Here is a 57671-nt window from a genome sequence, read left to right as displayed (position 1 = left end):
TTTGAAAGAAAATTTTGTGGTGTTTTAGTGTATGATCATGGATCTGTAACGTGTAGCTGGGCTATACAAGAAGTGATGTTTTACACTATTACTTAGGAAAGCGTATAAAATACAATGTTTAATGTTAGCGAAGAGTATGGAATTATTAATTTCAAGTGAAGGAATTCGTTTAAAAGCTGTAAGTAATCTTTTGTCTTTTGAAAGTAATCTTGATAGGAGATTAGTATGCGTAAATTAGACTAGTAAAAAGCAAGTTGTAATAGGCTTCTTTTTAATCCTAAATAAATTTGTTAGTTTATTATACGTTTCTTTTCATGTATAAAGTTATAGCAAGTTGTTATGGAAGGTTGTTTTATGGGTAAAATTATAGAAATCAGGGCGCCAGAGATTCTTGGTGGTGAATCAGTTACGGAAGGTATAGTCAAAATAAAAAGAAATATTGGTGAAGCAGTAAAAGTAGATGACTTAATCTTTGAAGTTGAAACTGACAAAGCAGCACTTGAATTAACTGCAGAAGCTTCAGGGGAAATAACTGAATTTCTTGTAAAAGAAAATGATATAATAAGTCCAGGTCAATTATTAGCAAGGCTTTCTATAAGGGAGGTGCAAGAAGATAAAAGTGAAATCCCTGTTATAAGAGACGCTCCATCAGCTCGTAAAATTATGGAAGAGAATGCAATCAGTGCAAAAAGTGTCAAAGGAACTGGGATGGGAGGCAGAATAACGAAAGCAGATGTAGCCCATATAAGCAAAACTGAACAGCCTGCAATATATAAACTGCCAGAAAGTGTAATGAGTGGAGAGAGAAGAGAAAAGCGAATAAAAATGAGTAAGATAAGGCAAGTAATTGCTGCTCGTTTGAAGGCTTCACAAAACACTGCTGCAACACTGACTACATTTAATGAGATTGACATGCAAAGCGTAATGAATCTAAGAGCAAAATATAAAGAAATTTTCGAAAAGAAATATGGAATAAAGCTTGGTTTCATGTCCTTTTTTATAAAGGCTGCGGTGCAAGCTCTGAAAGAAATTCCTGAAATTAACGCTGAAATTTTAGGCGATGAAATTATATATAAACATTATTATGACATAGGTGTTGCTGTTGGCACTGATAAGGGTCTTGTTGTGCCAGTTATTCGGAGTGCTGATCAGATATCATTTGCGGAAATTGAGTTAACTTTAGCTGCCCTTGGTAAAAGAGCCCGCGAAGGTAAGTTACAGGTGTCAGAAATGGAAGGTGCAACATTTACCATTTCAAACGGTGGGATATATGGTTCACTTTTTTCTACTCCGATAATAAATCCTCCACAGTCTGGTATACTTGGGATGCATTCAATACAAAACAGGCCAGTTGTTGTGGGTAACTCAATTGAAATTAGGCCTATAATGTACATTGCCCTTTCTTACGATCACAAAATAGTTGATGGCAAAGGAGCAGTAACTTTCCTTGTTAAAATAAAAAATTATATAGAAGATCCAAACAGATTAATTTTGGGAGTGTGATTCAAGTAAGTTATTATTGATTCAATGTTGCTAAAAACCTAAATATCGTCTAGTTCACCAATAATTTAACAACTTTTGGGCTATCAGGTATATGATCTTTTTAAGAATAGGTAAGGACTGTTTGAACAATTCTTTTGGTTTTTGAAAATTATCCAGAGCACCGTAAACGGTACTGAAATTTGCGAGTAACTTAGCAACTTCAAAATGATTGAGGTTCATAGTGTTTTTCTTTAATTGTCAAGGCCTGTTTAAATGACGTTTTTGCTTTCTGATGGTTACTTAAAAACCCTAATTAATATATATATATATATATATATCAAGGCTTTTCAGTGTAATAGCAATTTAGAAATGATCAAGATCGTAATGTTTCTCATCATCTACTAAGGAGCTAATTCAAGCAACTCCTTTTGCTTTTTAGGATTGCTTAAATCAGAGTATCTATCATCAATTCATGTTAGTAAATTTTTAAGATAATTCTTCTCTCTTTTTTCTTTTCTAGAAAATTGTCTTTTGGTTAATTATCTATATTTAAATAGGAATACATCTAAACATGATGATAATAGTTGTTATTTCTTAGCACAATCTTCAATTTATCCCTATTATAAGGGATATAAGGGAAACTTTTTTTTGAAAGACAGTTTTTGTTTCTTTTTTGTTTTTCCGCTTCTCTGACTTTAGTCTTGTTATCTTCTGAACTAAGTATGCGTACTAAACATGCTATAATCTTTTTTGATAGTTAATATAGAATAGCTTATTAGTATTCCTTATTCTTTATAGAAAGTTTCTGAAGAAGAGTTATTTTTTTGATTATCAGTGGAGATTTTTAGTCAAACCTGAGAGATAGAGTTGTTACTTAAATAAGTACGAGCAGTAAATCAGTTGACTATCAGTAAATATAAGGATCTTTTTTTGTTGTTTTCTACTGTATGCTTTTTATACACTATTACCGCATTCTCTCTATTAGACCTGAATGGAATGTTTTAAACGATGTTTTATCAGACGATAAAGTTTGTTTTCTATCATTATAATTTTCAAATAGTCTGAAATATTTATATGCGTTTTCTTTGTGGGCATTTGCTTAGGCTAAAGTTAAAGGTAATAACTTAATATCTTTGCTAATGCATCTACTTGAATTGTGTCTAGTCTTTCTCCTTTTATTTCTAGTATTTAAAGAATATGGCTACTTGACTCTTAAGGTTTAAAAGCATCACTAGAATTAGTGTTCTATGGGTTTGTCCAGCTAAATTTATAACGGGAAGTTAATAATGTCTTTTTTGTAGGAAGTAAGCCTACTGTATTTTTGTAATTAGGGGAAAATTATAGCATGTCAGTAACCACTGGTACATTGAGGCTATTCTAGCTAACTTTTAACACACTTAACATGATCTTCTTCAAAGACGTTTTCTTCATAACCATAAATAATGCTTGGTTTACACCCTAATTTGATGTACTCATTGAATAATGCATTTATTTCTATCTTTTGTATCAAGTCAAATTATTCCTTTATATTCTTAGAATTTACTCTAAACAAGATTCTAATGCTAATTGTGTTTTATCCGGTTTCTGCTTAATCTGTGAGAATAACTAATGTTGCTGTATCAGCAGCATCCAGGTATTTTTCTATTTTATCTAGTAGTATTTTTCTATCAATAAAATTCTAGTTTCAGATAAAGGTTTGCTAAAATTCATCTAGATTTTCTTTAGATTTGAGACTATGAAAATAGTTTATAATTTTCTTAAAATAATCATCTTTTCTCGTTAAGTAAGAAAACTTTGCCTCTTACATTCTTCCCATTACTCTCTACTTTCTCGCGCGCAAAATCAAAAACTGTGTCAATGTCTTGTTTTATTTGATATTTTGTCTGTGTTTCATGCTTCTTCTTGAATAATAATATCTAATTTTGAGTGATTAGGTTGATTAACTACAAACCTTAATCTAAGTAAGAGAATTTTCTATTTCACCATCACTACTACAACTGAAGTATTTTTAGCTCAGTATGATTTTTTATCTTATAGCATGTTTCTTTTTGATCTTCATAAATATTTTAAATGTTCATTTATTAACTTTAACTCTTCCAGGATGCTTCTATAGTATCACTATACTACTTTGCTTTTCTGTGCCTTTTTAAAAATTCACATTGACATTAGTATAAATGACGAGTATAGTACCCCTGTTCTTGCATTTAGGTTTTGCTTGATTTTAAAGGTAGGATCCAAAAAGTATTTGTGTAACCTAAAATCTTCTTTTTTTGTAGCTTTCTATTATTTCCATTAATAAACAAATCTTTAAAAGTATAGTATTTTTGAGGCACAACGTGTATTGTAGTACTTAGCTTAAACTGAGATAGTTTTTGATTTGTTTTCTTGTCTTTTTATCTTCAAAAGAAATAATCATCAAAAACTTCAAAGCCTTTCATGGTTAATGCTAACCAAAAATCAATTTTACTGCTTAGTTTATGAGGGGTAGATATAGTATTAATAATTTTACTTAAAGTTTATGACCTTAATTATCTGTTGGTCAGCTGATTCTCTTCTTTAAATATAGAATTGTTAAGTTTTTTAAAACTGTTCATTTTCTATTTACATTCTACTAAAAACTTCATTTTATATAAAAATTAAAGATTATTAAATATCTAAAATAATGTAACATATTCTTTATATATTGATGAAAAGCTTTCCAAGCAAAGGATCAGTAAGTTATTTTATTCACTGCCTTAATATGTAAGTAAAGATTCTCTAAATCGAATATGTCATTGCTGTAGGTTGTGTTTGGTAATATAATCTCATATTTAATGGGCGTTAATTAAGTTTATGTCAGATTTTGCTGTAATTTTAACAGCTATTCTTATGTTTTTCACTTTTATATTGTTGCTCCTTTTTGTAAAGGGAATGACAAATAGGAGGATAATAAAGTCTTTTGGAAAAATTGTTCAACAAATAAATGCATTAGAGCCGAAAATGCAGAGCCTATCTGATGAGGAGCTTGCTAGTAAAACTGAGGAGTTTAAACAGGAATTAAAGAATGGGAAAACATTAAATAGCCTTCTCATACCTGCTTTTGCAGTTGTACGTGAAGCCTCTCGTAGGTTTCTTAACATGAGACACTTTGATGTTCAGCTAATTGGTGGAATGGTCCTTCATAATGGCATGATATCAGAAATGAAAACAGGAGAGGGAAAGACGCTTGTTGCAACTTTAGCTGCATACCTTAATTCTTTAGAGGGAAAAGGTGTACATGTTGTAACTGTTAACGACTACCTTGCAAAACGTGATGCAGAATGGATGAGAAAATTATATAATTCTCTTGGGGTTTCTGTTGCGTTTATTACAAATGATTTGACAGATGCAGAGAGGAAAGAAGCTTATAGTGCAGATATTGTATATTCAACAAACAATGAACTTGCTTTTGATTACCTTCGAGATAATATGAAATTTTCTCAAGAAGATATGGTTCAGAGAGGTTTCAATTATGCGATAGTAGATGAAGTAGATTCCATATTGATTGATGAAGCGCGGACTCCGCTTATTATTTCTGGTCCAATTGAGGAAAATAATCAGATATATAAACTCATAAATAAAATAGTTATTAAATTAATTGATTCTGATTATGAGGTAGATAAGAAGGGTAGGGCGGTGTTCCTTACTGAAGATGGTATTTCACGTGTGGAAGAGCTACTTAGGTCATATAATCTCATTTCTGAGGATTCTTCGTTGTATGATACCAACAATATGGTAATGACTCATTATGTAGATCAAGCATTACGTGCGCATAAGCTGTTTACTGTTGATAAAGATTATATAATAAAGGACGGCAAGGTAGTAATTGTCGATGAGTTTACTGGACGCATCATAGAAAGTAGAAGATATTCTGATGGTCTTCACCAGGCACTTGAAGCGAAGGAGAATCTTGAGATTCAACATGAGAACCAAACTTTAGCATCAGTCACATTTCAGAATTATTTTCGTATGTATAATAAGCTCTCTGGTATGACTGGAACAGCAGCAACAGAAGCAGAAGAGTTCCGTGATATATATAAGCTAAATGTAGTGAAAATTCCAACTAATGTGCCTGTAAAGAGAATAGATATTGATGATGAAATTTATGGTACAGAAAAAGAAAAGTTTAATGCTGTATTAAAATTTGTAGAAGAATGCCACAAACGTCTTCAACCAATCCTTGTTGGCACAGTGAGTATTGAGAATTCTGAGAAGCTTTCTGCGCTTTTGCGAAGCCACTCTCTTAAGCATTCAGTGCTGAACGCTCGTTATCATGAACAAGAGGCGTACATAATAGCACAAGCTGGAGCACCAGGTAGTATTACTATAGCAACTAATATGGCAGGACGTGGAACTGATATTCAGCTTGGCAGAAATGCTGAAATGATAGCAAAAGTGGAGCTGAAGAAGATAAAAAATACTGATGAAAGAGAAAAAAAATATCAAGAAATAGTTGAAAGAGTAAAAAGAGATAGGGAAATTGCTATAAAAGCTGGTGGTTTATGTGTTATTGGAACTGAGAGACATGAAAGTAGGAGAATAGATGATCAATTACGTGGTCGTTCTGGTCGTCAAGGTGATCCTGGACTTTCTAAGTTCTTTTTATCACTTGAAGATGATTTAATGAGAATATTTGGCTCTGATAGAATGAGAAACTTTTTACAAAGGGTAGGGCTAAAGGATAATGAAGCTATTCATCATCCATGGCTTAATAAGGCGCTTGAGAAGGCACAGAAAAAAGTTGAAGCTCGAAACTATGATGTGCGAAAATCTCTGCTTAAATTTGATGACGTGATTAATAATCAACGTAAAGTTATTTTTGAGCAGAGAAATCACATCTTAGGGAATGAAATCAATGGTTTATTTGAAGTATATAGTGAAGTAAATAAGGCGATAATAGAAGGTGTGGTGCAAAGTGGTTATTATGAGGATTATGTTGAAGATCTTGTTAAAGAGTTCTATACAAGGTATGGAATAACACTTAATAAAGAAGTATTAGCAGAATTTTTGAATAAACAAGAAGCATTGGATTATGTAAATGATGAGATACAGAAGTTTTTTGCTGAGAAAGAAGAGTATTTCAATAGTCAACACGCTACAGATTTATGGAACAAGGTAGTGAAGCAAGTGATGGTCATGACACTTGATCATTTATGGAGGGAACACCTTTCAATTTTAGAGAGGTTAAGACAAAGCATAAATTTACGTGCCATGGGGCAGAAAGATCCACTGAATGAATTTAAACGTGAAGCTTTTTTGATGTTTGAGTCGATGCTTGAAAAATGGAAGGAGATCACTGTTCATCGTCTAGCTTACTTCAAGTTAGCAGATAACCAAGAAGTGAGTAAGAGGTTACATTTTATTAAAAGAAGCAATTTGCCAAAAGTCTCAAGAAACGATAAATGTCCTTGTAACTCGGGCAAAAAATATAAGCACTGCCATGGCGCGATTACTTTGATAAATTAGCAGCTATGATCTGCTTGCCTTTTATATTAGCTAACTTTATTTAACTTGCCGTATCTAGTAAGCGCTCTGATTTTACTTGTAAAGAAGGCTTGAATTCTCTTCTTTTAGTGGTTTTATCGTTTTATTAGATATATTTTTTTCATTTCTTTTAATGGTCTTAATTGTAATACCTGCTACAGTTGTAGCTACAATTGGAAATAATATGCTGTGGTATACAGATGCGGTAGAGAATCTAATAATTTAGTTATTGGAATAACAACATATGCAACAAGGACGGCCCAGTTGCGATGCTTACAATAAATAATCAACTTAAGTATATAATTTGCAATTACTTTTAACGGTCGCTTATATTATGATTAATGTGAATCTGCAGGAAGGAAGTTGTGATGAGAACTGCAGTTAATGGTACTACAGAAATGTAGCTGACAATTATGCTTGTTATCAGGGGTGGAGGTCTAGTTAAAGTACTTGGTATAAGACCTATTGAAATGCTTAGTGTGACTTCTAATTATTGCTAATATTTTTACTATTGTTGAATAATTTAAGCAAATACTCTCTTCTTTTTATGGTTACGGTTTTTTAAAGATTTATCTTGTATTCTAAAGTTTATGTAAGTGATTTATATGTTATGAACAGCATATAAATCACTTTATTCTATGAGACTAGTTATTTTTTTAGTGGTGATACTTCATCGATCTTAAATACAAGTTTAAGGTTACTTAAATAACAGCAAATAAAATGCAAAGAGGCTAATTAGTTTTTTATTGTTAGTATCGCTTTTAGCTAAAAGCCTCTTCCCATGTACCTTGAGTTGCTGCACGGCTATATTCTGTTACTCTATTTTCAAAGAAGTTTGTATGTTCTACACCATTTAGTATTTCATCAAGCCATGGAAGAGGATTATTATTAATATTATACATGGGTTTCAAATCTAATTGTATTAACCGTCTGTTTGCTATGTAGCGTATATAACTGCGTACTTCCTCTGCAGATAATCCTTCAACGTCTCCTAAATCAAAAGCGAGTTTTATAAATTCATCTTCAAGTCTAACAATAGTGCGACATGCAGAATACAGTTCCTCTTTGAACTCCTCATTCCAAATTTCATTATTTTCTTTAATAAAAGTGTTGAATAAATTAATAATTGAATTAGTGTGTAAAGTTTCATCACGTGCTGACCAGGCAATTATTTGTCCCATGCCTTTCATTTTTCCAAAGCGTTGAAAATTAAGTAAAATTGCAAATGATGCAAATAACTGCAATCCTTCAGTAAACGCACCAAACACTGCTAGAGTTTTAGCTACATGTTTCTTATCGTGTTTTTTACTCTCCTCAAACTCTAGCATGTACTCATACTTCTTTCTCGTAGCATCATATTTTAAAAATGCTTGATATTCACTTTCTGGCATACCAATTGTATCTAAAAGGTATGAATAGGCTGCAATGTGTATGGTCTCCATATTGGAGAAGCTTGCAAGCATCATGCATATTTCTGTTGGTTTAAATATATTTGTGTAATGTCTCATGTAACAATTGTTCACCTCAATATCTGCTTGGGTGAAGAACCTAAAAATCTGAGTTAGGAGGTTTTTTTCCGTACCCGAAAGTTTAGTTTTCCAATCATTCACATCGTCAGCGAGTGAAACTTCTTCAGGTATCCAATGTATCCTTTGTTGCTGTAGCCACGCATCATATGCCCAAGGGTAATTAAAAGGTTTATATATTGGATCTGATTCTAACAATGACATAGAGTACCCTAATTATTTTCTAAAGTTAATATTATATTAAGCGATACCAAAAATCAGTCAATTTAACTTTTATAAAATTTGACTATAGGTAATTTGTTAGTGTATTGTAATTTCACAGTGATTTATCTCAGAGAAATGCGAGTATTGATATACTTGGTTCTATTATTTTTAGTAAACTGTACGAACACTATTTACAATCACGGAACTTCAGATATTAGTGTTGAGTTGTGGAACAAGATAAAAATAGGTGATGACAAAGAAAAAGTGGTTCACACTTTGGGATCACCAACATTAATATCTCAATTTGATGAAAATATTTGGTATTACATTTCATATAAAATAAAACAATCTAATTTCTTAGGAAAAAGAAAGTATAGCAGTAAATCCCTGCAGATTTCATTCGACCAAGATGATAAAGTTTTAGATATGAAAGAGATTGACATTTCAGAAAGAACCTTGGCTGTTATTAACTGAAAGTCTATACTGTAGTCTATTAGTGGTGTTTTTTAAAGATTAACATATAGTGGAATGATGGTTGTTGATAACTTAAGTTATTTTAGCTATAAATATTTAAAAATTTACTATTATAAAGTATCTTATAGGTGTGTTTCAACTTTTGCAAGCAAAACTTAGAAATTTTATAAAGATGTGAAGTTGCACATAGTGCAAAATTTGAGTGTGAGGTATTAAATACTTTAAGTTTTTTTGTTATTAGTTTATGCAAATTACAAGAATAAATAAATAACTTTAGTGTTATAGTAAGGGAAACGGAAGAATTTTTGATTGGGTGACTTTGGAAGTGAAGAGCGGGAGAAGGGGTTCGAACCCTCGACCTCAACCTTGGCAAGGTTGCGTTCTACCAACTGAACTACTTCCGCAGTTAACCTAATTCTTAAATTATAGGTATATACAACAATTTGTAAATCCCAATATATGCTTGAAATTTAAAGGACTATATTATTATATATTTGTGTACTAAAACTTACTTTTAATTATTATTAGTCTTTCAATATTCCACAAAGCCTTATGAGGATATTTGTATATGAAGATGACTTACCGGCTAGCTTAATGCCAGATAACATAAGTTCTATAGCCGTTGATACAGAGGCGATGGGTCTGCTTCATGGCAGAGATAGATTATGTCTTGTGCAACTCTCTTTTAATGATGGAAGTGCTCACTTAATTCAATTCAGGAACAATTATACAGCTCCAAATTTAAGAAAAATATTAGGTGATGAAAATATAACTAAAATATTTCACTTTGCACGGTTTGATGTTAGCATAATACGCTACTATTTAGGAATTTGGGCAGTGCCGTGCTATTGCACAAAAATAGCTTCACGTTTGGTTCGCACCTATACAGATAATCATAGTTTAAAGGAGTTATGCTTGGAGCTACTTGATATCAAATTAAATAAACAGCAACAATCCTCTGATTGGGGAAGTGAGAGTTTAACGGATAAGCAGAAAAATTATGCTGCGTCTGATATTTTATATCTCCATAAAATAAAGGAAAAGCTAGATTCAATGCTGGAGCGTGAAAACAGAAAAGAATTGGCACAAAAATGCTTTGAATTTCTTCCTACTCGTGTTAGATTAGATCTGATGGGATGGGGAAATATGGATATTTTTGATCATCAGATGTAACAGAAGTTTTTGCTTATGTGTAGGCTTTATGACAATTTTTTAGGCTATTTAGTAATAATTTAATTGATTAGTTACTGGCAAGTGCGTTATATTGTATGAATTAAGTTGAGTATTTTATGAATGGTAATGTTACATCAGTAGATGATCAAAGTTTTAAGTTTGAGGTCACTGACTATAAAGGGTTTGTATTAGTAGATTTTTGGGCTGAGTGGTGTAGACCATGTAAAAGTTTAATGCCACGTATTGAACAATTAGCCCGAGATAGAACAGGCAAAATCAAGGTCTGCAAGTTTAATGTAGGTGAAGGAACTGAGGTTCCAAGTAAATGGGGAATTCAATCTATACCTACATTAATCATATTTCAAGATGGTAAAGAAATTGCACGTAAAACTGGTACAATAAATGATTTATCAAGTTGGATTGATAGTGAGATAAGGTGATGATAAGTTTATTTTTGTGTGTATTATAAATCCTAATGAATGGGATTGTAGCTCAGTTGGTTAGAGCAGTTCGCTCATAACGAATTGGTCGTAGGTTCGAGTCCTACCAATCCCACCGTAGCATATACGCAACAACACCTTTATTGATGTTCTTTAATAGTTTTTGCTGCTAAAGTAAGTTTAAAGCAAAAACTTTATATAATACAAATAGTGAGGTTGACTTATCATGATAGTTTTATAGATTGTTACCTATGTATAATGTATTGTTAGTTAATGTAGCTTAAAGTATAGTTATATATTTGTTTTTTTAGACTATAATATATAAGATAGTCTAGGTTAAGAAAGTTATTAATACTCCATGAGAATTTATATGGTAATTTACTTTAGTAACACATCAACTAGTTTAAGTAAATCATGGAAAGAGTTTTGAGAAAAAGCTTATTATTTTATAGTATAATATTGAAACTTAGTTAAAAACATATAAGAATCTTATCAAATAACCTGCAGCGTATAACTACTATACTTTTGAGCTTCTTATTAAAGTTGAAAAAATAGAAATGCGGGAATTGAACTTTACATTTAAGCCATTCAAAGTTCTACCTGCCTAACTGACAAATAGAAGTTTTAGTTTAGATTAAGTTACCTTAGCTCGATGTACACCTGATACCACTAGAACAAAAATAGCTAAATTCAAGCGTTTTCATTATATATTATTTGTTGAATAGTATATTTCTTACTGTTATATCCAATAAAGCCTTTACAATATTTGGATCATGGGTTTAATTTTAAGAGGTTGTAATCTATAGAACTGCAAATGGGCGATTATCTCTCACTGCTGAATCCAGAACAACGATTAGCTGTAACTAATGTAGATGGGCCAATTTTGATATTGGCGGGAGCTGGGACAGGAAAAACGAGAACCATTACTTCAAGAATAGCACATATAATTAGAAATGGTTACGCTAGTTCTAATGGGATATTAGCGGTTACATTTACTAACAAAGCTGCAAATGAAATGGTATCGAGAGTGCTTGAGCTTACAGGTGTAAATATACCATGGCTTGGTACCTTTCATGCTATTGCAGCAAAAATTTTGCGCCGTCATGCTGAAATTGTGGGTTTAAACTCTAATTTCACAATTATTGGTATGGATGATCAATTACAGGTAATAAAAAATATTATTAATGAAATAAACCCCGACTACTTCTTAGAGAAATGTAAGACCGTCATGAGTGTTATTCAGCAATGGAAAGAAAAGTGCTTGTTGCCGTCTGAAGTGGGGAGCATTCAATCACTTAGACCTTTATATGTAACTGCACTTAAAGTTTATAACCAATATCAAGAAAGGTTGAAGTTCCTTAACTCTGTTGATTTTGGTGATCTATTATTGTACAACATACAACTTTTTGATCAAGAGGCTGAAACTCTATCCTACTACCAAAACAAGTTCAAATATATTGTGGTAGATGAGTATCAAGATACAAATGTAATACAATATCTTTGGCTGAAATATTTAGCAAAAGGACATTCGAATATTTGTTGTGTAGGAGATGACGATCAGTCAATATACAGTTGGCGTGGTGCAGAAGTTGAAAATATTTTGAAATTTTCTAACGATTTTAAAAATGCAAAAACCGTTAAATTGGAGTGTAACTACAGATCGACATCCCACATACTTGCGACTGCGTCATATATTATTAATCATAACAAAACCCGCTTAGAAAAAAAATTATGGACAACAAATACTGAAGGGGAAAAGGTAAATCTAATAAAATTATGGGATGGCAAGGCTGAAGCAAGGTTCATAAGTGAACAGATATTAAAACTCAACAAATATAGATTTAGTGACATTGCGGTCCTGGTAAGAGCTATTTTTCAAACTAGAATCCTGGAAGAATATTTTATAAAGTATTCAATTCCCTATAAGATTATAAGCGGTGTAAAATTCTATGAACGTCACGAAATCAGAGATATAATTGCATATTTAAGACTCGTTGTGAACATCAATGATGACTTGGCTTTTGAAAGGATTGTAAATCGGCCAAAGCGGAGTATAGGAACTACAACTCTAAAAAAGATATATACAATTGCTCAAGATAACAAGACTTCTTTTTTTGGGGCAGCAAGAGTACTAGTCGATAGCAATCAAGTAATTGGAAGGATTAAGCTCTCACTCAATGATTTTTTAAGTAAAATTGAAGCTTGGAAAAAGATAGTAAGCGTAAAGCCATTGCATAAATTTGTTAAAATCGTAGCAGATCAATCAGGGTATATGGAAATGCTTGAAAATGAGGAAGTGATAGGTTTAACTCGGATAGAAAACGTTAAAGAACTTATTTCATCTTTAAAAAACTTTGATAATATCACAACTTTCTTGGAGCATGTAAGTTTGGTGACGGAAGTCGATAATATGAGTGGTGATGACACTGTATATGTTATGACTCTTCATGCAGCTAAAGGACTTGAGTTTCCATGCGTGTTTTTACCTGGCTGGGAAGAAGGATTATTTCCGCATCAAAGATCCTTTGAAGATAAAAGTGGTAGAGCTTTAGAGGAAGAAAGAAGACTTGCATATGTCGGAATAACTAGAGCAAAAGAAAGGTTAATTATTTCATGTGCAGGTAGAAGGGAAATGAATAACCAGTGGCAATCAATGTATACTTCGCGATTTATCAAGGAACTACCAAGGGAGAATATTGAGATAATTAAGAGTAACATTGCTTACTGCTAAAGTAGGCAAAATTTGCTTAAGAGATTTTTATAATATTTAATCCACTTGCTTTTCTGTTCTCCATATCAAAATAAGCTTCTATTATTTCATCGAATTTGTACTTTTTGTTAATCTTTATACAGTCAAAAGTTTCTTCCTTATCATCTCAAAGATTTCCGCTGCAAGTGAGCACTAGGGTGAGTCTGTTGTGCTTATGATGATATAATGAACGTGAACTAAGTAAAGGGAGAGCTAATCGAAACATTGCCTGATATTTGTCCATAGAAACATATATGCCAAACTTTCCTAAAGACTCGAAAAAAAGTTTGCTGTGTAGCATAGCCTATAGGATCATGCACTGCACATACTCCTTTGTTTTGCGTAATCTCCATAATCTTAGAAACAAAGTCTTTATCATGATAATTTATTGCATATATGCAGCCATTTTGTAAAGCTATCTTTATTTTTTCGTCAGAGCTTATAGAACCTATTACTACTCATTTTTTATCATTTGCTCATTGACATATTATCTGCCCTAATCCACCATTAACTCCACGTACAAGCACAGCGGTGCCAGGTTTTATTTTATAGGATTGGTTAATTAAATGGTGAGCTATCATGCCTTTGAGTAATACTATGGGTACAATTTCATCCGGTATTTCATCTGGAATCTTTATCAAATATTTCTGGTGTATAACACGTTTCTCACAATATGGCCCTGTTGGAGCTGTGCAGTACCCAACCCTATCTCCAATCTGTAAGTCATTGCTTATTTTCTTACCAAGCTTTTCGACAACTTCCACTGCTTCCACTCCAAGCGCTAACGGACGTACTAAGCTTCTTCATCCTTTGGCTCACTTATACCTACTATTAACAAATTCTAATACTTTTATTTCTCTAGTTCTTTTAATTTGTACAGCTTTAACCATAGTGAACATCAAGAAAAAATTTTTGATTATGTTATCTAATAACCAATATTTTCTAAAATTATTTAGAAATGTATACTGTAAGATATGCATTAGTAGTTGGTAGCATAAAGTTAAACGTTGATATATAAAAAAGGTAATGCATGTACTAATTAATTTAGTCTATTGACAGAGTTTTTGAAACGTATCAAAACCAACATAGAGGATCGGGGCAGAGAGATTTGAACTCCCGACCCTTTGGTCCCAAACCAAATGCGCTACCAGACTGCGCCATGCCCCGATTTCTTTATTCAGAATATCAATAACTAGATAAAATGCAAGGTCGATTTACTTACCAAAAAGCATTTGCTTTGTAAAAATATACTTCATTATAATAGTTTGCATCTTTTGACTCTTCTTAATAAGAAAATAACTACTCTTATTTTTAATACTCTCGTGAACTACCCAATTAAAGTGGTGTATCGATGATTTTATATCGATAATTTCCTATTATTCTTTATTTAACATAAATTGAATTCTCTTTTTAGAGTTGAGAATTCTAAGCTCTACTCTTAATTGTTCTATTTTTGTGTTAAAATCATAACCTTATTCATATTTTTTACCTTTTTTACATTAGTGCCAACAGTTTTTCTAGTGGTGTAGTCTACAACTCCTCTTTGTTAACCTGTTATTGTATTAGTTTCTGATTTATATTTATTTGTTTATTTTTTTCTTTCCGTTGTTTTTTCTGCCTTTTACTTATCCATGGTAAATGTTAAAATTAGCTTTTATAGATTTTACTTTCTTTTCCAATCTTTTTACAGTGGAATTTACTTTGGTTGAATAATTGATCTTTCTTGTGCTAATATATAGCTAGCTTACGTCCTTTATCACAGAGATTTTAGCATATATAGGCTCTTGTTGTATTGCATATTTTCTAATTGGGATAATCTCTACTTAAACAAATTGTTATTTCTTTTAGAAGGATCTATTTCTTTGTGGATGTGCTTATTCTTCTTTGAGAAATTTATTCCTTCATAAATATATTTGTCATTTTATTTTTGATCTCTTGTTTTGTAGCAGGGTTTACTTGAATAGCATATATAAGTGGTGAGTCGATTGATTTTTCTCTAAGCTCTTTGGCTACTAGAGTATAGCAGCTGCTTAGTTGATTATCATTTTCAAAACCATCTTGTTTTAGCATGAATATGTTTATCGTCTGCAAATTGGATCTCAGTATTTTTGGCAGGTATTCCTTTCTTTTTAACAGATGAAAATAGTTTGTCTAATGCATTAAAGAGATTTAGAATAAATTTTAATAATTCTTTTGTTGTTCTATTTGGTGGCTCGGGTTGGTAAGTTATCTTTGGTACTATCATTTATACCTTACTGTATTGTCTTCTTAGAAAGAAGCTACCTTATAATGATTAACTTTTTCTTAAATTTTATGATATTTTGTCTAGAATAGTTGAGATAATATTAAAATTACGGAGTTGTTAAGTATCTTTATAAAGTTTTATCAATTTTGCTCTTGCCTCTACATTAGGTATGGGTGTTTTTTCATTTATATCTTTTGAATTTGTTGTCATATTTAATATCTTTAAATAGAATGTTGTAGCATTTTGAAATCTGAAAGCTTGTCTAGAGTAATAGCTAAATTATAGACATAAAAAATATTATCTCGGTTAAGAGAAATTATAGCTATCATATATTTCTTGATGTGTGTATGATTCTCCTTCTTTATATAGATCAGATCTAGATTTTCTAATAGGAGAGTACAGTTTTTGTGTATATCATACAATTTCAGCATTTTTTCACTTAACGCTAGATCGTTGTTATATTGAGACTGTTATCAAAAATTCTTTATTAGAGTAATAAATGTTTTCTAGTCCGATTAAAGCATTTTATGATAAAGAAATTTTGTAGTGGCCTGGTAAGAAAAAGGAATAGATGCTTCGTCATCTCCGGACTTAAAGGAGCTTTTTGCTCTTTATAAGGTAGAATATGTGCTGAAATTATTACTAGAATTTTGTGTAATTTTGATATTAAGTTTATCATTTTTCTTTCAATAATTTCAAAATCTTTATGTTTTTGCTTTTATATACTTAGCAATGTTATTAAAGGCTTCTTATATCTTTACAGGTTTCTTTTTCAGTATAGGTAATAGAAAAACTCAATAAGATCATTGAACAGGCTAATATATAGATAAATATAGCTTTGTAGTGTTGGACTCCAATTTTGTACGTACGTAAACTAGTGAGCTTTACTTTTCTAAACTATGTGTACCATATCGTAAGTTTGTAAATGTTAATTTAGCTATCTTATATGATGATAAAGATATTATTAAGGTTTACACTTTTATAGCACGTAAAGTATTAATTAGGCTTGTAATCTATCACTACCGTGTTTGTAAATTTATCATAGAATGTTTATTTACATTAATTAAGTAGCATAAACTAAAATGAAATTAGCTCAATTATAAAGATGTAGAAGATTGTGTTATGGTAGTGTAGATGAAGCAGAAAATGAAAGTAATCCAAATCATCTAATAATGTATAGATGAATATGCGTAGATAAAGTCAGGGAAGGATATCAAAAAGTTGAGTATTTCTGCTATAGTATTCCTTATGAAACCTATATGATTTACTTTAACATTTACTTCAGTATCCATAATCCTACTTTTGTAATATAACTGTATACTTATAAAAACATGTTATTGAATAACTATGAATATGCTAATTTCGGTAGTATCGATCACTTGTGCTGCTCTATTATTTAGATTAACATTAAATCATTTTAATATCAGGGAAGTTATGTCAACACCAATTACAGTTGCATATGGCGACGGTATCGGGCCAGAAATTATGGAAGCGGTGCTGTTGATATTGTGTGAAGCAGGAGCAAAGATCTCAGTGGATGTTATTGAAATAGGAAAACTTGTTTATGATAAGAAATGGTCTAACGGAATTTCTCCAAGTGGCTGGAAATCTATTGAAAGGACAAAGGTGTTACTTAAGTCTCCGATAACAACTCCTCAAGGTAAGGGACACAGAAGTTTGAATGTTGCACTTAGAAAAAATCTTGGACTATACGCGAACATTAGACCGTGCATTTCGTATCATCCTATTATAGAAAATAAATTTGGTAAGTTTGACACCGTTATAATACGCGAAAATGAGGAAGACGTTTATACGGGGATAGAGCATAGACTTACTGGTAATTCTTTCCAATGCACTAAAATTATTACTAGATCCGGTTCAGAGAGGATATGCAGATATGCTTTTGAATATGCAAAAAAGCATAATAGAAAGAAAGTGACTTGCTTAACTAAAGATAACATAATGAAAATGACTGATGGCACTTTCCGCGCAGCATTTAATCGCATTGCAGAGAAGTACCAAGATATAAAGGCAGAACATTATGTAGTTGATATTGGAATGGCGCGTGTTGCCACTGAACCTGGGAATTTTGATGTTATAGTAACTGGGAACTTGTATGGAGATATATTATCAGATATAATGGCCCAAATTTTAGGTTCTATTGGGTTAGTTGGTGGTAGTAATATAGGTAGTGAATACGCAATGTTTGAAGCGGTTCACGGCTCTGCTCCTGATATTGCAGGAAAGAACTTAGCTAATCCTTCTGGGCTTTTAAATGCTGCGGTATATATGCTAATTTACGTAAATCAAGTAGATGCTGCAAAACTAATTTATAATGCATGGTTAAAGACTTTGGAAGATGGAATACATACTGCTGATTTGTATAAGGAGAAGAGCAAACGGAAAGTTGGTACAAAAGAATTTGCAGAGGCTGTTGTAAATAATTTGGGGAAAAAGCCTAAGATATTGCCTGAATTTATAATCAGTAGTAATTTAGGTGATAGCAAAGTGAGTATACGATATGACTATGAGCAGAACTACAAAGTGAGAAAATTAGTTGGTAGCGATGTAACGCTTGCCTGGAATAAATCAGCAGATTTTGATCAACTAGTTAAGTTATTTGAGTTAAGCAATCTAAAGGTTATCACAATATATTCAAAAGGGCTTGCAATTTGGCCAGGAAGTTCAAAGTCTTCAAGCGATCAAGTAACCTGTAGGTTTATTGTAAATAATGAGAAGAAAACTGTTACAAACAACGATGTAAATGACTTACTAATCAAACTCGAAGAAAACAGTTTTGACGTGGTAAGAATGGATAAGTTGTATTTATATGATAGGAAAGAAGGTTTTTTTGTTTAGTTATTATTAACCACTTGCGTATACTGTTTAAGTGTACTACACTTAAGTACCCTAGTGTTTGTATAGGATAGATATAGTAGTAAGTTGATATTTTTAAGTTAAATTAGCCAGAGGTTGATGGTGTGGTTTTTTGTTTTAATGTATTAGGAATAAAAGCTCGGTAAGTTGTAGGTGAAGGCTATCAAGTTTTTGTTAGTTTCTAGGGGTAATATAAAATACTGGTGTTATAAATTATCCTGATAAAGTAGGGGAAGGGTAGATTTGGTTAAATTTATAAATCTTATTGAGAATTGGAAAAATGTATTAGCCTTTTGTAGAGTTTCGTAAAGTCCTTGCGTTAAAGTTAGTGTTAATGCTGAAAGTGAAGGACATTTAGCAACGTGTCAGTTTCATTATAGGAAAGAGATATTTAAGAAATTAAGTATTACTGGAAGAGGTAGTTGCAAGAAATCACACAGAATTAATGTCTATGTTGAAAAGTAAAGACCTCTGATTTAGGAAGGACTTGAGAAATGTAGTTGACTTATCGTTAGAATGGAGAAAGTTTCGCAAGATCTAGGATTGCGTTATTTCGAGGAAGTAATAAAGGTTAAAAGGTTAGTATAAAAACTAAATCAGTACCAAGCAAAGAAGCTAGGCATGCAATTATTTAACATATTAATTCTCTTAGAAAAAGGTAAGAGTGTAATTAAGGTAGAAAAGTATTAGGTATTAAAATTCGTAAAACAGAATCTTTGCTATTTATTCAGACTTTAGTGTTTTACCTTTAGCTCTATTAACTATTACAAGTATTACTATTTTTATGGTAGATGGTAGCGTTTAATATCATTTATTAATTAAGCTTCTGATTTGTTTATGAAAAAGTGTAAGAATTGTGTAGTTTCTACAATGCATTCAAGAATAAAATGAGCTATTAGCTAGGCAGCGAACTTTATTACTAGTAGATTAACTGTAGATATAAGTATACTTATTTCTTTGTTTGTATTGGCAGTAATAATTGAAATTCTGGTTTCTTGTTTTCTCGAAAAGATAGAGTTTAAAAGAAACTGATCTATTGAAATAGTATGCGATTCACATCGATATTAATATCGATTATATTTATTGTTAAAAAGTTTTTTTGTGGAGGTGACTAGTAAGTTAGCTGAAAGGTTTCGATGAAGTAAACATTGTTCCTATCTAGTGTTAACACTAAACAGCAGTTTAGATTTTAGGTAATTGAATTTATATGGTAAACAATGTAGCATAAGCTTTTAGCTCTATGAATGGATCCGAAAAAAGTAAGATTGGTATTTGAAAGATTTAGCCAATCAAACCCTACACCGAAAGTAGAGCTAAATTATACTAATCACTTTACGTTGCTGACTGCGATAATTTTATCAGCACGGACAGCTGATAGGAGTGTTAACAAAGTTACAGAAGAACTGTTTAGTATTGCTGATTCGCCAGAGAAAATACTAAATCTTGGGCAGAGTGAACTAAAGAAACACATAAGTAGCATCGGTTTATATAATTCTAAAGCAAAAAACATAATTAAGCTCAGCAAAATATTGATTGAGCGGTACAATAGTAAAGTTCCTGTAAATTTTAATGATTTGCTATCTTTACCAGGAGTAGGAAGAAAGAGCGCTAATGTGTTCTTAAATTCGGGGCTTGGCATTCCGACATTAGCAGTTGACACTCACGTTTTTAGAGTAAGTAATAGAATTGGGCTTGTGAAAGAAAAAGATGTGTTTAAAACAGAGCAGTCTCTTTTAAATATAGTTCCAAAGAAATGTCTGTTCTATGCTCATCATTGGCTAGTTTTGCATGGTAGATATACTTGCAAAGCACAAAAACCATTGTGTGATGCGTGCATAATTCATGATTTGTGCGAATTTGATGGCAAAAGGTGTAAGAAGGTCTAGTATCTTTTCTTTTGTCATTTTAGTATAACCTTAGAAATATTATAATTTAAATCATGTTCGAAAAGTATCATCTCAAGCAGTCAGACACTAATATCCAGAGAACTTGATTTTAACCAAGTAGCTACATAATAAAGACTAGGTTCTAGATCACGTACTGGAATAACACTGCTTATTACAAAAATAAATGTTTTATACATGGATTGCTTTATATTTAGAAAATTTGCTAAGTAAGAAAAATTAAAGAAATTGTGTAGATAATTGCCCCAGCTCTCTAATTCTGTAAATTGGTATTTTATATTGTTTTAAACGACTTATAAGTGCGCTTTAACCTGAAAACCTAGGAGCAAAGTTAATAAAGATACAAGCTACATGTAGCATAAAAAATTATGCATGAAACGCTAGCTACTTGATACTTTTATCATTTGACATGTACAGATTGAAGATAACTTAATATTTTTACTACCTTGACAAGGGAAATGATAAAATTTATTAAGTAGTTTTTGTATCTAATTTATTTCGTAACTACATATTCCTATACAACTTCTACTAAATTGTGCTCTCTTTTCAATTAAATGACGAAAATGTCTTATTAATCCTTGAACTGGCCAAGCTGCAGCATCACCAAATGCGCAAATTGTATGCCCTTCTATTTGAGTTGTAAGATCGAGTAACTTATCTATTTCACCGGGCTTAATTTCTCCTGTTACCATCCTTTTCATGATTCTCCATATCCATCCAGTGCCTTCGCGACATGGTGTACATTGCCCACACGATTCGTGCATATAGAAGTGTGATAACCTTTCTATTGCAGCTATTACGTCAGTCGATTTATCCATCACTATTACAGCGGCAGTACCAAGTCCTGATTGTACGGCTCTTAGTGAATCGAAATCCATTTCAATAGTGTCGCATATAGACTTTGGAATTAACGGCATTGAAGATCCACCAGGTATCACGGCAAGTAAATTATTCCAGCCTCCTTGCACTCCACCTGCATATCTTTCAATTAATTCACGTAGTGGGATTCCAAGCTCTTCTTCAACATTGCACGGGTTATTTACATGTCCTGAAATACTAAAGATCTTAGTGCCAGTATTATTGGGTTTGCCAAGGGACATAAACCATCCTCCTCCGCGACGCAAAATATCTGGAACCATAGCTATAGTTTCAACGTTGTTTATTGTAGTTGGGCAACCAAAAAGTCCAATATCTGCAGGAAATGGAGGCTTTATACGAGGGAAGCCTTTTTTCCCTTCGATTGATTCAAGTTGAGCTGTTTCTTCTCCGCATATGTAAGCTCCTGCACCCCTATGGATAAATATATCAAGATCATAACCTGATTTGCAGGCATTTTCCCCAATCAGACCTTCTTTGTAGGCTTCCTCAAGTGCTTTTTTTAAAACTAAATACTCGTTGTAAAATTCACCTCTGATATAAATATATGCAGCTGATGCGTTGATCGCTTTGCCAGCAAAGAGAATTCCTTCAAGTAATTTGTGTGGCTCATACCTTAATATACCTCTGTCTTTACATGTACCAGGTTCTGATTCATCTGCATTGACTACTAGATATACCGGTTGTTCTTTTGAAGGATTTTTTGGCATAAAACTCCACTTAAGGCCAGTAAAGAATCCTGCACCTCCTCGCCCTCTTAAGCCAGATTTTTTTACCTCATCAATAATCTTTTCAGATCCTAAATCTAATATTTCTTTTGTTTTTTGCCAACTACCACGTTTTTTTGCGTCTTTGAGCAGTGGGGTTTCTTTACCATTTAAGTTCGTAAATATTTTATCTTGTTCCTTCAACATGACTATTTAAGACTCCAAGTGGAGAATAATGCTAAAAACGAAACCACTCGTATTTGCTTGTTAATTTGATAAAACTAACCGTATAGAATGCATTTTGTTATTACTAATTTATTTGAGGATACACACCATGTTAAAATTTACAATAAAAATTGAAGTAAGTATGTTAAATGAGATTTAATTGAGTTAGTAGAAGATTTTTTGTTGTCGCTTGTTTCAACTAAATTTTCTAACTCTACGATTTCTTGTTTCAGCTACTACACAACTCGCTTGATAAGTTTTGATAGAAAGAAGAAGATGTCATGAAAGCATCCAAGAAAATAGGAAAAGCTATTGTAAAAAAACTTAAAAAGTGAAAGGGTACTACTGTTTCAAAAGAGACTGCTATACAAGTACCAAGTACCTACTACAGTAAGGATTTTAGAAGAGAACAAAAAAAGGACCTTCAGAAAATATTTTTAACATAGAAACAGCTATAAAATGGCAATTCTCCTCTATTGCAATAGACACTGATATCAATATCGAAACCTAACACAGTGAGAGAATGTGTGTCTGTTCGATAATGTTGCTCAAAGGTAAACAGGGGCTTTCAATAATCTTTTTGCTTTTGTAGTTGTTTTAACTTTTGCGCTATAGGTTAATACTTTTAATTTATGTATATAGAGTGATATGTAGAGAATGGAATATCTAGGAAAGTAGTTATTTTAGTATCGAATTTGTTACTAAGTGTTATGTTCTTAGCGAATATAATTCAAATTTTTAATAAGAGTGGAAATTGTGTTAGAGCTAATGATTAAGATATAAAGGTGCTGTTTAATCGTTGTAGTGATTCACTAAGAATTAGAGTACTTATAAGGTTAATGTTAATTATACTGATGATATAATACTGCTGTCTACTCTATTCTTTAACCTTAGAACAACCAATGCTTAGCGTGTTGACTACTTTAAAAGTTTCTTAGCTGGACGTCCAACTGTGGAAGTTGAATCATACATTATAAGCATTGGGATGTAATAAGACTGTTAATACATGTTTATATACTTTTAAGTTGAAAGGTAAAAAAGAGTTATGTGCTTGTTACATATTAATTTGCAGGTGAGACAAAAAGGTAAATGGCTAATATTATCACACCATTCTTCATTACTATTGAAATCTTCCACTTTTTCCAAGGAAGTTGAACCAGCAACTAATAGTTCAAAATAAGGCTAGTCTAATATAGATAGGCATTTGTGGGTAGAGATTATTTTGTAATTTTTCTTTGCTAAATTCACTAAATATGTCTTAGACTCGCTTAAGTAATTCTGTTTTTATGAAGAGAATTCTCCTGCTATTTGGTAGCTATCTGGATATTCAATTTTATGCTTCTCTCAGGGAAATATTTTTTTGCCATCTAGCTTTATAAGCTCTATATAAAATTTTCTTGATTGAATTTTCATAAAGGCTTTATAGAATTTCCTTTTTGAGACTAAGTAGGTATAGTGGTATATTTCTTGTTTCCAAAACTAATTCTCCTCGGTTTTTTACTTTTTTAGCAAAATAAATGGTATATAATTGCTGACTTTCACTTACATAAAAACTAAAGACCATATATTTCTGATCTGAATAAAAAAAAAGAAGTGTTTATAGTTCTGAACTTCTAGTAGTTTTTTTGTACACTTACTGTTTAAACCTAAAGATAATATGTTATATTGGTTTTACCATTGGATAAAGGAGAGATTAAACTAGATTTAGTTAGGAGAAAATTTTAGAGCAAAGATAACTACCTCGAACATACTAACTATTAGCTCAGTATCATCTTTCAGATTCTTCAACGTTATATACCCTCTACTATCAGGTATGAGATGTAAACGATATCCTTTCCATTTAGTGGAAACCCAGGTGTAGGCACAGATTTATCGCTGTTTGTTAAGTATTTTTACATCACTCTCATTCTTGATTTGTAATAATTATTTTATATATAGACCTATAGTCACTGTCTTTTTCTTCAGTAATATGTATGTTATCTTTATATTTAAATGTTCTTGCTAATTAATTTATTATATATTATGTCTGGAATAAGATAATTAATTTTTTCTCCAGTCTTTTGCTAGAAAAATGGTCGAATGAGTTAACGACTTCCTTTTTATAATGTATCAAACAAATGAAATGATGGTCTGATACATTGCTTAAATTGATTGTAACTAATGTATCATTCTCTTTTGTAATATTTTCTTTTAACTTGCTTTCTAGACCTTGTTTGCATGTACACTTGGATACAATAGGCCGGTGCTTACTAGCATTGTTTTTTATGCCCGTGTAAAGCAGCTTTAGCAAAATAAGGCAAAAACAACTAAAGAAGTGATATTGGTTTTAACTAGTTGCTTCATTTGTTTTATATCTGTTCTATTTGGACTTTAATTATAGGTCTTTTTAGTAAATATTCCTTTAGGATGCTAAATATTGAGCTCTCAATCTTACTTCTTATTTTTTTTGTCGACTGTAAACTAAACGCTGATTCAACCGCTTTTATGATTCTCTGTATGATAGCTGCATCTTCTGTTGCTTCAAAAATGCCAGGTGTAAACACTTTTGGCTTAGCAAGTAATTTATTTTTTTTGTTAACAACTGCTGTTACTACAATGGCTCCTGCATCCCTCATCCTCTTACGCATTTTTATGACATTACTCTCTGGATAACGTAGTAATATGCCATCAATACCGAAATAATCAACATCAATTGAATCAACTTTTTCCCCGTTCTCTAAGTTAATAATATCGCCTGGTGCAATCATTATTGCTTTTTCCACACCACACTCTTTTGCAAATTTTACATGTGCATGAGTGTGAATATACTCACCATGAACTGGAATAGATATTTTAGGCTTTATCAAAGAATACATCTCCTTTAGTTCTGCTTTCATTGGATGCCCAGAAGCATGAATATTCTCTGTTTTTTCGGTGACAACTTCCACTCCCATCTCAATAAAAGCATTGAGCATATTATGTGTACGAGTTTCATTTCCAGGGATAATTTTTGATGAAAGGATCATTGTGTCACCTCGTTGCATTTTAAATGAATGATGCTTATTGTAGGCAAGTTTTGAAGTTGCTGACATTGGCTCACCTTGGCAGCCGGTACAAATTAATAGTAACTTTTCCCTTGGCGAATCTACCACATCTTTTGCTTCGAAGAACTGAACAGAATCGATTAAATGACCACTGTTTTGTGCAACTTTTACTATTCTCCATAAAGATCTACCAAGCAAAACCACTTTTCTATTCAGTACCTTTGCAGCCTGGCTTATTGTTTCGATTCGCGCCACATTTGAAGCGAAGAGTGACACGACCACTAACCTTTTAGATCGTCTTATTATGTTATAGATATTATTGTAAATTTCACCTTCTGACTTAGGATCATGTCTACTCAATATGTTTGTTGAATCACAAATTGCTGCAAGTAGGTTACCTTTATCGCCAATCTCTTTTAAACGAACTATGTTAGAGGTTAGCCCAACAACAGGTTTTGGATCAAATTTCCAATCGCTAGTATGGAATGCACTGCCCACATTAGTGCTAATTAGTATTGAGTGTGCTTCAGGAATTGAATGAGTTATATTTATAAACTCAACGGTGAAAGGACCTAAATTTATGCTACCATTTATATTTACTTCTTTCACAGGTACAATACTTTTTAATTGAAACTCCTTTAGTTTCTCTTTGAGGAAGTTAACTGTAAAATTTGTTGCATATATAGGACATTGTAGTTCTTTCCATAAATAAGGCACTGCTCCGCAGTGATCTTCATGTGCATGTGTAATTATTATTCCGAGTAAATCCTTTTTTCTTTGGGAAATAAAGCTTACGTCAGCAATGAGTAGCTCGATGCCTGGCATGGTTTCGTCAGCAAAACCAATACCAAGATCAATCATAATCCACTTACCTTGGCAATGATATAGGCTAACGTTCATTCCAATCCTGCCTACTCCTCCAAGTGAAAGAAATAGAAATTCATTTTTATTTATATTCATTAATTTTGAATTGTTAAAATGTGAAGATACCAAAACTTCAGTTCTAAATAAAGGAGTTTGTTATTTTTACATAACTAGGAGAAAATTTGAAAGTTTTTTGCCCTTTTATTTTTACTGAAAACTCATGCTCATCTGTAAGATTAATGGTATATTTACTTTAACTTTAAAAAATTATTTTTAGACATAGTTAACACCTTGACTTTGCTTAGTTAGTATTTCAAATTGTAAAAAATAAATGGTTCTATGACAACGACTTTATTAAAAAATAAAAAGGGGTTAATAACTGGAATAACAAACAAGAGATCAATAGCTTATGGCATAGCAAAAACTCTCTTAGAGCATGGAGCAGAACTTGCAATCACATATCAAAATGAAACTGTAAAAGAGAGACTATTACCGATAGCAACTGAGCTAAATGTGGAGTTAGTACTGAGTTGTGATGTTGCAAATGAAGGAACTATAGATGATGTTTTCGGAGTAATAGAAAAAAAATGGAGTACTCTTGATTTTTTGGTACATGCGATTGCATTTTCTGATAAAAGTGAATTGAGTAATAGGTATGTTAATACCTCACTAAGCAACTTTCTTAATGCAATGCATATATCGTGCTATTCTTTTACTGCTTTAGCACAAAGGGCTGAAAAAATGATGCCAAATGTTGGTAGTCTACTTACTTTGTCTTACTATGGTGCTGAAAAGGTTATACCGAATTACAATGTTATGGGTTTATGTAAAGCAGCACTTGAAGCAAGTGTAAAGTATCTAGCATGTGACTTAGGACCACAAAATATTAGGGTAAACGCTATTTCTGCTGGTCCAATCAGAACTTTAGCATCTTCTGGAATAAGTGATTTCTGTTTCATATCAAAATGGAATAGAAACAATTCTCCACTGAGACGTAATACCACAATAGAGGATATTGGAAAAGCAGCATTGTACTTGCTAAGTGACTTAAGTAGTGGCACCACTGGAGAAATTCTGCACGTTGACTCAGGATATAATGTAGTAGGAATGAAGGTAATTGATTCGAATATAATTCAAAGTTAAGATAGGAAAAAAGCTTTTTGAAAATTGATAATATCATCTATAATCACTTGTATAAGTCTTAAATGCTTTTATGCTCAAGAAATTAATTCGGTATTGGTTCTTTATAGAATTGATTAAAGGATTTATTGTTACATTGAAATACATGTTCAAACCAAAGGTTACGCTAAAGTATCCTATGGAGAAGGGCCATCTAAGCCCAAGGTTTCGCGGCGAACACGCGTTGCGTAGGTATCCAAATGGTAAAGAAAGATGCATAGCTTGCAAGTTGTGTGAAGTCATCTGTCCTGCTCAAGCAATAGTTATTGAAGCTGAGGAAAAGGAAGATGGCAGTCGTTGCACTACGCGTTATGATATTGATATGACAAAATGTATATATTGTGGGCTTTGTCAAGAGGCATGTCCAGTTGATGCAATTGTTGAGGGTCCTAATTTTGAATTCGCAACAGAAACAAAAAAGGAGCTAATATATAATAAAGAGAAATTATTATGTAATGGTGAAACTTGGGAAAAGGCAATTGAACTTAGGTTAAAAAAGAATAGACCCTATTGCTAAAACTGATGATAAAAGTTACCTTTTCAGCTGGACAAAAAATAGAAAAATATAGTAGTAAAATTACTATTTTTGATATATTACAACTAGGTCTTTTAGGAGAAGCTATTGCCTTAAGGATAAATGGTGAGTTATATGATTTATCACATGCAATTGAACCTGACGTGGAAATAGAGATAATACAATTTAGTGATGAAGTGGCTTTAGATATAATAAGACATGATGCCGCTCACATAATGGCTCAAGCGGTGAAAGAGCTCTTTCCTAATACTCAAGTTGCTATTGGTCCAACAATTAAGGATGGTTTCTACTATGATTTTGCTATAGGTCGTACCTTTACTACTGGTGATCTTGCCACAATAGAAAAAAAAATGGAAGGAATTATAAAAAGTAACTACAGATTTGTCAGAGAAGTTTGGACTCGTAAGCAAGCAATTGATTTTTTCAGTAATATAGGCGAAAAATATAAGGTTGATATTATTTCTTGCATACCAGAAAGTGAGGATCTAACTGTCTATAGACAAGGCGATTTTGTTGACTTATGTCGTGGTCCACACTCTCCTTCAACTGGCATGGTTAAAGCGTTCAAACTTATGAAAGTTGCAGGAGCATACTGGCGTGGTGATTCTAATAGTCCAATATTGCAACGAATATATGGCACTGCGTGGAGAAATAAGGATGAATTGAATGCTTATCTTGGACGTCTAGAAGAAGCAGAAAAACGTGACCATCGCAAAATTGCTAAGGATATGGACTTGTTTCACATTCAAGAGGAAGCTGTAGGACAAATTTTTTGGCATGAGCAGGGCTATATCTTGTATAGCATTCTTGAATCTTATATGAGAAAAAAATTAATAGATAATGGTTATTTTGAAGTAAAAACTCCTATTTTAGTAAACAAGGAGCTGTGGGAGAAGTCTGGGCATTGGAGTAAGTTTCGTGAAAATATGTTTATTGTTAGTGAACTTGAGAATGAAAAGCTAGCAATAAAACCAATGAATTGTCCTTGTCACGTGCAGATTTTCAACTCTCATACTAGAAGCTATCGTGATTTACCAATACGTATGGCAGAATTTGGTACGTGTCATAGGAATGAAAGCTCAGGTTCATTGCATGGGCTGATGCGAGTACGTGGCTTTACACAAGATGATGCGCACATTTTTTGTATGGAAGAGCAAGTCAATTCTGAAACTATGAAATTTTGTGGTCTTTTGAAAGAAGTATACTCAGAGCTTGGATTCAATGAAATTTCTGTAAAATTCTCAGACCGTCCAGACATTAGAGCAGGAAGTGATGAAGTATGGAATAGAGCTGAAAGAGCGCTGTTTGATGCTGTCGAAAAAACAGGTTTAAGTTATGAACTTAACTCAGGTGAAGGTGCATTTTATGGACCAAAGTTAGAGTTTATTCTAAAAGATGCAATAGGTAGGAACTGGCAGTGTGGAACGCTACAAATTGATTTCATTTTGCCAGAACGTCTTGGAGCTTTTTATATAGGAGCAGATGGGCAAAAACATCATCCTATTATACTACACAGAGCAATTTTTGGAACTTTTGAACGTTTTATTGGAGTTCTAATAGAACATTATGCAGGACAATTTCCATTGTGGCTTGCCCCAACACAACTTGCTATTCTAACTGTTACAAATGAAGTTGACAGCTATGCTATAGAAATTAGCGATGTTTTAAAAAAGCAAGGTGTTAGGGTTAAAGTCAATTTAACTAGTGAAAAAATTAGTCATAAAATACGCTTGCATAGTTTAAACAAGGTTCCTATATTATGGATAGTTGGTAAAAATGAAGTTGCAAGTAAAACTGTGTCAGTGAGGAAGTTAGGATCAGAAAGACAGGAATCTTTTTCTTATGAGAAAGCTGCTGAACTTTTATTAAAAGATATTAATTTGAGTTAAGGGTTAAAGTTTGCAAATCAAAAAAAACAGAATTAATAAATCTATTACAGCTAAGGAGGTACGTCTAGTTGATCAAAATGGTAATATGGTTGGAGTTGTGGCAATAGAGCAGGCTTTAGAGTCTGCGCAGAATGTCGATTTAGATCTAGTGGAAATTGTGCCTGATTTGACTCCTCCAGTATGTAAAATTTTGGACTACAGTAAACAAAAATATGATGCAAAAAAGAAAGCAAGTGAAGCAAAAAAGAAACAAAAAATATTAACTATAAAAGAGATTAAGCTAGGGCCTAATATTGGTGATCACGACTATGAAACAAAATTACGTCAAGCAAGAGACTTCCTTAGACATGGACACAGGATTAAAATTACAATGAAGTTTAGAGGTAGAGAGCTCATAAACACTGAAATTGGGTTGGAGAAATTAGAACGGTTGATTAAAGACACCGAAGATATTGCAAAGGTAGAATTAGCTCCTAAACAGGAAGGTAATCAATATTTTTTAGCTCTGATTGCCAAATAGCAAAACTTGTCTATTAGAAAATCGTTTGCTAGTTCTTGCTTAATTAGCAAAACATTTTCATTTTCTAATGGAACCATAGAAATTAGCACAGCACTGTAACTAGGTGTATATGGAGGTTGGAGTGTGGGTTAAGATATGGAAAACATTATTAGAAGGAAAAATTTCACCAATCAATTTTTTTGTCTTTATCTTTGATTTGAAGTACAGATATCAGACTAATTAATGCACAGGCAGTAAGATAAATACCTGCGGCAAATTTTGTTTTAGCTTTTTCTATAAGCCATATGCATACAGATGGAGAAATACCACCGAAAACCCCTGCAGATATGTTGTGAGCTAAACTAAAGCCAGTACATCTAATCTTTGTTGGGAATAATTCACAAACGAGAGAATTGCATATTCCAAAGGATGCACCTACCGGTATGCTTATTAATAGAAAAGTAAGCATTATAATGCAATGGTTATCGTATGATAATAGCTGAAGGACTGGTAAACTGGCACAAGCTAAAATTATTAATGTGGGAATCATCACATTTTTTCTTCCAATTTTGTCAGATAATATTGCAAGCAGTACTGCAGACAACCCGAATATAATTTCAACTATGATCCTTACTACATTTTTAATATCGATGCCTGATAGGATAAGTTCTTTTACAGATATATTGTAAAACATGATTACTGAATAAATGATTGCATTCTGAGCAATGCCAACTCCAATTGCTATTGCAAATACTCTTTTATACTCCTTGAGCAATTCTAGAAATGGTGAGTGAAACAAGTTTTTATTTCGACTGTGTATTTTGTAGGCTAAGCTTTCCTCTATTATGTATCTTGTTAGAAAGCCTATTATGCCCATAACAGAGCAGAAGTAGAAGAGTAACTTCCAACCCCAAATTTCATAATTTTCACCTGTAAGTTTTTTGCAAACAGCTATCATTACAAAGCATGTAATAGAACCAAGCGCGCCACTGAAAGCTTTCATGCTGCCTAAAAAACCTAGATTTTTTTTATCGCTTGAGTGCTCTATTAAAAAAGCTGAATTGATACTTGTTTCTCCGCCTGTTGCCATTCCTTGTATTATTCTACAAACCAGAAGTAATATAGGGGAAAATATTCCTATTTTTTTTGCACTTGGTATTACTGCAATTGCAGTGGATGATATTGAAGCTAATATTACAGAAGCTAGCAAAACTTTCCTCCTGCCATATTTATCTCCAATGTAGCCAAAAATAAATGCGCCAAGCGGCCTAAATCCAAACCCAATTGCAAAGCTGCTAAGAAATTTGATTTTTTTTACGTGCTCATTTTCTGATGAAAAGAGAACATCACTTATTGTATATGACAAGACTCCAAATAGAGTTAATTCATACCATACAATTATATTGCAGATTATACCTGATAGTATTGCTTTTTGGATGTTATTCACGCTTTTTCAATTTAACATAATCTGGGGTGCTGTTAATCAATAACCTGCAAGAATAATTCATGTAAATGTCTACTTTTTACCTTAGAAGGAGCGCCCATTAGAACATCTTCACCTTGTTGGTTCATAGGAAAACAGATCACTTCACGAATGTTTGGCTCATCAGCGAGCAGCATAACCATTCTGTCAACTCCCGGTGCTATTCCACCATGAGGTGGTACTCCAAATCTGAATGCACGCACGAGTGCACTAAATTTTGTGTCGACTTCTTCTTTACTATAGCCTGAAATGGCAAAAGCTTTATACATAATATCTAGTTTGTTATTGCGAATTGCTCCGCTTGATAGTTCTATTCCATTACAAACGAGATCATATTGGTAAGCAAGAATGTACAGTGGATTTCTTTCCTCCAGATCTTTTAAGCCACCATGTGGCATAGAAAATGGGTTATGAAAAAAATTAATTTTTTTATTTTTATAATCATACACAAAATATGGAAAGTCAATAATCCAACAGAATTTGAAAACATTTTTATCTATAAGACCTAATTCTGATCCTAAAAGGGTACGCACTTTTCCTGCAATTATTGCTGCTTCATTTTCTTTATCGGAAGTAAAAAATATGCTATCTCCAGGCTTTACATTTGTTATTTCTCTTATATGATTTATCTTATTTTTATCAAAGAATTTGGCAATTGGTCCTTTTATAGTACCATCTTTATCAAACGTTATATATCCAAGACCTTTAGCTCCGAATTCTTTTTGCACATGCTCTATTTTTTTATCAAAAAAGCTCCGTGACTCCTTTGCTGTTTTGGGAGCGGGAATGGCTCTAACTACCATACCCTTCTCAATGTTGCTTTTGAAGATATTGAACTTTGAATCACGGAAAACTTCTGTAACATCACTAATTGATAATGGATTACGTAGATCTGGTTTGTCAGAGCCATATTTGAGCATTGCTTCTTTATATGTAATGCGTGGAAAGTTCTTGTCGACTGACTTGCAAGAAAATTTAGTGAACACCTTGTATAAAGTAGTTTCGATGACTTGAAATATGTCTTCTTGAGTCACAAAAGACATTTCAAGATCTAGCTGATAAAATTCTCCAGAACGGTCAGATCTTGTGTCTTCATCACGGAAACATGGTGCAATTTGAAAATATTTATCGAATCCTGACACCATGAGCAGTTGTTTAAAAATTTGTGGAGCTTGTGGTAATGCATAGAATTTACCAGGATTTAGTCTGCTTGGAACTAAATAATCGCGTGCTCCTTCAGGAGATGAAGCAGTGAGTATTGGAGTTTGAATTTCTAAAAAACCTTGTTCTATCATGAGTCTACGTAGTTCTGCAATGATTTGTGAGCGCAAAATGATGTTATTGCGAACTTTTTCCCGCCTTAAGTCAAGAAACCGATATTTAAATCTCATATTTTCTCGGTATTCTTGTTTGCCAGAGATACTTGCTAATATGCTTTTTTCCTCTTTTGCTATTTCTTCGTCACAATGAAACTCAACTTTCGATTCAATGTGCAATTTACTAACTATAACCTCAATTTCTCCTGTGGAAATAGAGCTGTTTACTGTATCTTCAGTTCTAGCTTTGACTATTCCTGTAACAGTAATCACACTCTCTGATTTTAAATTTGATATTTCATTGAAAAAGTCTTTGTCATTGTTGAATACTAGCTGAGTAATTCCGTAGAAGTCTCTTAAGTCAACAAAGATGAGATTACCATGGTTACGTTTGTGGTATAGCCATCCAGAAAGAGTAACTTCCTTTTCTACATCATCCTTTCTTAATTCATTGCAGGTATGAGTTTTATAGCAGTTCATATTTGTTGTAGCGGTATTTTAAAGAAGTATAAGAATAAATATTGTCCCATACAAGCTCATTTACTTGGGTATTTGTATGATTTTTGAAATAAAGGAAAGTTCTGAAGTTTAATGGTGCTTTCTAATATCATCTTTCATACTACATTTCTGTACAAAAGATTGTGAAATTTCTATAGTTAAAGTATAATTACAGATGGCCCTTTAAATAAGCTGAGTACAAAAATGTCATTTGGACAAATCATTGTATGTAGCGTGGTATTACTTGCCATGGCTATAGTATTTCTTTTTTTTAGAAAAAAATATAGAGATTGGGTTAGGAAAATCCTATTTTCTAAAGAGGTTCTTAAAGAAGAATGCGAAGAAAATAGAAAATATAATGAATTATATCAAAAAAACAAGCGAAAAGAGCTGATGAAACGTCAAGAAATGTTACGTAAGAAGCAAAAGGATATACAGGTTTACAATGAGGATTCAAAGATACTTGATATAGTAAAACCAGTAGGTAAATGGACAAAAATGGTTGTAATTGGTAGTAATCTAATGCAGCATTTTGCTCTATTGATGCATAGAGAAGGTAGGCAGAAAGGATTTTGGGAACTGTTTATAAAAGCTCAGGCTTCAACCAGTGAGAAGCATAAAGGGAAAGGTAGATAATCCATGCTTGAATGTGAAGATTTATCCTGCGCTCGCAATAGCAGAATATTATTTAAAAATCTTAGTTTCAAAGCTGAGCCGAAATCAAAGATTTTAATTACTGGTCCAAATGGTAGTGGTAAAACCAGCTTAATTAGAAGCTTGTCTGGGCTCTTGCCACCAGTATTAGGTAGTATAAGATACTGTGGAAAAGATATATATAGTGACCTACAACCTTATGTATCTTCTATGGTCTATGTGGGACATAAAAACGCCTGTAAGAATAGCTTAACTGTTGCTCAAAACATAGAATTCTGGGCAGGAATACGGGATACTAGAGAATTAACTATGGCGGCTATTTATTGTTTACAGTTACAACCTGTACTTAATATTAGATACGGTGAACTTTCTGCAGGATGGAAAAAGAGAGTTGCTCTTGCTCGCCTTTTGATTTCTAATGCAAATATTTGGCTGATAGATGAGCCGTTTTGTAATCTTGATAGCACAACGTGTGAATTGGTACTAAATCTGATCTCAACACGTTCTGAACAAAATGGTATAGTAATTATTACAGGACACAATCCTACAAAGCAATTATGTGATTTTATAGCGATCAACATATGTAATTTTATAGCTGATTGATCTTACTGAGAAAAAGTAGAGAAAAAGCTTAAAATGTTTCTATAAAAAGAATGAAATGTTTGGAAATGCAATAATGAAATATCTACGTTGGTTATATTGGAAAAAATTGCTTAGCGTGTTTTTATAGCTCTACCGTACTAATAGCGTCGGTATTTTAAAGTACAAAGTCTATCATATTTACTTATAGGTTTCTCAACTAAAAGCAAAATTTAGTAAAAAGTGTGTGTATCCTTCTTCAAGGTGTGTAGGTGTGTATGCATGCTTAATTTCTATTGTGTATATACTATATTTTGTTAAGTCCTTCTTTTTATAGATAGACTATTATGTCTACAATTTTGGATTACGCATGTTATTGGCTTAAGCCTAAAAAAACAAAATGACACCTTTGTTTTTTATCTTTAAATAGCTGAGATTATTATGAGGTTTTTGTATATTCTATTCTAGTAATCTTAGAATATTATTTAGAGCACTTAGAAGTGCTCATTGGCAGAACTCTTTAAAGAAACTGAAAAAGCTTTTCACAACAGAATTGTTGTGACAGTATCTTTTAACAACTACTGCCAAGTAAACAAGTTCTCAGTAAGCTCAGATTAAAGTCACTACAGCAAAACAATCTGTTTAACTACTTTCTGTCTCACTACACTGCTACCTGAAATATTAGACTAAGAATGATAATCTAACCCAAAGCCTAAAAATCTTGTAAACTTATTCCTAGGAATACTAAGAGTAGTGCGAAACGGTAAATCTTCATTTATGTTGTATGTTGTAAATTGATCAATTAACACCAAATTTTGCTTGATAAACAAATGAATATCTTATTTTTCTTATGAAACTTGACCTTAGTTAATCCTCCACCAACGTACGGAGCAAATTACATTCTTTCTTTATTAAAGTTGTAATATATATTGGTCACCCAGCTAAATTATTTAAGCCTTCATTTTTCATTTTAAATGCGACTCTAAAAATCTACTCTAATGTCTAGTCTGCATTAGCGTTATCACACTTTTTAATATCTATCCTAACATTATTTTTCTGCTTCTCGAGAAACTTAATACTCTTCTAGCGTGGATCACATTTTCCTCTAGCAGGGTACTTTTGGTCATAGCTAAGTTTACGTACTTTAAGTTACTTTTATTCTCATAGTTTCCATTGAATAATTTAGTTTGAAGAATATAAGCTTTCAAATTCAACTCTTATATGCTCAATAAATGCTCTGTTTTTATTGCTGCAGCAAAAATCCTGGAACCATATACTTAGGATTTATAGCCAGCTTCAATTTTCTCTTTGCTATTGAAGCTAAAAACTCCTTTTGTGTTGTATATTGTCTGCATTTTCCCTCTTAGACTTTCTATATTATTAGGTAATATTTTGAGGTGTTAGCTCTAAAATAGAAATTTTTCTAAGTTATTCGTTTAAATGCTGTTAGATAAGCACTTAACCGAAAAAGCAAACAAGACAATACAAATGTTGCCCTGAACTTTTTACTTGTTATTTATAGCTTCATTTATATTTCTTACTTAAGAAGCTTATTTATATCAGGAACAGAATTTTTTGCACTTCAAAAAAGTAATGTATACTTTATTAAATGAAAATTCACTTTTTTTGATATGCAAAATTTTGAGATATTAAAAAATCTAGAAGCGAGAACACTAGAAGCTGAAAGAGGAGGAGGTTCTGATAGAGTTGATAAACAACATGCAAAAGGGAAATTAACTGCTAGAGAAAGACTGAGTATACTGCTCGATGAAAATTCGTTTGAAGAATATGATAAATTCGTCAAACATCATGCAACTGATTTTGGCATGCAGAATGCTAATTTTTTAGGTGATGGTGTTATAATTGGTCATGGTACTATTTATGGCAGAAAAGCTTTTGTTTACTCCCAGGACTTCACTGTTTTTGGTGGATCGCTTGGTGCATCTCACGCAAAAAAAATATGCAAAATTATGGATATGGCAATTAATGCTAGGGTTCCTGTTATTGGGTTAAATGACTCCGGGGGAGCTAGGATTCAAGAGGGAGTAAATTCCCTTGCTGGTTATGGAGAAATTTTTCAAAGAAATGTTGATGCATCAGGAGTTATACCACAAATTTCTCTAATCATGGGGCCGTGTGCTGGTGGTGCAGTTTATTCTCCAGCATTAACTGATTTTACTTTTATGGTGAAAAATAGCTCATACATGTTTATAACTGGACCAGATGTGGTAAAAAAAGTCACATATGAAGATGTAAGTCATGAAGATCTTGGCGGGGCGAAAATCCATACAAGTAAAACAGGAGTAGCAGATTATGCGTTTAATAATGATGTTGAAATGTTACTGAAGGTCCGTGAGTTTTTTACCTTTTTACCAGCAAATAATCAAGAGACTCTAAAATCTGTACCTATACCTACCTGCAATGATGTCGATGATATCGATGAGTCTTTAAATACTCTAATTCCTTATAATTCTAATACTCCTTATGATATGTATGAACTTGTTGAGAAAGTGTGTGATGAAAGGAAATTTTTTGAACTGAAGCCTGATTTTGCTCGTAATGTTCTAATTGGTTTTGGTAGGATTAAAGGGAGTACTGTTGGTATTGTTGCAAATCAGCCTATGTATCTTGCAGGGTGCTTAGATATTGATTCTTCAAGAAAAGCTGCAAGGTTTATAAGGTTCTGTGATGCATTTAATATTCCTATTATCACACTCATTGATGTTCCAGGGTTTTTGCCAGGTACAAATCAGGAATATAATAATATAATACAACACGGGGCAAAACTACTTTACGCTTATGCCGAGGCAACTGTGCCGAAAATTAGCGTAATTACTAGAAAAGCGTATGGTGGCGCATACATTGTTATGAATTCTAAACATCTGAGAGGTGATATAAATTACGCTTGGCCGACTGCTGAAATAGCCGTGATGGGTCCTGAAAGTGCAGTTGAAATTATATTTCGACATGAAAAGGATCAGCAAGCCTTAATTAAGGAATACAGAGAAAAGTTTGCTAGTCCGTTTTTTGCTGCATTGTATGGTTATGTTGACAGTATAATAGTGCCAAGTAAAACACGGTACCACCTTCATAAAGCATTAGAGCTACTCAGAAACAAAAAAGTAGAAGGGATATGGAAAAAGCATGATAACCTACCTCTGTGATTTTCTTCTAAGTTTTTATTTTGGATATAGTCAGTGTGCCGTTACCAAGACTTGAACTTGGGACCTTGTCATTACCAATGACATGCTCTACCATCTAAGCTATAACGGCAGGGTTTATGTATATGAATAACATAAAAAAGAATAAGAAGAAAGAAGAAGAGAGAAAAAGATTAGCGAAAGCTTTAAAGCAAAATATTCTAAAAAGAAAAAAACAGCAGCAAATTAGACAAAACAGATTACTTTCAAAATTTGTTTATGATGAGAAGTTTTTGGAAAAAAGCTCTGTGGAATACCTAAGCGTATTTGAGGAAACTTTAACAGTAAAATTACCACCAAAAACTTAAGTTTTGAGAAGGTATTATGCCAGAACTGCCTGAAGTAGAAGTGATCTCTAATTTTTTGCTTAATAAGATAAAAAGCAAGCAAATAAGCAATGTAACAGTCAATAATTGGAGGATGCGTGTGCCAGTAATAAAAAATATTGATGATGTGCTAAAGAACAGATGCATAAGTAATATTGAACGTAGGGGTAAGTATATAATCTGGTGTATAGACAATGATACAGCTGTAGTTATGCATCTTGGTATGAGTGGGAAGCTTATATATGCTGAAGATGATCGAGCACGGAATAAACATGATCATGTGATATTTTTATTTTCCGACAATACTTCAATAATCTTTCATGATCCAAGAAGATTTGGATTAGTTATTATTTTGAAAGAAGAGGAAAAAGTAAGCTTTTTCAATGATTTTGGAATAGAGCCTCTCACAGATGAATTCAATGGAGACTATTTACAGAGATTGCTGAAAAACAGAAAAGCAAATGTTAAATCAGTATTAATGAATAATAGACTGATAGTTGGTGTGGGTAACATATATGCTTCTGAGAGTTTATTTAGAGCCCGCATATCACCATTCAGGCCGGCACAGGATTTGAAGTACAAAGAGTGCGAAAGACTCGCTACTGAAATAAAAAATGTTCTAAATGATGCAATTACTGCAGGCGGTTCGACGTTGAGAAATTATGCACAGCCATCTGGATCTGTCGGATGTTTCCAAAATGGTTTTTATGTATATGGTAGAGTTCAAAAGCCTTGCAAAGTTTGTAATAACATTATAACACTTATACGCCAAAATGGCCGTAGCACTTATTTTTGCAATGCATGCCAGAACTAAGTTTTATTTTTAGATATGACATTCTCACCTGAAAAAGATCCGCTTAGTTTATTTTCAAGGTGGTATAAAGCAGTACTTGATTCTTTATGTAAAGAGCCAACTGCAATGACGTTGGCGACTTGCAGCAAAGACTGTATTCCATCTGCAAGAGTGGTATTACTCAAGGAATACGGTGAAAAAGGCTTTACGTTCTTCACTAACGTGAATAGTAGAAAAGGAAGAGAATTGACTGAAAATCCCAAAGCTGCATTAGTATTTCACTGGATAGAGTTTTCTAGACAAGTTCGAATCGAAGGAGATGTTAAGCTTTTAGATGGCGAGCAAGCTGGTAAATACTTTTCTTCCCGAGCACGCAATAGTCAAATTAGTTCATGGTGCTCAAAACAATCGAGCGTTCTGGAAGATTGGCAAAATTTCAAGCGAGCTATCGAACTCAAGGAGAAGGAATTTGATAATGCACAAGTTCCCTGCCCTGGTTTTTGGGTAGGATTTTACGTAATTCCAAAAGTAATTGAATTCTGGCAAGAGGGTGAGTACAGGAGGCATATTAGATTTAGATATACTCTTGTTGCGAGAAGCGATTGGAAAATAGAACAGCTATACCCTTGACCATGTAACACAACTGTATGAACACTATGATTTAATAATGATTTTCACTAGGGAATAAGATAAAGACAGCTATAATATACTGTCTTTGAAACAAGTATTTGTGGCCAGCTATGCTGTGCTTCTATAGTACACTGGAATAATATAAAACACCTTAGTTTAAACTATCTTATATCCTTTTTCTTTTGAAGAAAAATGTTTAATTGTAGGTAATATATAATGTACTTGTTCACTTTTTCAGCTACTGGTTCAATGATGTATTTTGTTACAAAAGATCCTACGATTAGTACTGTGAAGCTCCTATCACCATACCTGTTTTATAAAGCTAATGGTACATTTTAAGCATTATGCTATAGGAAATAGCAGCTGTAGATGCAGCAAGAGACCAACTCAGATTGCGGTCCTGCAGTGTATAAACCAAGTATATATAGAAAGTCTTTTGTGAAGAATATTCCTTTTTTGTATATTGTTATATGCACAATATGTATAAAATAATATTGCAAATGGTGGTAATAACTCACTTATGATCAAAGATGATAAAGCTGTAAAACTTAATTCAAAACTTGCAAGCCTCTATCGCAACTCTTGATAATGTAGCAAGAAGCATTAAAAATCTTTTAGTTTCTTTTATATAATTTTCTGCAGAGCTTTAATTCCTTATTATCATTAAGGTTGGCTTGATTAAGCAAGAAAAAATATTTTTTTAGATGTAGATATAAAGTTGCGGAGGTAGGATTTGAACCTACGACCTTCAGGTTATGAGCCTGACGAGCTACCAAACTGCTCCACTCCGCGCCGTTGTCTATTTAGATATTATATATATAAATAATAGAAAATAAAAGAATAAAATTACCTCATAATATATGTTTTATGTATTTATTAACTTTTCTTAATACAATTATTAGTTATATATCTAACAATCTATATGTACAATGAGGAACATAATTTGATGCTAAGGTTTTCTTATATATGCCAGTGTGTATAGATCTTAGTTTATTTCTCTTTGAATTCTAAACATAGCTATGTTTTTACTGTATCTGTTTTTCTTCTACTTTTATTTGTGTTGATCTTGGTTGTACTTTTTTGTAAGAGTACACGGTATTGTGTGTCTCTTTGATTGGCATTACGTTCATAGAGTTTTACGGCTGGATAAACTAAAAAAAACAGCTTTAGTTGATATTTAAATTCTTGGTAAGAAAAGTTGTATGAAAAGTGTCGTTGCTATAGTATATTAATAATGAGGTTTCACATAGATAATTTTTGCTCTTTATTAAAAAACTTTCTTCTGTTGTTCGAGTGTATAAGTACTAAGATTTAGAGAAAAACTTGTGGATTTTAGTGTTATGTACTAGAATATGAGACTGCACGTTGCTTTAAACAACATAAGAAATATCAATTAGAGCTAAGAGGTAGAAAGAAGGTATTAAAATAGACAATCAAGTAAAATTATCAATGAGACTTTTCTATTTGAAGGTTTTATGCCTTTTGGGATGTACATATTTTTTTGCAAGAATGACTTGTTGTCAGAAAATAAGTGCTACAGATTTTGCAATAAGCAAAATAGTTCTGTAAAAAAATGCTAGAGCATAGAATCTTTTTCTTCAATTCATTTATGAAAGCCTGTAGGACAATGTTAAAAAAACACATACAGGCGTGATTTCCACATTACTGATTGGTGAGGAAGACAAAAATAGATTGAGAAACTATAGTCGTTTTGGTACTCGTTGCAATAATAAGGAGGGAAATATCAAAGGTTAATAGTGATTATGTTTGCTGCTTCGGTGATTCTTAATAGAGAACCAAAAGCAATTTTAAAACCTGATTTTTAGATATCATTTTCACTGTATTGATACTATTTATTAAATTTAATCAATGTCAATAGGTTATTTATGATGAAAATAATGTAAAATATCTCACTAGTTCAGCAATAGCAAGCTTAGCGACTGTTATATATACAATGGATAATTTTAATTATTTCTCAACGAATATTATTATCACAAATTTAGCTACTGTACTAATATAGTTATGTTGCTTATTATTTTAAGCGAAGTAATTTATATTTGTTGATTCCTTTAGATGTATTAAGTAGATTATGGCTCTGCTTGTAGAGTGCTTAATTGATAGTATTCAATATATAGAATAGATACAATTGCTAGTTTTCAATATTTAGTTCTGTTCCTATTCGGGGTTTTTCCTGTGTTATTAATTATTATCATAGGTATTTAGGTTATTTTAGCTATATTTATGGAAAAGAAATTCGAGTTTCTTTGGAATTTTTTTTATTGTACTTGGTATTTTCTCTGGTCCTATATATAATAGGGGCTCCTGATATCTTAGTCAGTGCTGGGAATATTGCTGTTAAAAAGAGTGATAATTTAATATCTCTTGCTGGGAAAAGCAGGAGCTTTGCTATCAAAGCATTGGTAAAGTAAATTGGTAGAGTCAAATTTTTAATCGTGCTAAATATAATAACTCAAACAAAGGGCTCAATTGTAGTGATCACTGCTGTGTATATAACGAAAGTGAATGACAAGTTAATGCTGCTGGTTCATAGAAAAAAGATATTATAGAAAATTGTGATAGAATTGACTTAATAATTTAATTAAGCAAGTTTAATTATTTAGTTTATAGTACTAAAATTGTTAAATATGCTAACCTAAAAACATAGCTCACATTCAATTTGGTTAGTAAATTATGGTGTAGAAATTAATAAAATGTGCTCGAGTAGGTTTTAGCGCAAGTAAAAAAGATTAGTTTAATGCTATTATTAGTGTATAATTGGTAGTGAAGATACGGGGAATTTATGGGCTTAAGTACTTAAAAATACCTTTTCAAATTGAAGGTAGGTTCTAATTAAAAATTAGATGATATTATTGGTTATTTTCTTAAGATATAATGTGCAACAAAGAAGTAGTCTGTAAGTAAATAACACTCTGCTCACATGGCTATGAGTGCTTGGCTTCAATTTTTCTTAGCTTATTATGTTATCGCAGTAATAATAAACCATAGCAGTTTTAGTTAAATTACAGATATTTTTAGTTTATGATTAATGCTAGCTTATGTTTTTGTTTATGTTGTTCTTTCTTCGAACAATTTAATTAACTTCTTTTGCTATAAAGTATATTGATAAGTAAGAAATAGAAGATTAGGAATTGTTTATAGGCTTGATAAAGATACTAGTGAGCTGATGGTAATTTATAAAAGATGACGAAGTTTATAGCTTTTTGTCCGAGTTATTATTAAGTTAAGTTAAAGAGGGAATATTTAACAGTGTTTTGGGATATCATCTAACTAAGGAACCATAAAAACTAATATCACTCCAAACGTGATAGTAAAGAAATGGTATGTGTGTAGCAGTAGTGGACGGGAGGGGGATTGGCAATTGCCCGTTATTCAGTGTAGAAAACTATAGAACAAGCAGGGTTAGTAAAATATGTTTTGAAAACAGGTAGAACATACCAAATTTGAGTATATGTAAATCACGTAAGACATTCCATTGTTTGGTGATCAAAATTTACAGGGAGAATAATAGTAAGAGTACACAAAATGTGCTAAAAAAGATTCTGATTTTTTATTCGCACCTTTAATAGACAAGTACTACATGTATATAAACTTTAAGATTATATACCATTTAAAAGGTAAAGAGTATATAGAATTTAAATCTGATTTACTGAAAAGTATAGAAACTCTGATTGATGAGTTTAAAGAAGCAATAAATTGTACAATTGCTTAAGATATTATACAAATGTCGTATAAGATAATGCCTTGACAGTTGAAGTAAATACTTTTCAATGATAAAATAATGATTGGTATACAATTTAAATATTATGATTAGTTTATTATTTATAGTATTGGTGTTTTTTTGTAGTGGTGATACATTTGCGAAACAGGAACCACGTTCAATAGCTGCAGACAGTCATATAAAGGTAATAAATTATAATCCACAGGCTATACATAAATACACAGGTTTTTACGGTTATCAGTCGAGTATACTGTTTGAACCAGGTGAAGTGATACAGAACCTTTCAATGGGCGATTCGACTGGTTGGCAGCTTGTTTCTCATGGTAATAGGTTATTTATCAAACCTATAGATGATATTGCTGATACTAATGCAACTATTATTACTAATAAAAGAGTTTATTACTTTGAATTTCATGCTGAGGAAGCAACTGGATTAGATGATCCGAGGTTAGCATATGAAGTGAGGTTTCTTTACCCACTATTTAATAGTGAAGAAATCTACACAACCGATAATGGTGATATTCTTGAACAAGCTAGTCCTACCACTGTTCCTGATATGAATGATATTGAAGTTGCAAAAAAAGGCTTAAATTTTAATTATTCTATCTCACATATTAAGGGTAGTGAGTCGATAGTACCAACTAAAGTCTTTGATGACGGGAAATTCACGTATCTGCAGTTTAATAAGATAAATTCTGACTTTCCAGCAATCTTTATGGTTAATTCTGAAGGGTATGAATCTCTAATAAATTTTCGTGTAGTTGATGATTATCTTATACTTGAGAAAGTAGGCTCTGTATTTACCTTAAGAAAGGGGTCAAGCACAGTTTGCTTATTTAATGAAGATATGTCTTTAATAAGGAGATAAGTGGTTAGTATAAATATAGTGTCTATAAATAATGGGCACAAATTTCTTTTTGTTCAGCAAAGTAGTAAAAGATAACCTAAGTCGTATAAACGATAAAAAAATTAACTTTACTTATAGCTAAGTATAGCTAAAAACCTACCTGTCAATCTCACCAAAAACTATATCAAGTGAACCAATGATTGCCGCAATATCAGAAAGCATGTGTCCTTTTGCCATGAAATCTAAGGCTTGTAGATGTGCAAAGCCAGGTGCTCTTATTCGGCATCTATATGGTTGGTTAGTTCCATCCGAAACTATATACACTCCGAACTCACCTTTTGGTGCCTCAACAGCTGCGTAAGTCTCACCTTCTGGTACATGGTACCCTTCTGAGTAAAGCTTAAAATGGTGAATTAGAGCTTCCATAGATTTTTTCATTTCTGCTCTTGGTGGTGGAGAGATTTTTCTATCTTCAGTTTTTACTGGCCCTCTAGGCATTTTTTCTATGCACTGTTTTACTAAGCTAGTAGACTGTCTAATTTCTTCCATCCTCACTAAATAACGGTCATAACAGTCACCGTTTCGACCGATTGGTATATCAAAATCTAGTTGATCATATACTTCATATGGCTGACTTTTTCGTAAATCCCAAGCAAGTCCAGCGGCACGCAACATTGGGCCGCTGAAGCCCCAGTCAAGAACCTGTTTAATTGACATTTTACTGATTCCTACAGTGCGTTGCTTCCATATTCTATTTTCTGTTAAGAGATCATCAACATCATCTATATACTTTGGAAACTGCTCTATAAACTTTGCAATATCCTCAATTAAACCTTCTGGAACATCTGCTGCAATTCCACCTGGTCTGATATAAGCTGCGTGAAACCTTGCTCCTGAAGCTCTCTCGTAAAACTCCAGTATTTTTTCCCTCTCTTCAAAGAGCCATAAAAGAGGAGTCATTGCTCCAACGTCAAGTGCTTGTGAGGAAATATTAAGTAAGTGGTTGAGTATTCTTGTTAATTCACAAAACAGAACACGCAAATATTTTGCCCTAATTGGAACTTCACATTGCAGTAATTTTTCTACACACAATGAATATGCATGCTCTTGTGACATTGGTGATACATAATCAAGGCGATCAAAATAAGGCAAAGCTTGAAGATACGTTTTGTGTTCTATTAATTTTTCAGTACCGCGGTGTAAAAGACCGATATGAGGATCGGCTCTTTCAATCACTTCGCCATCCATCTCTAAAACAAGGCGTAATACCCCATGTGCAGCTGGGTGTTGAGGTCCAAAATTTAGCATCATTGTCTTTAAATCGGGCATGTGAGGTAGTTTAGTTTTAGGATATTAAAATAATATAGATGAAAGTGTGTTGAAAGTCAATAGACCTTCTTGCATAACACTTTAGAAGTGCGTTAGACATGTCAAAATGGAGAAAATAACTTAATAAATTTTGCTAGTTCTCTTTACCATAAAGCTGAAGCTATTGTGTAGCTAGTCTCTTAATATTTAATTTTTTACATTATGCTTACTTTATATCTTTATAAGTTTTATTTAGATTTCTAGATTTTTATTCATATAAGCATGAAATTATGCTTATAAAGTATTTAAGACAGTGGATATCAAATTTTTTAATAGGTTTAGCTCTGAGGTTTCTTTAGTCTTTTTTTTCTCCGTTTAGTAGATTTCTTATAGGTGTCTTCAATGGCATAGCTAGAAAAAGCGTTGTATGGATTTTAATAATCATTTTTTACCTTTAAGAGGACCACATTTCTACGTCTTTTATTTTAACGATTATACTTATTTTGAAAATTTTTCTGCTAAACTGCCAAACGGACGCTTTAATTGTTTTTATGACATAAACACCTTTTTCTATTGCATACTCAGTATTAGCAGAATTTATCTTAGAGTTTAGGGGTTTTAGGTTTTATTCTTAATAGTTTAACTTTTGTACTAAATTCATAACAAGAACCGTAACCTGAATTCTTGCTTCCATGTTTTTGTTTTATTTCTTTTATATTGAGATCAACTTCGGTATCAACTTTTTGATTACTAATCTGTTGCTAATTTATTGGCTATTAGAGTTTTGTTCATTTAGTTTCATTTACTCTTTTTTGCTCTGAAGAGCATCTACCGGTATACTAAATAAATGTCTTTTTGGTACATTAAAATAATTACTGTCTTCCAGACAAATTTTTGATAAGTTTTTTATGTAAGTTATATACTTCAACGTAAATAAATTTTTTTGATATGTTTAAATGATTGTTTTCTTTTAATGAGTTACTGTCCATTAGATTTGTACATCTCAGTGTAAATGGAATCTTTCGAAAACAAAGCATTATAGCTAGTTCTCTTTCCTCATACTCGAAAGTTCTAGGAGATTTTTTAGATACTATCTTACAGCTACTTAGCTGAATAACTTTAAGTTTCAATTTTACTACTTCTTTAAGTTTATCAAAGCCATTCTTTTTTTTGTAAATCTTTAATGTATTCTTCTTTTTTTGTTATTTTTAGATATTACACTACGTATTATTAATTCGCTAAGCACTAGTAGTATTTTTCTCTATATTCTATGAAAAACTTTCTAACTTGCACCGATACTCTTTACTTGTAAGCAAATGTTCTTTTATGTTTATAAATTGTACTTATTATTGTATCATTGTTCCGCCTATCGCATTAGCGTTTGCGTCAGCGTTAATGAGTAATACTATTTTACGTCACCAATCAAAATTTGTTTGCTGGGTGTTCTAAAGTAAGTTTTAAAATTTGGTTATTATTTATATTAGATGATTCTATGTTTCTAAGAGGATTAATTTTTAGGAGAATTTTTTTTGAAAAATTTATTATTTATTAATATTTAAAGTTAATTTTACAGCTTTTATGTTGCTACTTCTGGTAGATTTGATTAAAAAATTATTTAATGTTGCTTATGATTATACCTTTTATAAAAACTCACTATCACTGCACAATTTTTGAACTATAAAGATTTTTATTTTGGACTGATAGAAGCTTTTTTATATCCACTTAACAAGGTGTTTGGATTGTAGAAGTGATCTTGTTATTTATCGCAAAAACTTATCTTTTATGTAAGAGGCCTTTCCACAATTTCCTACTTGTTTTTTTCTTAAACTAAAATAGATAAAATACCGCAATGAAATTTGTTGCTATTACTTGCTACCATCTTTATAACATAATCTCCCTTGAAAGATTCATTTTACAGCGTATGTTCACGTTTTTTTTGGTTCTTTTTTACTCTATTAATACTTTTCTTATGCAATAAAATCAGCCATATTCGAGAAGAACTGTATGATAAATGCTCTTTAATATTAATTGTCTGAAGTTACTGGAACCTCCTTATCTACGTTTTGTAACTAGTGTATAAACAGTAATTCTGTTCCCTATAACTAAGATAAGTAGGATTTTCCTAGACTCTGAAAACAGAGTCAACTTTTATTGCTTAGTAGTAGATATGATTACACTTCCACATCACTTTGTAGAAATCTTTACTGGGTTAGCTGTACTGAATAATTTTACTTGAATTGAATGTACTAATTCCATGTGTCCTTTATCTAATATTTCTAAAGTATTTTAAGCTATTATCTTAATAATATTATTTATTTCACAGTCCGAGTTGCCATTATCTAAATAATAACGGTAATTGTCAGACTCATAGTTATTTTTTCCGTTTGACCTGTATGCTTTAGAATTTACTACTTTGCTATGATGAGACTCACTACTATGATGTTTTAATAATGATGTGTAATAATATTGTCAGCATTAATTATTCTTAATGTTAAATCGAACAATATTATGAATATATCAATGTTAATTATCTCTTTCATAGAGATGATAGCACGATGTAATAATAATGTAATTATCTTTTTCATAAAATCTTAATAACTTCTTTGAAGGAGATATTTGTGGATTATTCTTTAAGCCTGTTTTCAGGCTTCTAGGAAATTAATATTGATAATTTTTAAAATAGATAGCTTTCCTATTTGTTATTTACTAAATTATGTGTATAAAAAAACAAATCAGTTTATTTTCGTAAATATAGTTGTAATATTAACTGATCAAACCTTGAAGCTTAGCTTTTTCATTAGAATATTTCTTTGTTTCTTTCTACATGATGTTCTGAACAAGGCTTTTAAACATATTTATTCATCTAGATAATATATTAGAAATTCTTATGTTATAAGATTTTTAAAATGGTAAGGCTACAATCTTTAACTTACGTAGGGAAAATGTTTTCTAGTCAAGTTTACCTTTTTTCTATGCTCGTAAATTTCAAATTTAGCGCACTCAAAAGTAAGATTGTTCCCAGCAAAATCATGGGTACTGAAAGTAACTGTCCCATGGTTAAACCAAGCCATAAGTAGCCGACTTGATAATCTGGCTCACGGAAAAACTCAACTATAAAACGTGCTATTCCGTACCACATAGCTGCGATGCTAGTTAACACACCACAATATAGTCTTATTCTAGTCAAGAAAAACAGTAGATTCATAGCTATGAAAAGCAGTAATCCTTCAAAAAATGCCTCATAAATTTGGCTCGGATGACGCGGTAAATTATCGCTTTCTGGAAATATTATACCCCATGGTATAGTCGTAGTTCTGCCAAATAGCTCTCCATTTATAAAATTGCCTATACGACCTAAAAATAAACCTACAGGGACTCCGCAGGAAATTAGATCCAATGTATAAAATATGGGAATGTTATATCTTTTACACAAAATTATTACCGCAAGAAAAACTCCTATGGCACCACCGTGGAACGACATACCTCCTTTCCAGGTTTTTAATATCTCAATAGGGTTGCTTACATAATAACTTAAATCATATATCAATATGTAACCAAGCCTTCCTCCAAGGATAACTCCTATGATAGTTGCTGTTAATAATGAGTTGTGAAAGTTTTTGGTAAATACCTTTTGGTTATCTAGCTTATATAAATACCAGTGTGCAAATACTATACCAAGAACATATGCTAGAGAATACCAATATATAGAGATAGAACCAATTCTGAAAATTACTGGGTTTAAAGACATATTTTGCTACAAGTTATTTTTAAACAATCTGCTTTTTTCACGATTCCATTCTCTTTGTTTTATGGTTACTCTCTTGTCGTAAAGTTTTTTTCCTTTCACGATAGCAATTTTAGTTTTTGCTAATCCTTTACAATTAAAATAAATTGAAATTGGTATAACAGTTATTCCAGCAGTCTTAATCTGGCTAATTAATTTATTTATCTCTTTTTTGTGCAGAAGCAGTTTACGTTCTCTTTTTGTCTTATGATTTTTTCGGTTTGCGTCTTTATATTCTGCAATATGCATGTTGTGTAGCCATATTTCACCATTTTTTTCAATGACGTAAGCGTCAGAAATGTTTACTTTTCTTTCCCTTAGCGATTTAACTTCACTACTTAACAAAACCATGCCTGCTTCAAATTCTTCTAAGATAAAATATTCAAACTTTGCTTTTCTATTTTCTGTAATAACTTCCATATTAAAAGATATTTCTTTGAGCTTTAATATATTACGAGATTTTTAGTTTAACTCATAATAGGAAAAGACTGCTAGTGAGCTGGAGGCTAATTATGTTGATCAAAAAAAATTGCTGCTAAATAAATAGCATCGATTATTGCTTCATAGATATGATTATTACTTTTCTTTCTTATTACTTTTAGACTTTTCTTGATCAGTCATTTCTTCTCCAATTTCTTTGATTTTTAGTATCAATGACTCTGGTATATACATATCAACTATGTTTTCTATTGTTACAAATAGAGCTTGATAAGAGTGCGATCTTATTATCCAATTGGGTAATATTTCTTCTGTCTCTATTTTTGATTTTTCCTCTTTTTTGTCATATGCTATATAGCAATATAAGTGTACAACGAAGAATAATATGTGGGAAAGCAGTATTCCTCTAAGTGTTCCAATACAGATCCCAGTAACTCTGTCGATTAACCCTAGCCTTATAGGTGATAATATGTACATCAGCCAGTTGTTTATTACCATAAATATGAAGTTAAGTATAATAAATACAGAAACTATGGAAAGTATATTCTGTATAGCTTTAGAATCAAAATATTTACTGTAATTTATAGTGAAGAAGTCATAATGATTAATTGTTAAAAAGATTGATGAGGATAAAAATATTAACGCACATAACTCTTTTATAAAGCCCCTAGTTATTGAGATTGTTATACATAAAATAATAATGAAGATAATTAAGCAATCAAAAAGCATACTATATATTTGTGCTTCGCAAGTATAATAGTTGTAAATACTAAGGTTGTAAAATTAATTGTATTTATACTGAGCCGGCTGATATAAATATTGAGTAATCATGTTAACTTCTAAGTTTAAGCTATTATTTACTTTATTATACTGTAAAGTTATATTTTCCCATTTATAGAGAATAGTGTTTACTGTAAATTTCTTGGTAATAATTGAGTTTACTGTAAGGGAAACTATTTTGCAACGAATTTAATAATTCTTCTGGGCATGATAACTTGATTTCATGGGAACCTAAATTTTTACTAATTGTTAAAATTTATACTATTATTATCTAGATAACCTTGAACTAAGTGGTTATCAATCTCCTATCGCTTAATTTTATTGTTGCTTGCTTTAGGTTTATTTTCTCTTACTTTTCACGTGTTGAGATTAGAAACTTTCATAGTTTCTTGAGATGCTTGAGCTGTGAATATATTATTGATTGTTAACATTAGTTAAACATACACTGGAACAGGCTATTGGATCTCCTTTATATATAGAAGGTAAGTTTTGTGCCTTAATGTAGAAAACTTGATCAGAGTTGGAGTAGAAGGTAATATTAATTATAGCTCCAATACTGTAATGATTCCTTTAAACATATAGCAAAAACGAAATTATTTATCACACGAAGTTCTTTAAAACAACTTGTTTCTATTTTTCTAAGTGGATGAAGTAAACTTGTTTTGGCTTATTTGTTCGGTAGATTTTACCAAATATTTAGAATATATAAAATAAACCGAATCAAAATACATAGTATGATTGTTATTAGTAACTTTATGTTCAATGCTAACCTAATATTTCTCTTTTTTCTGATGGCACTGATCCTTTAAAGATTGATGCTTTTCCAAGTAGCAAATGCCTGTAGGCAGAATATTGATATAAAGGACGCTATCAAGAATAGACGAAGTGTTTTTTTTGGGGAAAATACAGTTTAAACAGTGATTTGAAAATAGTATTAGCTGCTAGAGCTTTGTTCAGCTTAGGGATCTGCAGCTTGTTTGGTACATAGTTCCCATTTTTATGAAAAATGTTTTTAGGTGTGGAAGAGATTGTTGTATATGAATATCTGAGCTTAATTTAAGCAATCGCTCTTTTTTTTTCTATGTAATTACTTTTATAAATATTCTTTTGGAGTAGAAGACTTACTAATTGGTTGTAGTATTTCTAATATTTCATGTAATTGTTTATTTTGAAAATAAACAATGTTAAACTCTTAGTTGATAGTATTGCAAAATGTTTCTTGGTCTTCAGGTATTTGCTGACTACTTTAGTAAATGTCTCATCAAAATTTTTTCTTGTGCTCAGTTAGATTATTTACGGTAGCTGACCTGATATTAATTTTAGCTTATTTTAGTAGATTATCTTTCTTTTTCTGTCTACTTTCTTGATTTTTTTTTGTTGGCCTTAATATACTCTATGTGTGATCTGGTTACTTGATTATTCTTTGCACGTTTTTGGTTTTGAGATATTAAGTGACGAGTCGAAGCCTTTTTTTATGTAGAAAGTTCCGGTAGGTGTAAAAAGAAGGACTACGTTTTATTAAGAAAGTCTAGTGAGTAAGAAAAAACTAATCCAAGAAGCATTTTTATTATTGCTACAATAATTGCTGGGTGATATGTAACTTGTGCTTTATTATAGCTAAAAGAATTTTTAATTGATGCAATTTATTTATCTCATGTGGTTTCTTTTTGAACTATATCCTGTTTTTCTTTGTTTTTAGTTTTTTCTGCTTGTGCTATAACTTAACTTTGCTATTTGCTTTCAGTTTTTTCTACATGTTCTGGCTCTTAATTTAAGAATAGCTAAATTTGGTGCAACTTACTAAGTTAGTGTCTTTAGTGTTTACTTATAGTGTAATTAGTATTTACGTAGAAGGATTTTGAGTAGATCGTTACTAATGAATCCTTACACGGTTTTATAGTGGTCGTTATATAATTCACTGCTTTCTTTTGGTACTTTTGTGTTAGCTATGAAAGTTTTTCCTCGAAGAAGCAGATTTTAAAGAAGTCGATTAAATGTTTTATTTGAATAGTATTGTATCGTGGATGCCTTGATCTGCTGTCATCGATATTGTTGGCTTAAATGGAAAACTTCTGTGTGTTGCTTATAAGGCTTCTTGAATAAGTAGTACTGGTTTCCATTAGTTAATCATGGAATGCTTTACTTATGTCTTTATATATTTCTCCTTAAACAATTTAGATCATCATCTGCTTTGTATTCTTCGTTAGTTTAATATTATTGTTAAATATAGTAGTACGGTATGTTTTTCAATATAAAATTAGATAAAAAAGTATAATTAATCAGCAGATTAATAATCGAAATGAGGATAATTTTTTGAGTTGTTGGTGTTGTGTAAGTTTGCTATAATGAAGGTTTAAGCTAGCATTTTCGGAATGAATAAAGAGCTATTGAATGAAGTACATTTGCTTGAAGATAAGGCTGTGTCCGAAATTGAAAGTGCTTCTTCTTTGGAAGATTTAGAAAAAGTTAGGCTGTTATATTTAGGGAAAAAGGGTATAATTAAAGCGTATTTTAGTAATTTAAAGAAGATAGGAAACATAGGAAAGAAGCGTAATTTAGGTAGGACCGTCAATTCCTTACGTAATAAGTTAGATCAGCTTATAATAGATAAGGGAAATATATTAAAGGCCGAGGAAATTAATTTAAAACTGCAAAGTGAAGCAGTTGATATCACATTACCAGTTAGGCCAGAGAAAATTGGTAAAGTTAATCCACTCAGTAAAGTTATAAACGAAGTAAAGCTCATTTTTGCACATATGGGCTTTAGAGCAGTAGACGGTCCTGAAATTGAGGATGAGTTTTATGTATTTGATGCGCTGAATACTCCAAGTTATCATCCTGCACGTGAAGAGCAAGATACTTTCTACTTAAAGAATAAAGTAGATAACAGAAGAGTGTTGCTGCGTACTCATACCTCGTCTGTGCAGATTAGAACTATGCAAAAGGCGAAAACTTTCCCAATCAAAGTAGTAGCTGCAGGTAGGGTATACAGAAATGATTTTGATGCAACTCATACTCCCATGTTTCATCAGATAGAGGGACTATATGTAAATGAAAATGTTAATATGGGCCAGCTAAAATTTACTATTCACTATTTCTTTAATAGGTTCTTTGGAGATACAGGGTTAAAGATACGTTTTCGTAGTAGTTTTTTTCCTTTTACTGAGCCTTCTGCAGAGGTGGATATAAGTTATAGGGATAGTAAGTGGATCGAGGTACTTGGATGTGGTATGGTACATCCAAACATCTTTCGAAATGTTGGAATAGACTATAGTAGATATAGTGGTTTTGCGTTTGGCATGGGTATAGAAAGGCTTGCAATGCTAAAATATCAAATTGGTGACCTAAGAAGCTTTTATAGTAATAGAATTAGCTGGCTTGACCACTATGGTTTTCATTTTTCATCTTTAAGATAAGTGAAGAACAAAACTTACGCATTTGTTATACTCACGGGGTATGAACAAGTGTATGAATTTAAACTTGTCTAAAGTCCTACATAAAATAGGTAATTTTCCATGCCAAATATATTACTTATAATGCGAAACGGTTAAATCTTGGAATATATATCTATTGTAGGTGATTTATCTTTAATTAAAAGGTTGTGGTTTTTTAAGGATGTACAGTTAATTATACAAGAACTAATGTTTTTGTTGATACAGGGGATGCGGTCAGAACTGTGGTAAGAGGCCTGAGAGAGTTATAGGTTCAAGTATAGTTATTGTGTAGTATGGAGGTACTCCGTTTATAAAAAGTGGCACGATAACTGAAATGGTTAGTTGCTTAGAGAAGGTAAGGTTCTGGTTTATTTTGGTTTTAAAACTAGCGATAAGAGGTATGGTAGATTAGTTGTTGAGAATGATTTCTTGAGAGAAATCGTAGAAGCACAAAATGGCGAAAATAGTAGTGAAGAATTTTTTGTGAGTGTTGGAATGATGGTTGCACATATGAAAGATTTACTTAACTTGATGGAAAATAGAGTGTAATAAATTGACTCATGAGTATTATTTAACTGATACAATTTTCATTACAATAAAGAGTAATTTAAATATCGGTTATGTTACTGTTGATGAGGAAGAAGCAATTAGTATAAGTGATAGAAGTGACCTTGTAAAAGGTGAGTTTTACTTTTAAGAAAGTTAAAGAAAATTCTTTATTGGTTCAGGAGTAATGCTTGTTGTTCCAGAGACTGTTTTTTTGAGACTTAAATTAGTATAAATTTTGATTATTTATCTATAAGTTTTTTTGATTCTTGAGTAAAAATAGGGTCCGGTATTAGAATTGGCTCATTTACTAAGTATGAATGTACAATGATTGGTGATAATGTAATCGTGGGGAATTTCATAAAGTAAAAGCAAGTGATATAGGTGTTGTATGTTTTTGCAACTGTAATGGGAGGAAAAAACATAAAACGAATATTAAGTAATTGTTTTGTTAGTGCGAATGGTTCATTAATTACATCGCTTAGTGTTCATGATGAGTCTGTAATTATGGTAGTTAGTATTGTAGTTGAAAATGTGCTGAAGAAAAGACTTGTGATAACAAAGAAGAGAACAAATGATTAAAAAATAAAATAGTTTATTGGGTACTTTTCCATTAAAGTACGAGGTGTTACAGGGTATGTAACACCTTCTTAGGAAAAAGTGTTATTTATATATTGCCATTAATTCTCGACCTTTCAGTAGTTTTTTAGTGCTACTAATATCTACATTAAGTTTCATGTTTGGGTTTGGTTTACGTAAGTTAATCAGTTTCTCGGTTGGCGCACTCTGAGATAAGCTTCTTTGTTTCCCCTTTTCATTCTTTATTCCTTGATAGATACAGAAGCAGATAAAACTAATTGCCGCTAAAGCAATAATGCTGGCTACGATGCAACAGGTTAGCATTATTTTTTCTTGATTTACTACTGTTTCTGTGAGAGTTTCTACTTTTTCTTGTAGTTCATTTAAGTGATTTTGCATAAGTTGAAACTGTTCAGTGCCGATCTTTTCTTTTAATGTAATGAATATTTCTTCAAACTGCTTAGCATCAATTTTTTGAGCCTTTTTTAGTGCTTCTATTTTCGATTCATTAGAACCGAATAACAAATTATGAAGCCAATTTGTTGACATTTTTAACCCCCTTGGCTATATTAATATATTAGAATTTTACATTCTCAATGGTTTAATTATTATTAAACTAGCTGTCTATGAAATATAAATATTTTTGCATTAAGAACATCATTATGGCTAACTCTTCGATTATTAATTATCTATTTTTTGGTCCAAGAAGTACTTCATCTTAATTTTTAATAAAGTTAATATCATGTAATTTAAACATATCTCTTAATTTACAATTAAAGGTAAAATAGGTAGTGTATTCTGCTCAGAAAGATATGGTTTGTCAGGCTTATAATAGAGTATGAATACTATATAATATTGTGCTTTCTCTATTGAATCTAACTTGAATTAGTGCCTTAATTTTCTCTTTGCCTAGCTTTTCTTCAAATCTTGCTTTTATTTTATCTTGGTTAGGTAAGATATACTCTATTTATGCTCATCACAAATTTTTTCAATAAAGTGAATCTATAACGATAATTATGTCTTACCTATTTTTATTTTCCAAAAATTCTATCATGTAAGTTTTATACCGCTTCTTTCTATGCTTTCTGCTCGTCATTCCTTGCATAAAGTTTTTTCCTCTACTCTCTTTGATACTTATTGTTGCTGGTCTTCTTAAGAGAATTAAAATCTATGTGTAAATTATTTCTTCTTCTATTTAAGGTTCCTTTTGCTCACATAATGTGCGATAAGCTTCAATAGTACTGAAAGGTATCAACCTCTCGATCGAAGAATGTTCTTTCCTTAAATTCTTTGCTGTATGTGTCGTGAAAATAATCTTGAATTTTATGTCTTTTTTATTTGTCTTTCTTATTATTAGTCAGCTTCTTTTTAATAAGGATCGTATTTAGGGCATTAAGTCTATAACATGTATTTCATCTATTCCTTTAAGTTTATTCTTAAGTTACTTTGTTTGACCTAATTTTAAATTAAGGTCCAGTTATGATCAAAAAGATACCTCTTTTTTTGTTAGTTGCTAGTTTATGGTTGATTGATGTATTTATATATGGTTAAGTTTACTATTGAACAGCGTTTTCTGAGTGTTTTTTGAGAAATATATTACAATAATTAGCATTGTTCTTGGTAGATTTTTGCTTTTTTGCCCATATTTATAAATATTCTAATAATTTTAGACATTCAGTGGGTAAAGGTGAGAATAGAGTTAAAAATAAATATTTTTATGTTATACTATTAAATTATTCTAGAAGGACTTTGGCTAAGTAGGAGTAACTGATGGCACAACAGGAAATAGTAACAATTAATGCAGAATTACGTGATGTAACAAAAACAAAGGCAATGTATTCTCTGAGAGAGAAAGGGTACATACCTGCAGTTATATATGGTAAAGGGCATGATAATGTAAATTTGACATTGTCTACAAAGGAATTCACGAAGAAATACAAATTAGGGTCTCTTTCTGCACATGTGATAGAATTAAATATCTCAGGTAAAAAAGAATATGCTCTTGTTCGTAGTATTCAATGGCATATGGTGAAGGATACTATACAGCATGTTGATTTTCAATTTGTTGATAAAGATGGCGAAGTTAAAATAGATATACCTTTATTGTTTGTGAATGAAAGTAAATCTCCAGGAATCAAGTTAGGTGGGGTACTTAATATTTTATGTCGTTCTATCACTGTTAAAAGTTCTCTAGATAGAATACCTCAAGCTATAGAAGTTGATTTATCTGATAAAATGATTGGTCAGTCTATACATATAAGTGATGTAAAATTGCCAGAAGGTGTTAAGCTTGCAGCACATGAGGAAGAAAACTTTACCGTTGTTACAATTTCTACTGTTGATAGTGATGTTGAGGAATCTAAA

General features: G+C 31.9%; 38 protein-coding genes and 5 tRNA genes (1 of these 43 running past the window's edge). 25 read left to right on the top strand and 18 right to left on the bottom strand.

Annotated elements, in window-relative coordinates:
• Positions 1-354 precede the first annotated feature (354 nt).
• Complete coding sequence (gene odhB / locus WOO_RS00870; RefSeq protein ID WP_014868821.1) at positions 355-1503, top strand: 2-oxoglutarate dehydrogenase complex dihydrolipoyllysine-residue succinyltransferase; 1149 nt, start codon at positions 355-357, stop codon at positions 1501-1503.
• A 2847-nt stretch (positions 1504-4350) separates the two neighbouring features.
• Complete coding sequence (gene secA / locus WOO_RS00865; protein ID WP_232500397.1) at positions 4351-6966, top strand: preprotein translocase subunit SecA; 2616 nt, start codon at positions 4351-4353, stop codon at positions 6964-6966.
• 779 nt (positions 6967-7745) lie between these two features.
• Here secA and WOO_RS00860 read toward each other — a convergent pair.
• Entirely contained in the window at positions 7746-8714 is a 969-nt protein-coding gene (locus WOO_RS00860) for a ribonucleotide-diphosphate reductase subunit beta (protein ID WP_014868819.1), read from the bottom strand.
• Positions 8715-8849: 135 nt separating this feature from the next.
• Between WOO_RS00860 and WOO_RS00855 the strand changes: the two genes are divergently transcribed.
• The gene (locus WOO_RS00855; RefSeq protein WP_044135471.1) at positions 8850-9188 is read left to right on the top strand and encodes an outer membrane protein assembly factor BamE; all 339 of its coding nucleotides are present in this window, start codon (positions 8850-8852) and stop codon (positions 9186-9188) included.
• Positions 9189-9519: 331 nt separating this feature from the next.
• Here WOO_RS00855 and WOO_RS00850 read toward each other — a convergent pair.
• A tRNA-Gly gene (locus WOO_RS00850) sits at positions 9520-9592 on the bottom strand.
• A 148-nt stretch (positions 9593-9740) separates the two neighbouring features.
• Here WOO_RS00850 and WOO_RS00845 point away from each other — a divergent pair.
• The 4 genes from WOO_RS00845 to WOO_RS00830 all read left to right on the top strand — a co-directional run bounded on the left by WOO_RS00845 (position 9741) and on the right by WOO_RS00830 (position 13532).
• The gene (locus tag WOO_RS00845; RefSeq protein WP_014868817.1) at positions 9741-10361 is read left to right on the top strand and encodes a ribonuclease D; all 621 of its coding nucleotides are present in this window, start codon (positions 9741-9743) and stop codon (positions 10359-10361) included.
• Positions 10362-10477: 116 nt separating this feature from the next.
• A complete protein-coding gene (trxA, locus tag WOO_RS00840) occupies positions 10478-10801 on the top strand; it encodes a thioredoxin (protein ID WP_014868816.1) in 324 nt (107 codons plus the stop codon).
• A 41-nt stretch (positions 10802-10842) separates the two neighbouring features.
• Positions 10843-10916: transfer RNA gene (locus WOO_RS00835), tRNA-Ile, on the top strand.
• A gap of 699 nt (positions 10917-11615) precedes the next feature.
• On the top strand, positions 11616-13532 hold the full coding sequence (locus WOO_RS00830) for an ATP-dependent helicase (protein ID WP_014868815.1): 1917 nt from the start codon (positions 11616-11618) through the stop codon (positions 13530-13532).
• 215 nt (positions 13533-13747) lie between these two features.
• On the opposite strand, the gene WOO_RS04310 is transcribed toward WOO_RS00830, so the two are convergent.
• From WOO_RS04310 to WOO_RS03975, 4 genes are all read right to left on the bottom strand, one after another.
• Complete coding sequence (locus WOO_RS04310; protein ID WP_369336058.1) at positions 13748-13948, bottom strand: hypothetical protein; 201 nt, start codon at positions 13946-13948, stop codon at positions 13748-13750.
• Positions 13949-14026: 78 nt separating this feature from the next.
• On the bottom strand, positions 14027-14323 hold the full coding sequence (locus tag WOO_RS03760) for an MDR/zinc-dependent alcohol dehydrogenase-like family protein (RefSeq protein ID WP_025264310.1): 297 nt from the start codon (positions 14321-14323) through the stop codon (positions 14027-14029).
• A 320-nt stretch (positions 14324-14643) separates the two neighbouring features.
• A tRNA-Pro gene (locus tag WOO_RS00820) sits at positions 14644-14717 on the bottom strand.
• A 726-nt stretch (positions 14718-15443) separates the two neighbouring features.
• Complete coding sequence (locus WOO_RS03975; protein ID WP_148271159.1) at positions 15444-15641, bottom strand: hypothetical protein; 198 nt, start codon at positions 15639-15641, stop codon at positions 15444-15446.
• Between the two features lie 1588 nt (positions 15642-17229).
• Here WOO_RS03975 and icd point away from each other — a divergent pair.
• Complete coding sequence (gene icd, locus WOO_RS00810) at positions 17230-18654, top strand: isocitrate dehydrogenase (protein WP_044135470.1); 1425 nt, start codon at positions 17230-17232, stop codon at positions 18652-18654.
• A gap of 1262 nt (positions 18655-19916) precedes the next feature.
• Entirely contained in the window at positions 19917-20558 is a 642-nt protein-coding gene (nth, locus tag WOO_RS00805; RefSeq protein ID WP_014868813.1) for an endonuclease III, read from the top strand.
• A gap of 506 nt (positions 20559-21064) precedes the next feature.
• Here nth and nuoF read toward each other — a convergent pair.
• Together nuoF and WOO_RS00795 are read right to left on the bottom strand one after the other, a co-directional pair.
• The gene (gene nuoF, locus WOO_RS00800; RefSeq protein ID WP_014868812.1) at positions 21065-22366 is read right to left on the bottom strand and encodes an NADH-quinone oxidoreductase subunit NuoF; all 1302 of its coding nucleotides are present in this window, start codon (positions 22364-22366) and stop codon (positions 21065-21067) included.
• A gap of 2366 nt (positions 22367-24732) precedes the next feature.
• The gene (locus tag WOO_RS00795; RefSeq protein ID WP_014868811.1) at positions 24733-26367 is read right to left on the bottom strand and encodes a ribonuclease J; all 1635 of its coding nucleotides are present in this window, start codon (positions 26365-26367) and stop codon (positions 24733-24735) included.
• A gap of 243 nt (positions 26368-26610) precedes the next feature.
• Between WOO_RS00795 and WOO_RS00790 the strand changes: the two genes are divergently transcribed.
• From WOO_RS00790 to infC, 4 genes are all read left to right on the top strand, one after another.
• Positions 26611-27414: an enoyl-ACP reductase FabI gene (locus WOO_RS00790; protein WP_014868810.1), complete on the top strand. Its 804-nt coding sequence runs from the start codon at positions 26611-26613 to the stop codon at positions 27412-27414.
• A gap of 70 nt (positions 27415-27484) precedes the next feature.
• Entirely contained in the window at positions 27485-27967 is a 483-nt protein-coding gene (gene nuoI / locus WOO_RS00785; RefSeq protein ID WP_014868809.1) for an NADH-quinone oxidoreductase subunit NuoI, read from the top strand.
• 5 nt (positions 27968-27972) lie between these two features.
• A complete protein-coding gene (gene thrS / locus WOO_RS00780; RefSeq protein WP_014868808.1) occupies positions 27973-29874 on the top strand; it encodes a threonine--tRNA ligase in 1902 nt (633 codons plus the stop codon).
• 10 nt (positions 29875-29884) lie between these two features.
• A complete protein-coding gene (gene infC, locus WOO_RS00775) occupies positions 29885-30394 on the top strand; it encodes a translation initiation factor IF-3 (protein ID WP_014868807.1) in 510 nt (169 codons plus the stop codon).
• 163 nt (positions 30395-30557) lie between these two features.
• Here infC and WOO_RS00770 read toward each other — a convergent pair whose 3' ends face one another.
• Positions 30558-31820, bottom strand: a complete 1263-nt coding sequence (locus tag WOO_RS00770) for an MFS transporter (protein ID WP_014868806.1) — start codon at positions 31818-31820, stop codon at positions 30558-30560.
• A gap of 32 nt (positions 31821-31852) precedes the next feature.
• Positions 31853-33652, bottom strand: coding sequence for an aspartate--tRNA ligase (gene aspS / locus WOO_RS00765; protein WP_014868805.1), 1800 nt, complete (start codon positions 33650-33652; stop codon positions 31853-31855).
• A 222-nt stretch (positions 33653-33874) separates the two neighbouring features.
• Between aspS and WOO_RS00760 the strand changes: the two genes are divergently transcribed.
• The 3 genes from WOO_RS00760 (at position 33875) to WOO_RS00750 (ending at position 38067) form a co-directional block, all read left to right on the top strand.
• Entirely contained in the window at positions 33875-34306 is a 432-nt protein-coding gene (locus WOO_RS00760) for a hypothetical protein (protein WP_014868804.1), read from the top strand.
• A 3-nt stretch (positions 34307-34309) separates the two neighbouring features.
• Positions 34310-34927 (top strand): heme ABC exporter ATP-binding protein CcmA, encoded by a 618-nt coding sequence (gene ccmA / locus WOO_RS00755; protein WP_014868803.1) that lies wholly within the window; start codon positions 34310-34312, stop codon positions 34925-34927.
• Between the two features lie 1607 nt (positions 34928-36534).
• Positions 36535-38067 (top strand): acyl-CoA carboxylase subunit beta, encoded by a 1533-nt coding sequence (locus WOO_RS00750; protein ID WP_014868802.1) that lies wholly within the window; start codon positions 36535-36537, stop codon positions 38065-38067.
• A gap of 36 nt (positions 38068-38103) precedes the next feature.
• On the opposite strand, the gene WOO_RS00745 is transcribed toward WOO_RS00750, so the two are convergent.
• A tRNA-Thr gene (locus tag WOO_RS00745) sits at positions 38104-38176 on the bottom strand.
• 13 nt (positions 38177-38189) lie between these two features.
• On the opposite strand from WOO_RS00745, the gene WOO_RS00740 reads away from it, so the two are divergent.
• From WOO_RS00740 to pdxH, 3 genes are read left to right on the top strand one after another with little or no spacing between them, the layout of a single operon-like run.
• Positions 38190-38411, top strand: coding sequence for a hypothetical protein (locus tag WOO_RS00740; RefSeq protein ID WP_232500380.1), 222 nt, complete (start codon positions 38190-38192; stop codon positions 38409-38411).
• A gap of 16 nt (positions 38412-38427) precedes the next feature.
• Positions 38428-39243: a bifunctional DNA-formamidopyrimidine glycosylase/DNA-(apurinic or apyrimidinic site) lyase gene (gene mutM, locus WOO_RS00735; protein WP_014868801.1), complete on the top strand. Its 816-nt coding sequence runs from the start codon at positions 38428-38430 to the stop codon at positions 39241-39243.
• Positions 39244-39258: 15 nt separating this feature from the next.
• Positions 39259-39852 carry a pyridoxamine 5'-phosphate oxidase gene (gene pdxH, locus WOO_RS00730; RefSeq protein ID WP_014868800.1) on the top strand — a complete coding sequence of 198 codons (594 nt, stop codon included), beginning with the start codon at positions 39259-39261 and terminating at the stop codon, positions 39850-39852.
• 718 nt (positions 39853-40570) lie between these two features.
• On the opposite strand, the gene WOO_RS00725 is transcribed toward pdxH, so the two are convergent.
• Positions 40571-40644: transfer RNA gene (locus WOO_RS00725), tRNA-Met, on the bottom strand.
• Between the two features lie 3032 nt (positions 40645-43676).
• Here WOO_RS00725 and virB9 point away from each other — a divergent pair.
• The gene (virB9, locus tag WOO_RS00715; RefSeq protein WP_014868799.1) at positions 43677-44459 is read left to right on the top strand and encodes a P-type conjugative transfer protein VirB9; all 783 of its coding nucleotides are present in this window, start codon (positions 43677-43679) and stop codon (positions 44457-44459) included.
• Positions 44460-44594: 135 nt separating this feature from the next.
• Here virB9 and WOO_RS00710 read toward each other — a convergent pair whose 3' ends face one another.
• The 5 genes from WOO_RS00710 to WOO_RS00695 all read right to left on the bottom strand — a co-directional run bounded on the left by WOO_RS00710 (position 44595) and on the right by WOO_RS00695 (position 50697).
• Entirely contained in the window at positions 44595-45767 is a 1173-nt protein-coding gene (locus WOO_RS00710) for an NADH-quinone oxidoreductase subunit D (RefSeq protein ID WP_014868798.1), read from the bottom strand.
• 2423 nt (positions 45768-48190) lie between these two features.
• Complete coding sequence (locus tag WOO_RS04005; protein ID WP_155981150.1) at positions 48191-48331, bottom strand: hypothetical protein; 141 nt, start codon at positions 48329-48331, stop codon at positions 48191-48193.
• Positions 48332-48705: 374 nt separating this feature from the next.
• On the bottom strand, positions 48706-49494 hold the full coding sequence (gene lgt / locus WOO_RS00705; RefSeq protein WP_014868797.1) for a prolipoprotein diacylglyceryl transferase: 789 nt from the start codon (positions 49492-49494) through the stop codon (positions 48706-48708).
• Positions 49495-49500: 6 nt separating this feature from the next.
• Positions 49501-49950, bottom strand: coding sequence for an SsrA-binding protein SmpB (gene smpB / locus WOO_RS00700; protein ID WP_014868796.1), 450 nt, complete (start codon positions 49948-49950; stop codon positions 49501-49503).
• Between the two features lie 156 nt (positions 49951-50106).
• Positions 50107-50697, bottom strand: a complete 591-nt coding sequence (locus WOO_RS00695; RefSeq protein WP_014868795.1) for a CvpA family protein — start codon at positions 50695-50697, stop codon at positions 50107-50109.
• Positions 50698-53120: 2423 nt separating this feature from the next.
• Between WOO_RS00695 and pheS the strand changes: the two genes are divergently transcribed.
• The 4 genes from pheS to WOO_RS04095 all read left to right on the top strand — a co-directional run bounded on the left by pheS (position 53121) and on the right by WOO_RS04095 (position 55310).
• Positions 53121-54164, top strand: a complete 1044-nt coding sequence (gene pheS, locus WOO_RS00690; RefSeq protein ID WP_014868794.1) for a phenylalanine--tRNA ligase subunit alpha — start codon at positions 53121-53123, stop codon at positions 54162-54164.
• Between the two features lie 360 nt (positions 54165-54524).
• Positions 54525-54731, top strand: a complete 207-nt coding sequence (locus tag WOO_RS04105; RefSeq protein WP_232500379.1) for a hypothetical protein — start codon at positions 54525-54527, stop codon at positions 54729-54731.
• Positions 54732-54735: 4 nt separating this feature from the next.
• Entirely contained in the window at positions 54736-54879 is a 144-nt protein-coding gene (locus tag WOO_RS04100) for a hypothetical protein (RefSeq protein WP_232500378.1), read from the top strand.
• Between the two features lie 233 nt (positions 54880-55112).
• Positions 55113-55310 carry a hypothetical protein gene (locus tag WOO_RS04095; RefSeq protein ID WP_232500377.1) on the top strand — a complete coding sequence of 66 codons (198 nt, stop codon included), beginning with the start codon at positions 55113-55115 and terminating at the stop codon, positions 55308-55310.
• Between the two features lie 81 nt (positions 55311-55391).
• On the opposite strand, the gene WOO_RS00680 is transcribed toward WOO_RS04095, so the two are convergent.
• Positions 55392-55856 carry a hypothetical protein gene (locus tag WOO_RS00680; protein WP_014868793.1) on the bottom strand — a complete coding sequence of 155 codons (465 nt, stop codon included), beginning with the start codon at positions 55854-55856 and terminating at the stop codon, positions 55392-55394.
• A 1221-nt stretch (positions 55857-57077) separates the two neighbouring features.
• On the opposite strand from WOO_RS00680, the gene WOO_RS00675 reads away from it, so the two are divergent.
• A protein-coding gene (locus tag WOO_RS00675; protein ID WP_014868792.1) for a 50S ribosomal protein L25/general stress protein Ctc crosses the window boundary here: on the top strand, positions 57078-57671 show its 5' portion. 18 nt of this gene lie beyond the right edge of the window; only the first 594 of its 612 coding nucleotides appear in the window; its start codon is at positions 57078-57080; the stop codon falls past the right edge of the window.

The organism is Wolbachia endosymbiont of Onchocerca ochengi, from assembly GCF_000306885.1.
GTDB lineage: Bacteria > Pseudomonadota > Alphaproteobacteria > Rickettsiales > Anaplasmataceae > Wolbachia.
This window is presented reverse-complemented; position numbering and strand designations above follow the sequence as displayed.

Coding starts and splice junctions, on each gene's coding strand:
- odhB (WP_014868821.1), top strand. CDS start 355: ATGGGTAAAATTATAGAAATCAGGGCGCCAGAGATTCTTGGTGGTGAA.
- secA (WP_232500397.1), top strand. CDS start 4,351: ATGTTTTTCACTTTTATATTGTTGCTCCTTTTTGTAAAGGGAATGACA.
- WOO_RS00860 (WP_014868819.1), bottom strand. CDS start 8,714: ATGTCATTGTTAGAATCAGATCCAATATATAAACCTTTTAATTACCCT.
- WOO_RS00855 (WP_044135471.1), top strand. CDS start 8,850: ATGCGAGTATTGATATACTTGGTTCTATTATTTTTAGTAAACTGTACG.
- WOO_RS00845 (WP_014868817.1), top strand. CDS start 9,741: ATGAGGATATTTGTATATGAAGATGACTTACCGGCTAGCTTAATGCCA.
- trxA (WP_014868816.1), top strand. CDS start 10,478: ATGAATGGTAATGTTACATCAGTAGATGATCAAAGTTTTAAGTTTGAG.
- WOO_RS00830 (WP_014868815.1), top strand. CDS start 11,616: ATGGGCGATTATCTCTCACTGCTGAATCCAGAACAACGATTAGCTGTA.
- icd (WP_044135470.1), top strand. CDS start 17,230: ATGTCAACACCAATTACAGTTGCATATGGCGACGGTATCGGGCCAGAA.
- nth (WP_014868813.1), top strand. CDS start 19,917: ATGGATCCGAAAAAAGTAAGATTGGTATTTGAAAGATTTAGCCAATCA.
- nuoF (WP_014868812.1), bottom strand. CDS start 22,366: ATGTTGAAGGAACAAGATAAAATATTTACGAACTTAAATGGTAAAGAA.
- WOO_RS00795 (WP_014868811.1), bottom strand. CDS start 26,367: ATGAATATAAATAAAAATGAATTTCTATTTCTTTCACTTGGAGGAGTA.
- WOO_RS00790 (WP_014868810.1), top strand. CDS start 26,611: ATGACAACGACTTTATTAAAAAATAAAAAGGGGTTAATAACTGGAATA.
- nuoI (WP_014868809.1), top strand. CDS start 27,485: ATGCTCAAGAAATTAATTCGGTATTGGTTCTTTATAGAATTGATTAAA.
- thrS (WP_014868808.1), top strand. CDS start 27,973: ATGATAAAAGTTACCTTTTCAGCTGGACAAAAAATAGAAAAATATAGT.
- aspS (WP_014868805.1), bottom strand. CDS start 33,652: ATGAACTGCTATAAAACTCATACCTGCAATGAATTAAGAAAGGATGAT.
- WOO_RS00760 (WP_014868804.1), top strand. CDS start 33,875: ATGTCATTTGGACAAATCATTGTATGTAGCGTGGTATTACTTGCCATG.
- ccmA (WP_014868803.1), top strand. CDS start 34,310: ATGCTTGAATGTGAAGATTTATCCTGCGCTCGCAATAGCAGAATATTA.
- WOO_RS00750 (WP_014868802.1), top strand. CDS start 36,535: ATGCAAAATTTTGAGATATTAAAAAATCTAGAAGCGAGAACACTAGAA.
- WOO_RS00740 (WP_232500380.1), top strand. CDS start 38,190: ATGAATAACATAAAAAAGAATAAGAAGAAAGAAGAAGAGAGAAAAAGA.
- mutM (WP_014868801.1), top strand. CDS start 38,428: ATGCCAGAACTGCCTGAAGTAGAAGTGATCTCTAATTTTTTGCTTAAT.
- pdxH (WP_014868800.1), top strand. CDS start 39,259: ATGACATTCTCACCTGAAAAAGATCCGCTTAGTTTATTTTCAAGGTGG.
- virB9 (WP_014868799.1), top strand. CDS start 43,677: ATGATTAGTTTATTATTTATAGTATTGGTGTTTTTTTGTAGTGGTGAT.
- WOO_RS00710 (WP_014868798.1), bottom strand. CDS start 45,767: ATGCCCGATTTAAAGACAATGATGCTAAATTTTGGACCTCAACACCCA.
- WOO_RS04005 (WP_155981150.1), bottom strand. CDS start 48,331: ATGAAAAAGATAATTACATTATTATTACATCGTGCTATCATCTCTATG.
- lgt (WP_014868797.1), bottom strand. CDS start 49,494: ATGTCTTTAAACCCAGTAATTTTCAGAATTGGTTCTATCTCTATATAT.
- smpB (WP_014868796.1), bottom strand. CDS start 49,950: ATGGAAGTTATTACAGAAAATAGAAAAGCAAAGTTTGAATATTTTATC.
- WOO_RS00695 (WP_014868795.1), bottom strand. CDS start 50,697: ATGCTTTTTGATTGCTTAATTATCTTCATTATTATTTTATGTATAACA.
- pheS (WP_014868794.1), top strand. CDS start 53,121: ATGAATAAAGAGCTATTGAATGAAGTACATTTGCTTGAAGATAAGGCT.
- WOO_RS00680 (WP_014868793.1), bottom strand. CDS start 55,856: ATGTCAACAAATTGGCTTCATAATTTGTTATTCGGTTCTAATGAATCG.